Below are 56,284 nucleotides of genomic sequence, written 5' to 3' on the forward strand. Positions count from 1 at the left end.
TGCCTGAGGTGGGGGCGGGTGGGAGGAAGAACCAGCCCCGGAATTGACTTTCAGACCACGTAAAGACTGACCGGCGGTTTCCCGGACTTTGCCGTTCGGTTGGCCGCGTCGCCTTCGCTCATGAACCCGGCGCTGCTTGCCTGGCGGTAGATAAGATCGCCCGCGTGCCCGGCCTCCATGACCAGCGCCTGCTGGCTGCAAAGCGAGGCCAGCGACAGGCCCAGACGGCGGAAATGCGCACGGCGATAGCAGTAGACGGCAAGTGCCGCGCGCTGCTGTTCCGGCAGTTGGCATCCGACATCAGTCACCGCGTTCAACGTTGCATCCAGCAACCGTTTCAGCAAATCGTCCGATACCGGACAGGCTTCCAAATCTGTTGATCCCGATGGCCGCATTGACCTTCTCCTAATAGATTGAGAAAAGTATTTAGGAGTAAGATTAATGATTTGTTAAACGCAAAGTCGGGTCCAATAAAAAGGAATTATAAGGATAAATCTGCTGATGTTGCCATCAAGTAACTTCCATTGTTTCTTTTATCAGTTCCTCCAGTTTGTCCCTGGTAACTGTACGCAAGGATTCCGCCTTATCCAGTATGCTCTCGGCTTTCATGAAGTCCAGAACGCGGATGGAGTCATGGGGCGGGCTGACCAGGATATCCGGTTGATCTGATTTCAGTTTTTGCTTTGTGATGGTCTGCATCAGGATCTGGGAAGAGCCGAACAGGGAATCCAGCATGCTGATGTCATCCTTGTTGTCTCGCGGCACCGGCGCGCCAACGACATCAACGGCAATGACGATGTCGCAACTCGCCCTGAGCCCGTCGAAAGGCAGTGGATTGACGACGCCGCCGTCGATCAGAAACCGGTCGCCATAGCGCACGGGTCTGAAAACCGCGGGAATCGCAATCGAGGCGGCCAGGGCAGGCAGCAAGGGGCCACTTTCAAAATCCACTTCCTCGCAGCGATAGAAGTCCGTTGCCAGCATACGCAGCGGAATGTCCAGGTCTTCGAACGTTTCGGACAGATAGTCCGAGACAAACACTTCCAGCACGCGAAGCGGGTCGAACTGCACCGGGCCGCCACGGAACACATCTGCGAACTTGCGTGGTCTCAACTGCCACAGGCGCGACAACACACTGTTGCGATCGGCAAAAATCTCCAGCGCAATGTCGCGGATTTCCTGGCCACTGCGACCACTGGCATAGGCCGCCCCCATCAGGGCACCGATGGACGTGCCGTTGATCCGGACAGGTTTTATGCCCAGGTCATCCAGCGCTTCCAGAACGGGGATGTGGGCGAGGCCGCGCGCACCGCCGCCGCCAAGGGCAAGACCGATTCTGGGGGAGGAGGTAGAGGGCATGGCGCGGGTCCGGCATTGAGAGCGTTACTTCCTGCACATGGGGGCTGACGCGCGCCTTGCCAACCTTGCAACTGCCTGCAACGGCAGTTGCGAACAGGAAAACCCTCTCAGTGCCGGAAAAACTCAGATCACGAAGTATAGATCGTCCGCGGCTTCCGACATCCAGTCCGTTGCATGATCAAACGGCATCGGCCGGGCAATCAGGTAACCCTGGATCGAGAAATCGCCCATCATCCGAAGCCGGTCGTATTGCTCTTCGGTTTCAACGCCTTCGCAGACAATGCCGATGTTGAGCGATCGGGCCAGGTGGATGAGCTGGTTGACGATCACTTCCTTTTTCGGGTCCTGAAGCATCTGGCGCGTGAAGGAACGGTCGATCTTGAGCCCGTTTATCGGCAAGTCCGAGACATGGGAGAGGGATGCATAGCCGGTGCCGAAATCATCCAGCTCGATATGAACGCCCAGCTCGAAGAGCTGCCGCAGCGCAGCCAGGTGGCCTGACCGGTTGTCGTTCAGGAACACCGATTCCAGAACTTCGGCGGTGATCCGTTCCGGTCCGACATTGTGCTTTTCCATCGCGGCCTTGAAGTGCTCGAGCAGCAGCCCGGACGACAGGTGCGATGGCGAGATGTTCACGGAGATGCGGCCAAAATCGAGGCCCTGGTCGATCCAGTGCCGGGCAGCGGCAAAGGCCTTGTCGATGACAATCTCACCCAGGATCGGCGCCAGACCGGATTTTTCCACGACCGGCAGAAAGTCTCCGGGCGAGACCGTGCCGCGTTCGGGGTGTCGCCAGCGTACCAGCGCTTCGATGCCGGTGACGGCCTGAGTGCGCAGGTTGACCTGCGGCTGGAACACGAGGAAGAACTGGTCGTTCTTGACCGCGTCCTTCAGTTCCAGCTCGATCTGTGCTTCCGTTTCGCTGTCTGTGCGCATATCCGGACGGAAGAAAGTATACCGGTCCTTGCCGTTTTCCTTGGACTGGTAAAGCGCGAGATCGGCATTGACCAGAAGCGTGTCGAAGTTGTCACTGTCCTCCGGGCACAGTGCCAGTCCCATGCTGACGGTCGGCCAGAACCTGTTGCCGTTGAACTCCATCGGCATCCGCATGATCCGGCGTGCCCGTTCGCACAACTCGTTGGGATCCGACGTTCCGCTTTCCGCCAGAATGACGAACTCGTCGCCTCCCCAGCGATAGGCCGTGCCCAGACCACGGCAGACTTCGCGCAGCCGGCGGCCCGTCTCTTCCAGGCAATGATCGCCGGCAAGATGGCCGAGCGTATCGTTGACCCGCTTGAAACCGTCCATGTCGACGTGAACCAGGAACGCCGGCTTCTCGCTTCGGGCGAAACGCTCCTTGGCATCGCGCTGGCAGCCGGCGCGGTTGGACAGTTTGGTAAGGGGGTCGAAATAGGCCAGGCGCTCCGCCCGGACCTTGGCTTCGCGGGTTTCGTTTTCCCGCTGCACCCGTTCGGAAACATCATTGGCAATGGCCACGAACAGGTCGCGGTCCTGATCGCGGAGAAGCTGTACCCTGAGATCGACCGGATATTCCGTGCCGTCCTTGCGCCGGTGAACGCTTTCGACCGACAGGTTGTCCCGATGTCCTTTCAGGAGGGGCGCGACGTGGCGCCGGACCGTGTTCGGGTCGTAAACGGGATCGATATCGCCGATCTTCTGGGATTTCAGCTCTTCGATCGTGTAGCCGAGATTGGCCAGGGCGCAGCGGTTGGCATATTCGATCTGGAAGGTTTCCGCGTCGAGGATGTAGATCTCGTTGAGCGAGGATTCCAGAATGTTGGCCAGCAGATGGTTCCTGCGTTCTGCCAGGCACCGGTCGGTGATGTCGTGAACGGTCCCGATCACCTTGGATGCCTTGCCGTCCCGACCGGCAAGCACATACCCGCGAACGTGCAGGTACTGGATGGTGCCGTCGTCATGCACCAGCGGGTGTTCGGTGTCGAATTCACCGCAGGATTTCACCGCTGCGTTGACCGCGTCCAGGGTTTTCTTCCGGTCGTCACCGGGAATACGATCAAAGAGATAGGCCTGGATCTCGTTTGCCGGAAGGTTCGGTGGGATCTTCATGACCCGGTAGTATTCTTCCGAGCCTAGGATTTCGTTTGAAGCGATATCGCGTTCCCAGCTGCCCACATGCGCAATCCGCTGGGCTTCGATAAGCTGAAGCGTGCTGCTTTCCAGCTTCAGGGTGTTGTCCAGAACTTCTGCCTCGAGGCGCGAACGCGTCAGCTGCACGGAGGACTGAAGGCGGGACAGGAGACGGAAGACCACCGTCCAGGCGAGCAGCGCCAGACCGATGCCTGCCATCAGTGAAAGCAATGTCCCCTTGGCAAAGTCCCAGATGTTGTCCGTGATGTCCTTTACCAGCAGAAGCTTCACGTCGTTGTTCGGGGTTACGACCATAATTGGCAGATCGCGAACCATGAACACCTTGCTGTTCTGGAGGAAGAAGCTGTTGAAGCCGGCGAAGTGGCCGTTGGAGGCGATCTTGCTGAAGTCGAAGCCGGTCGGCGTCAGATTGCCCAGCACCTTGTAGTGAACCGTGCTGGAATCACCTGCTTCGGCGACTTCGCAGGCCTTGACGATCTGGGCATTGACCGCGGAACTGGCCAGCGCGAGCGATTGTTCGATATTGATCGCGAGTTTCAGATACCCGATCCGGGATCCCTCAACGAGCCAGGGTTTCAGCACGCTGACGATGAATTCGTTGTTGCGGCCGAGTTCGATAGCATCGACTTCGCGAAAACGATTGGAATTCAGTTCGGTCTCGAAGCTGGCGGAATCCTGTGCCGGGGTGGCATTGCTTTGCGCGCGATAGACGATCTGCTGGTCGGCGGAATAGATGGTCAATTCCGCAATATTGAGATCGGCAGCTTTTCCGGCAAAGACCCTGTCGGCAACGGCCTTGATGTTGGCGGTGTCTTTCTTGCGGATGGCTGTCTGCAGATCGGTGTCGGCGCTGACAACACTGACTGCCTGATCGAGCGTTTGTTCCCCCAACGCTCTTTGATGCATCAAAAGACGTTCAGTCGTCCGGACGATCAGGTCCTGCGGCTCGCTCAGCGTACGATATTCCGTCACCACGTTCTGGAGCGTCAGGACGGCAACTGTCAGGCAGAGAAACGACAGAAAAACGACGCGAAGGGGTTTTTCGAAACGGGTTTCGTCCTTGCACCACCGCGCCAGGATCTGGTCAAGAATGGCACTCGGACTTCGCGCGCGCGCAATTGTGCGCGATTTCTCGTCGCGCAAGTCCTTGTCTTGCCAAAACTCTTGCTTGCCCACGCGTTGCACCCGTTCCCCCGAGCAGCCGTAGCTCCTCTTTGATCGGCAAGGACAGTCCGCTGTTTGTTATGGTCACCGGGCACGGCGAAGTTATGCAAACCATCACTGCCAATTTTCTCAATAGGCTGTATTGGTTAAATTGTATTGAATGTGTTCCTTAAGGCTTATTAAGAATAGAATTCATCCGAGAGGAAATCTTCCAGTCTCAAGATCAAATGTATTTGCGCTGAGCCTGATGATTGGCGATGCAGCAAAATAGTTTGATCTAAATCAGACGATCACCTTTGAGCGTCACCAGTTGAGGTGATGTCGCCGCCCAAGCGTCTGTGTTCGACCCAGCCGATTGACGCGAGCCAGCCTCGACTTGGCAAACAAGTCGTATGGCGCGGTGCCATCAACTGCCTGACGTGCTTGCGAAGAACTCGAGGAGGGCAGTGACCGTCTCTTCCGGGGCTTCTTCGGGCAGGAAGTGCCCACCGGGAAGCGCGGCGCCGACAGCGGTCCTTGACCAGCCCCGCCAGACTTCAAGCGGATCGTCCACGCTGGTGGCGATACCTTTGCTTCCCCAAAGTGCAAGAAGGGGAACAAGGATCTTTCTTCCCGCATCCAGATCCGCCCGGTCGTGGTCGTAGTCGATCGTTGCACCTGCGCGGTAGTCCTCACAGGTTGCCGATACCCGGTCTGGTTCGCAAAACCAGTCACGGTTATGCGCCATGGCTTCCTTGGAAAAGCACGACAGGGTCTTGGCCGCAGTCCAGCTGGCCAGCGTGTGATCGAGAAATCGTATCGGTGCGGCAGAAATAGTTTTTTCCGGGAAAGGCGCAGCCTGGGCCAGAAACATCCAGTGATAGATCTTGAGGCCGAACAGCCTGTCCATCCGGTCCCAGTAGTCACATGTCGGAAGGATGTCGAGAACGGCGACCTTCAGAAGGGCTTGCGGGTGATCGAGGGCAAGGCGGTAAGCCACCCTGCCGCCACGGTCATGGCCAGCCAGAAAGAACGTCGAGTGGCCGAGCACCTTCATGAGCTCGACCATGGCCGAGGCCATGCTTCGTTTGGAATAGGCCGCGTGATCGTGTGATAGCGGCGGCACGGACGAACGGCCATACCCCGGCAGGTCGGGCAGGACGAGCGTGAAGTGTTCGGCAAGCTGCGGGGCCACCTTGTGCCAGCAGACATGAGATTGCGGGTAGCCGTGCAGCAAAAGCAACGGTGGGCCGGACCCGCCGGTCCGGCAGAACAGCCGCACATCGTTGGCTTCCACAGTGATGCTGTCAAACCCCGGAAACAGATCCGGCAGGTCGTTTTTCACGTCTGTCTCCCCAGCCCGCACCGGGGAGAAGATTACCTTTGCTTTCAAGCGCCTGCCAAGTCCCGGAAACCGGAAATGCCACGATTGCCGGTTTTTCGCCTGGCTCGGCCTCAGCTTTCCCGGGCGATGGCCCGCCAGCCGATGTCGGTTCGGCAGAAGCCTTCCGGCCAGTCGATGTCGCGGATCCGCTCGTAGGCCCGTTGCTGTGCCTCGCGAACGGTGGTGCCGACCGCCGTCACGTTCAAAACGCGTCCGCCATTTGCCAAGATCTGCGTGCCATCGCGTTTGGTGCCTGCGTGAAAGACGGCAACGTCATCCGTTGCTGGTGTATCGAGACCACGGATTTCCGTGCCCTTGTCGTAGCTGCCCGGGTAACCCTTGGCGGCCATGACGACCGTCAGTGCGGCTTCGTCACGCCAGTCTGCCGTTGTCTGGTCCAGCCGGCCCTCGACGCTTGCAAGCAGCAGCTCCAGCAGGTCGCTCTTGAGGCGCATCATCAGGACCTGGCATTCCGGATCACCGAAGCGGGTATTGTATTCGATCAACTTCGGGCCGTTCTTGCCGATCATCAGACCCGCATAGAGAACACCCTTGAAAGGGGTGCCACGTTTGGCCAGTGTCGCGATGGTCGGCTCGATGATGGTACGCATCACCTCGGCAATCAGTGCATCTGTCAGGACGGGAGCTGGCGAGTAAGCGCCCATGCCGCCGGTATTCGGGCCCTCGTCACCATCATAGGCGCGTTTGTGGTCCTGGGCGGTGGCAAGCGGCAGTGCGTTGGTGCCGTCGGACAACACGAAGAAGCTCGCTTCCTCGCCTTCCAGGAATTCCTCGATGACGACTTCCGCACCTGCGGCCCCGAACGTGCCTTCGAAACAGGCCGTTACCGCCCCTTCGGCGTCTTTCAGCGTCATGGCGACGACGACACCCTTGCCGGCTGCAAGCCCGTCCGCCTTCACGACAATCGGTGCACCTTTTTCCCGGACATAGGCGAGCGCGGCATCTGCCGTATCAAAGCGGCCGTATCCGGCGGTCGGAATATCTGCTTCGTCGCACACGCCCTTGGTGAAGGCCTTGGAGCCCTCCAGTTGGGCCGCTGCCCTGGACGGACCGAAAGCCTTGATCCCGGCCGCTTCCAGATCATCGACAAGGCCTGCCACAAGCGGTGCCTCGGGGCCGACGACCACAAGATCGATGGCATGTTCGCGACAGAAACCGATGACTGCCTGATGATCCGCGGTGTCCAGATTGCAAAGCTCGGCCACCTCGGCAATCCCGGCATTGCCGGGCGCCGCATAGAGCTTGGTCAGCTTGGGAGATTTTGCCAGCGCCCAGGCGAGCGCGTGTTCGCGGCCGCCGGATCCGATCAGGAGAAGTTTCATAAACGGGCAGTCTCTTCGTGAAGGTTGAAGCAAGAGGGCCGTCCCCTAACACGGAGGGCGGCATACCGCAATTGGCGGCGCATGCAACGGCGCATTTCTGCCGGTCACCGCCCAACTTGTGACGCGGCGGGAGAGGTGGTTTCCGCGCCCAGGAAGAGGCCGGAACCTTGTCAGCCAGGGGTGGCAAGCGCGAAGAGGAAACCGAGGGCTGACCGGGTTTGGGTCGTCAGACCATGGCACCTTGCCCAACTCTGAGTTTCACGATAGCGCCCCTGTGACCTCTTGCGGGATGAATTTCCTGCTGAAAATCGCTAAAAGAACCTGAGAAGAGCGGAAAGCAGGAGCGTTTCCGCCGGATAATCGAGAAATGGACGGATCTAAAGTGTTTTCCACGAACGACACGGGGCCGGTTGCAGATGCGGTCAAGCAGCACTGGGTGGACACGCGGCTGCCGGCTGGGCTGCGCCCCTATGCGCGCCTTGCCCGCTGGGAACGTCCGATCGGTTGGTGGCTGTTGCTGTGGCCCTGTTTCTGGTCGGCGGCATTGGCGGCGGTCGCCGGTGGCAAGGCCTGGCCGGACCCCTGGCACATGGTTCTGTTTTTCATCGGTGCGGTTGCCATGCGCGGTGCAGGCTGCACCTACAACGACCTCGTCGACGTCGACATCGATTCCAAGGTCGAGCGGACCCGCTCCCGGCCCATCCCGGCGGGGCAGGTGTCCAGACTTCAGGCAAAGATTTTTCTGGTGGTCCAGGCCCTCATCGGCCTTGCGGTGCTGCTTCAGTTCAACACCTACACGATCTGGCTGGGCATCGCCTCGCTGCTGCCGGTTGCGGTCTACCCGTTCATGAAGCGCATCACCAACTGGCCGCAGCTGTTTCTGGGGTTCGCCTTTTCCTGGGGGGCGCTCATGGGCTGGGCGGCCGCCTTTGGGTCCCTGTCCTGGTCTCCGGTGTTTCTCTATATCGGCGGCATCTGCTGGACGATCGGCTACGACACGATCTATGCCCATCAGGACAAGGAGGACGATGCGCTTGTCGGTGTGAAGTCGACGGCCCGCCTCTTCGATGAGCACACCAAGCCGGCTCTCATCCTGCTCTACAGCTGCGCAACCGCGCTGTTCTTTCTGGCTGCGATCTTTGCCGATGCCGGTCCGGCCGCTTTTATCGGTATCCTGGCTGGCGTCATTCACCTGGGGTGGCAGATCGTCGTTCTGGATATCGATGACGGCGATCAGTGCCTGCAACTGTTCCGATCCAACGGGACCTATGGCTGGATCCTGTTCTTCGGTTTCTTCGCCGATGCCCTTATCGGTGCGCTCTAACGAAAAAAGCCCCGTTCAGCGGGGCTTTTTTTTGAAGACCTTCGTGTGCACGCTCAGGTGCGGGCAATAATCTCACGCTCATTGGCGTGGACGGTTGCCGAAGGTTCCTGCCGGCCGGGAAGACGGCGGTTCAGGAAGCGCGGACGGCGGCCGGTCAATAGGCGCAGCTTGCGCCGGGGCGCAGGTTTTGAAGCCGGAACGGCGCTGTAGGCTTCGATCGGCTTTACCTTGCCGCCGAGGTCACACACCAGCATAGGCAGGTTGAACACCTGGGCCCACCGGCTCCACAGGACCGCGAGGTCGTCGGATTTCTCGGTTTCGGCCAGGGTGATCGACAGCGCGCTATCGGGATGTTTCAGGATCAGTGCCGCCACGATTTCGCCCGGCACCGCGCCCGGAACGATCCGGACCATGACACCATCGAAACCTTGAGCGGGCACCACCACCGTCACCGGAACACCGGCAACCCGCCGCTTGATGACCGCCCTGTCACGATCCAGGAAAATTTCGGCTGGCAGGGAAGGGGTACCCGGCCGGTTTTCAAGGCGTTGCTCGAAGTGGGCCGGCAGGCAACCGGGATGCGGCATCGTTTGGGCGCCGACCCCGGTTGCTACCATTTCCTGTATTTCTGTTTGACGTCTCAAATGACTCTCCACCGGACCTTTAGGTCGGACCATTTTTGGTCTCTCGATGCATTCAATCTACTGAAGAAAAGTCGTGAACCACTTAAGATACAGAGTTAAAAAAGTCTGATTTATAAGAGGGTTACTGGAATGTAATCAGACAGGTAACACCTTGTTCAGTCATGTGGCAGATTCGACTTGATACAACCTTTGAATGAATTTGCCGCCCTGTCCCGATCCCGCCTATCTAGCGGTCATCATTACGAAAATCGGATGAGGCGCTGCGGCATTGCAACCTCTTGCCGGAACCGGCTCAAAATCCCATTTCCCACCTATCAGGGGAAAACCATGGCTCTGGAAGGCGCCCGGCACGACCGGATTGCCCGCAAAAGGCCCCGACAGTTGCAGCGCAGCCGTGCGGGGCGTAAACAACTGCCGAACCAGAAGACGAAAGAGCGGACACGATGTCGGAACTGATTGATCAAAGCGAATTGCAATCCCGAGCAGCCCGTCTGGTGGAAGCAGCCCGCAAGGCCGGAGCTGACGCCTGCGACGCGATTGCGGTTACCGGTGTCTCGCTTTCGGTCGATGTTCGCGAAGGCAAGGTGGAAGAAACCGAGCGCGCCGAAGGCGACGACGTCACCTTGAGGGTGTTTGTTGGCAAGCGCACTGCTGCTGTCTCAGCCAACCGTCTCGATGACCCGGCAAGCCTGGCTGAACGTGCCGTCGCCATGGCCAAGGTCGCGCCGGAAGATCCCTACGCCGGTCTTGCCGATCAGGATCTTCTCGTGAAGGAGTTTCCGGAACTCGAGCTTCTGGACACAAAGGAAATGACTGCCGAGGACCTGACGCAGATTGCGCTGGAAGCGGAAGCTGCCGGTCTGGACGTCGAAGGCGTCACCAAATCCGGCGGTGCGGGAGCCTCCTGGCGTCTTGCCGGTGTCGTTCTGGCGACCAGCCATGGGTTCCAAGGGTCCTATATGTCGTCCCGCTATGGCATGTCCATGACAGCCGTCGCAGGGGAAGGGACCGGCATGGAGCGGGATTACGATTTCGACAGCCGTACCTATTACGAAGACCTGGAAGCACCGGCGGAGATCGGACGCAGGGCCGGGGAAAGAGCTGTGCGCCGTCTCAACCCGAACAAGCTTTCGACCCGTACCGCGAATGTCATTTATGAATCGCGCGCTGCCCGCAGCATTCTCGGGCACCTTGTCGGGGCGATCAACGGGGCCGCAATTGCGCGCAAGACCAGCTTCCTGAAAGACCGGATGGGCGAGGCCGTGTTCGCACCTGGCATCCAGGTGGTTGACGACCCGTTCAAGCGCCGGGGTGCCGCAACACGCCCCTTCGACGGGGAAGGGACCCGGGCGGAACGTCTCGATGTCATTGAAGACGGTGTCCTGCGACACTGGTTTCTGGACGGTGCTTCCGCACGCGAACTGGGCCTGACGCCCAATGGCCGGGCGCACCGCAGTGGCAGCGGCACGTCGCCTGGCGCAACGAACGTCACATTGATGCCTGGCGAAAAATCGCTGGAAGAATTGATGGCGGAAGCCGGGCAGGGCCTGCTGGTGACCGACCTGATCGGTCACGGCGTAAACGGCCTTACCGGTGACTATTCGCGCGGGGCAGCCGGGTTCTGGTTCGAAAACGGCCAGATCGTGGAAGCCGTCAGTGAAATCACCATTGCAGGCAATCTGAAGGACATGTTTGCACGGCTCGTGCCCGGCAGCGACCTCGACAATCGTTATTCGGCAGCCACTCCCTCGGTCATGATTGAAGGAATGGCCCTTGCCGGAAGCTGACAAGGGCCTGAACGACACCGGACGAAGCGAAATCGGGCTGGATGAAGCCGGAAGGGACGCGGACCTGCGCCTGCTGGAGTTGGCTGCGCGCCAGGCGGGCGATATTGCGCTGGGTTTCTTCGGTCAGGATCCGGAGACCTGGTACAAGGGCAAGGCGGGCATGTCGCCGGTTTCCGAGGCAGATCTCGCGGTAGACCGTTTTCTTGCGGACTACCTGCGGTCTGCGCGGCCGGACTACGGCTGGCTTTCGGAGGAAACCGCCGACGACCGCAGCCGTCTCAACCACGAGCGTGTCTTCATTGTCGATCCGATTGACGGCACGCGGGCCTTTCTGGCGGGTGGGGACGAATGGACGGTGGCGATTGCCGTGGTCGAGGCTGGTCGGCCCGTTGCGGCTTCGGTCTTTTGCCCGCGCCGGGACGAGATGTTTCTGGCCCGTACAGGCGGCGGAGCCTGGCTCAATGGGGCACGACTGGCGGTGTCAGATCGCACCGGCCTTTCCGGCGCAACCTTGACCGGGCCTCATTCCATTGTTGCCAATCAGGACGTTGTCGCTGCAGGTTTTGTCGGCACGGAAATCCTGCGCTCCCTGGCTTATCGGCTGGCGATCGTGGCGGCGGGACGGGTCGATGTCGGGGCCGCACGAGGCGGGCCGAGCGATTGGGATCTTGCGGCGGCGGATCTTTTGGTGCAGGAAGCGGGCGGTGTATTGACCGACCTGTCGGGTCGGAACCTGATCTACAACCGCGCCAAGACCGGCCACCCGGCCCTGATCGCAGCTCCTGTTGCGCTGATCGGGCCTGTGCGCGACGCGCTCGACGACCTGATCAGGTAACAGTCCGGTTGCAGCGACGAAAGCGAGGATATTGATGAGTAATACCGATACTCCGAAGCAGCTCCTTCATCTTGTGTTCGGCGGCGAGCTGGAATCACCGGAAGGGCTGACGTTCCGCGATCTGGACGAACTGGATATCGTCGGAATCTACCCGAATTATGCCGAAGCCTACAAAGCTTGGAAATCCAAGGCACAGGCGACGGTCGACAACGCTCATATGCGTTACTTCATCGTCCACATGCACCGCTTGCTCGATCCGGAAACGGCTTCTTAAGGCAGCGCAGCTCTCTCAGGCGACAACACCAAATGATAAAACGCCTCGGCCGTCAGCCCTGGGTTCTGGCCAGCATCGGCACTTTGATGGCCGTTTACCTGAAACTGGTCTACCGTACCAACCGGTTCGTGATCGATCCGGAGGGCGTGCACGAACGTTCCGAACAGGATCTCCCGGTTATCGTGGCCATGTGGCACGGCCAGCACTTCATGGTGCCCTTCGCCAAGCCGGCTCACTGGCCCGCCAAGGTGATGATTTCCCGGTCTGCCGATGGCGAGGTCAACGCGATCGCGGCCCGCAAGCTCGGCCTCGGCCTGATCCGTGCCTCCGGCGGCAAGAACGCACGCCAGATAAAAAAGCGCGGCGGCATGCGTGGTTTCATCGAGGCGCTTCGTGCGCTCAAGGAAGGCTATTCCATCGCCATGACGGCGGATGTGCCCAAAGGTCCGGCCCGCAAGTCTGGCGTTGGCATCGTTCAGCTTGCCAAGCATTCGGGCCGTCCCGTCCTGCCTGTGGCGGTGGCAACCAGCCGCAGCATCGAGCTGAACAGTTGGGACAAGGCCAGCGTCAACCTGCCGTTCGGCCGGGGCAGCATCGCGGTGAGTGATCTCATCTGGGTTCCCGCCGATGCGGACGACGACACGCTTGAGGAATACCGCCTCAAGGTGGAAGAGGGGCTCAACGCCGCAACGAAACGTGCTTACGAGCTGGTCGGAAGGGCGGATGGCTGACCGGCGACCCCTTGTCTTCAGTCTCTACAGGGGCCTTGCACGGGCTCTGACGCCTCTGTTCAATCTGCTTTTCTGGCTGCGCAGCCGCTCCGGCAAGGAATTACCGGCCCGCAAGGGGGAGCGTTTCGGACGGAGTGCGACAAGCCGGCCTGCAGGCAAGCTTGTCTGGATCCATGCGGCCAGTGTCGGTGAAACCGTATCCGTGCTGCCGCTGGTTGATGAACTGACGGGGTCCGGCAACAAGGTGCTCCTGACCACAGTCACCGTGACGGCGGCACAGCTGGCACAGGGCCGCTTGCCGGAAGGGGCGATCCACCAGTTCATGCCATTCGATGCGCCCGGGCCGATCTGCCGATTTCTCGACCACTGGTCCCCGGACCTGGCGATGGTGGTCGAGTCCGAAATCTGGCCGTGCCTTTTCGATGAAATGCGTTCACGGCAAACGCCCTTCGTACTTCTCAACGGCCGCCTGTCGGACCGGTCGTATCGAAGCTGGGCGCGCTTTCCGCGTATTTCCCGATATCTGTTTCGGTGTCTGGATATGGTTCTGGCGCAAAGCGCCGCCGATGGCGAGCGGTTCCGCCTGTTGGGCTGCCGCAATGTTTCAACGCCCGGCAATCTGAAATTCGATGCACCGGACCCGGCCGTGGACGAAGGCCAGGCAACCGCCCTGTTGGTGCAGACAGGAGCGCGTCCGGTCTGGCTGGCCGCCCTGACGCATCCGGGCGAGGACGAAATCGTACTCGAGGCCTTTGGCCGTCTCACCGAGGAATTTCCCGGTCTCCTGCTGGTCCTGGTGCCGCGACATCCCGTTCGGACAGATGATATTGCGGCCATGATCGATAGCCGTGGCCTGCGTGCGGCGCGTCGAAGTCTGGATCAGGCAATTGAAACGGACACAGATGTCTATCTCGGTGATACACTGGGCGAGATGGGACTTTTTTACAGATTGGCACCGGTGACGTTTTTGGGTGGTTCATTCAACGATGCAGGCGGTCATAACCCGGTGGAAGCTGCATTGTCGGGCTCCGCGCTGGTAACTGGCCCGCGTGTTGCGAACGCCCGCGCCGTCTACAAGGACTTCTGGAGCCGGCGGGCTTCACTGAAAGCGGAGTTGCCGGAGAACCTGGCAGATTGTGTCGGCAGTCTTTTGCGCGATGCTGACGCTGCCCGGGCGCAGGCGGAAAGAGCAAGAGCCCTGGTCGAGGCCGGGCGCGGTGCCTTGGCCGAAACCCTGAAAGTGTTGCAACCCATATTGGGAAAAGCAGGTCCGGCGACTGACGATCCGCTGCCGCGGGGCCGCGCATGAAGTCGGCGCCCGACTTCTGGTGGAAGCCGGGACAGACACTGGCAAGTTGGCTGCTGTCGCCGGCAGGCTGGATTTACGGACTGGTCTCTGGCCGCCGTATGTTGAAGAAGCCGAAAGCGAAAAGCCGGTTGCCTGTAATCTGCGTCGGCAATTTCGTCGTTGGCGGAACCGGAAAGACCCCCTTCGCCATCGAACTGTCCTACAGATTGCAGGAAGAAGGCTTGCGGCCCGGTTTCCTGCTGCGCGGTTACGGCGGCAAGGCCAAAGGGCCGCTCCTCGTCGAGGCCAGCATGCACGACGCCGATGTTGTCGGTGACGAGGCCTTGTTGCTGGCCCGGTACGGTCCAACCGTGATTGCGGCCGACAGGCCGTCGGGGGCACGGCTTGCCGAACAGCAACCCATTGATGTCCTTTTGATGGATGACGGATTTCAGAACCCGGCGCTGGCCAAGGATCTCAGCCTGGTGCTGGTCGATTGCAGCGTGGGGTTCGGCAATGGCAAGTGTCTGCCTGCCGGGCCCTTGCGGGCACCTGCGGCCAAGCAGATCGTGAAGGCCGATTGCCTGGTCCTGGTAGGCGAGGGGGATGCGGCAGAGGAAGCTGTGCATCTGGCTGGACGCAAGGGGTTGCCGATCCTTCACGCGCATGTGCGGCCACAGCCGAACGATGAACTGGCGGGAAGCAGGCTCTTTGCATTTGCGGGCATCGGCAGACCGCAGAAATTCTTCGATACGCTGAAATCGCTTGGCTACGACGTGAAGAAAACGCGGGAATTCCCCGATCACCATCAATACACGCAAACCGACGTGCGTACGCTGCTGACCGAAGCCGAGGAAGCCGGCTTCAAGCTGGTGACGACGTCCAAGGACATGGCCAGGCTGGAAACGTCGACGGGAGAACTGTTCCACTGGATCGCATCCAGTGCGGCCGTCCTGGAAGTGCGAATGGAGATCGACGACGAAGACAGGCTGGCGTCACTCATCAAGGAGCGGCTGCGTCGGCGTCAGTTCGGAAAATGAGGCTGCTTGAGTTCGCCTGATGCGGCTCAGCGCGTTTCCAGATACCGCTTCATGGACGCATTGGCATCGACATAGGCTTCCTGCCGTTCGACAGACCAGTATTTCAGCTCGTCCAGCGGGATCGCCGTGCCGGTGACCGCACAGCGCACGAATGTCCCCGGTGTTTCCACCTGATAGTCGCCGTCCAGGTAGCGGACGCGGGCTTCATTGGGGATGCGCGGATTTTCGTAGCGGTTCATGATCTGCAGTTTGGCTGTCGGTCTATCGGGAAGTCTTGATAGCATTTATGGCAGACTGGCAGGAGAGGGCAAGTCAAAGCTTTGCCAGCGGGCCTTTTCCCCGTTGTGGGACAGTCGGCTTCAAAACCGCGCAGGGTAACCCGGCCCCGACTGCATTCCGGCGTGCGGTACCGTATGACTGGCAAGTGGAATTCTCCGCTTATGGGATGAATTGCGCGCCAAAACGCCTATGTTGAGAGAAACAACCAAATTGCCCGGTCTGGCAATGCAACCTGCATCGGCAGACACTGCGGGCGAAATCAGGACAGACAGATGACCCTTTCCACCACCGATCTTATCGAATCTTCAGGCCTGGGCCTCGAAACGGCAAGGCGGATCACTCAGGACGCACTTGATGGAGCGGATGATGGCGAGCTTTTTGTCGAATATCGGCAAAGCGAGGGCCTGGTCTTCGACAACGGGCGCCTGAAAGGGGCCAACTACGACACCGCACAAGGTTTCGGTCTGAGAGCCGTTGCCGGTGAAGCTGCCGGTTACGCTCATGCCGGAGATATCTCCGAAGGTGCATTGAAACGGGCGGCCGATGCGGTCAGCGCCGTCAAGAAGGGGTATTCGGGTAGCTACGCGGCAGCACCTGCGCGCACCAACCAGACGCTTTATACCGATGCAAACCCGCTTGGCGGGCCGAGCTTCGAGGACAAGGTCAAGCTACTGCAGGAAATCGATGCCTACGCGCGGGCAAAGGATCCACGCGTGCGGCAGGTGTCCGCGTCTCTGGCGGGGTCCTGGCAGGTGGTCGAGATCCTGCGTGCGGACGGTCATCTGGTGCGCGATGTGCGTCCGATGGTGCGGCTCAGCATTTCCGTCGTCGCCGGCAATGACGAACGCCAGGAAAGCGGCTCTTTCGGTTGCGGTGGCCGGGAAGGCTTCGAGCGATTCATCACCACGGAAAACTGGCAGGGCGGTGTCGACGAGGCGCTGCGTCAGGCTCTGGTCAATCTGGAAGCGGTTCCGGCACCTGCCGGCACTTTCGATGTCGTGCTGGGGCCGGGCTGGCCGGGCATTCTTCTGCACGAAGCCGTCGGCCACGGACTGGAAGGCGACTTCAACCGCAAGAAAACGTCAGCGTTCGCCGGTCTCATGGGCCAGCGCGTCGCTTCGCCTGGCGTGACCATCGTTGACGACGGAACGATTGCCGATCGGCGGGGTTCGCTGACTGTGGACGACGAAGGTACGCCTTCCAGCCGAACGGTACTGATCGAGGACGGTATCCTGAAGGGCTACATGCAGGACCGCCAGAATGCGCGCCTGATGGGCATGGAGCCGACCGGTAATGGCCGCCGGCAGTCCTACGCCCACATCCCGATGCCGCGCATGACCAATACGGTAATGATGGCCGGTGACAAGGATCCGGACGAGATCCTGGCATCGGTCAAGGACGGCATTTACGCCGTGTCTTTCGGCGGTGGCCAGGTCGACATCACCTCCGGCAAATTCGTGTTCTCCTGCACCGAAGCCTACCGCGTGGAGAACGGCAAGGTTGGCGCGCCGCTGAAAGGGGCAATGCTGATCGGTAACGGACCGGACGCGCTGACCCGCGTTGCCATGATCGGGAACGACATGAAACTCGATCCCGGCATGGGCACCTGCGGCAAGCAGGGGCAGGGCGTGCCGGTTGGCGTCGGCCAACCGTCCATGCGCATCAATGCCATGACCATAGGCGGGACGGCGGTCTGACAAAGCCGCCTGGAAGGACCTATGCCGGACATAAAATTCGTCATCTTCGATATGGATCTGGTGCTCTACGACTATGACCACCAGATCCGCTTGAAGTTGCTTGAAGAGCTGACAGGAAGGCCTGCGGCCGATATTGATCGCTCGGTCTGGGGCGGTCCTCATGAGAATGCAGCCGAGGCGGGAGATCCTGCAACGGCCGAGGCCTATCTGGAGCAATTTGCAAGGCTGCTCGAGTTTCCGATCGATTTCGAAACCTGGGCGGATGTGCGCCGGCAGATGATGCGCCCGCGCCGGGATGTCTTGTCGCTTGTCCGCCGCCTGAAGGCGACCGCAGACATTGCGCTGCTGACCAACAACGGCATGCTCTTGAAGGATGCCTTGCCCGTCTGCGCGCCGGAAACGGTCGAAATTTTCGGTGAGAAAGCCCATGTCTCGGCTGAGTTTGGAGCCCGCAAGCCTGATCCGCTGGTCTTTGAGCGCATCTGCGGCCGCTACGGCTACGGTCCCGAGGAAAGTGCGTTTGTCGATGACCGAGCGGAAAACATAGAAGGGGCGCAGAGCGTCGGGCTTAAGGGCCATCACTACGTGACTGCGGATGGCCTGGAAACGTTCCTGAGGGCTTGTCGGCTGATCTGATCAGGAACGCAGGTTTGCGCGATCGGGGTGTTTCAGTCAGGGCTTTGGGTGAAAGTGCCTTTGAGGCAGCAGGTCTTCCGAACTGAAAGTCCCGTTTCCGGCTATCACCATGCCGCGTGCCACGCTCAGGTTCCTGGCAACGCCGCTTCCTTTCAGCAGACCGCCTCTCATGTCCGGATCATCTTCCTGAAAGGAGCCTCCGTCCGACAGTTTGCAGCTGTCGACCGTGATATTGCCGAGGATCTGACTGCCGTCTCCCAGCATGCATCTGCCGAACAGGGCCGGGTTGTTGAGGAACCGGCCATGGCTTCCTATCCGGATTTCCGCGCCGGGCCTGTTGGCCTTGGCGGTAAATCCGCCTTCGCCGAACTGGTTCTTGTTACCGATCAGAATATTGCCGTTCGACGCTTCGAAATGGCTGCCGGAGTGCACAATGTTGTCGTCGCCCAGCTGGATCTTTGCTCCGGATGAGGCCTTCAGCGTGACGCCCGGATAAAAGATGTTGTTCCTGCCCGCCGATACGCCTTCGGAAACCAGCGTGGAAAAGGGATCCAGAACATGATTTCCGTCCAGGATTTCCATCATCTGAGACAGCGGCAGAAACCCGCAGGCAAGGCGTGCGGCATCGATTGAGGCAAACAGATCGGACATGCGGTGCAAGAGCTCCGTCTTGGAGTACAGGGATAGATAGCCAGCCTTTGGACTGGACGTTGCCTGCCAGACTTTTTCACCGGACATCTGCAACGCTACGCAGCAAATATCCAACGTGCAATCAGCTTGTGCGGTTCTCGGCGCGTGGGCTGTCCTTTGATTGAAAATAAAGCACTTTTTTGCTGCAGTCGCTGGATTTGATTAAAGGATAGGGCGTATTCTCTGATATCGTTGAAGTGAGCCGAAGTCGCCTGAAACAAGAAGGCGACGCGTCGGGACCATGCGGTTAAGGAGAAGGAATGGCAGCAGAAGGAGCCCCTCCGTTTTTTGCCGAATCGATCGTGTTTCTGGCCGCGACGGTCGTCGCCGTACCGATCGCCAAAAGGCTGGGGCTTGGATCGGTGGTCGGTTATCTCGCTGCCGGAGCCGTTATAGGCCCGCACGGCCTAAAGCTTCTCGGCTCGGGCGAGGACGTGCTTCATGTCGCCGAACTTGGCGTCGTCCTGCTGCTGTTTGTCATCGGTCTGGAGCTGGACCCGCGAAAACTCTGGCGGATGAAGCGTGACATCTTCGGCCTTGGAACGGCCCAGGTGCTTCTGACCGGTGTGACCTTCTACGCCATAGGGCGGCTGTTCGGTTATTCCTTCACCACCTCTCTGGTTGCTGGCTTCGGCCTGGCGCTTTCTTCCACCGCGTTCGCGCTGCAGATCCTGCAGGAACGCGGACAACTTTCCTCAACATACGGCCAGCGCGCGTTTGGCATCCTGTTGCTTCAGGATATCGCCATCGTGCCACTGCTTGCGATGGTCGCCATTCTGGCGCCGGGGGAAGGCCCGTCCACCTACACCCAGATCGCGAGCGAGATCCTGATCGTTCTGGCGGCGGTGGCTGCCGTTATCCTGACTGGCCGATATCTGGTGTCGCCGATTTTCCTGCTGCTGGCGGCAAGCCGCGCGCGCGAGGTCATGCTGACAGCCGCTCTCCTCGTCGCTCTTGGCAGTGCCGGCATCATGCATGCGGTCGGCCTGTCGATGGCGCTCGGGGCGTTCCTGGCAGGTGTTCTGCTGGCCGAATCGAGTTTCCGCCATACGCTTGAAGCCGACATCGAGCCCTTCCGGTCTTTGCTCATGGGCCTGTTCTTTGTCGCCGTCGGCATGTCGCTGGATGTCTACCTGGTGATGACCCACTGGGAAATCCTCGCAATCGGCGTCATCTGTGTGATGGGCGTGAAGGGCATATTCCTTTGGGCTCTGTCACGGGGCACCGGCTCGCCGAATTCCGATGCATTGCGCATTGCCGTCACGCTGCCTCAAGGTGGTGAATTCGCCTTTGTCCTGTTCACCGCCGCTGTCGGCGAACGCCTGTTGAGCTATCAGGCCGTCAACCAGCTGAACGCGATTGTGGTCTTGACCATGTTGCTGACGCCGGTTGCCTGCCTCGGGCTGGACCGGCTGGCGGCCAGGGTCAAGGCACGGGGTGTTGAAAACCCGTCGATCGAGACATTCGAGGAGGCAACTCCGACCGTGCTGGTGATCGGCTTCGGCCGCTTCGGCATGGTGGTGGCCCAGTTCCTGACATCCGAAGGTCTTGAGATCACCGCCATCGACAACCGGCCGGACCGTATCGCCTACGCCCGCAAGCAGGGCTACAAGGTCTATTACGGCGATGCGACGCGGGCAGACGTTTTGGCGGCGGCTGGGGCAGGCAAGGCAACATTGGTTGCCATGTGTATCGAGAACGACAAGGTGATGGGCAAGGCCATCGACCTCGTGCGCGAAGGCTTCCCCGAAGCGCTGATCTTCTGCCGGGCGACGGACCGCGCGCATATGCTGGACCTCACCAAACGGGGCGTCGATTTCCAGATTCGTGAAACCTTCGAATCGAGCGTCGTCTTCGGCCGGGCGGCACTCGAGGCACTGGGAACTCCCCTCGACCGGATCGACCAGATCGAGGAAGACGTCCGCGACCGGGACGAGGAGCGGCTTGCCCAGCAACTGCGTGAGGGCATGTTTGCCGGCGCCGACAAGCTGCACAAGGTAACGCCGCGCCGGTCGATGGAGGCGAACGCTCCTGACGCACCAGCCGCGGAATAGGCGGCAAGGCTCATCACCAGGATTTCGGAAACAAAAAAGGCGCCGAATGGGCGCCTTTCGTTTGGTTGCTTGCGTTTCCGTGTCAGGGCAGGGCGTCGAAGCCTGCGGAGAACCCGTTCAGCGAAATCGGGATGCCGATCCCTTCTTCCGGGGTCTGGAAGATGATGAAGGTCGCCTGAGAGCCGGCCTGCAATTTGCTCAGCAGATCTTCTTCGAGGATGACCTCGGCAATGCAGCCGTTCGGAAGGCAGCGGACGAAACCGGCCCGGCCGATATCGGCGTTGTCGACCCTGAGGCCAAGACCAGACGGCAGCAACACGCCGAGCGGTGCAAGAACCCTGAGAATGCGGGCCTGCTTGTCGGCGGTTTTCAGAATGATCACGGAAAGCCCGACGTTTTCCCGGTCGGCCGCAGTGACGTTCTGGATCAGCGCGCACTGGTCACCGGTGGAACCGGGAGGCGTGTCGCAGCGCATTTGCCAGTCGCCGTGAGTCGAGCGGACCTCGCCTTGTGCCGCGGCGGGCAGATTTCCGTAAGTCAACGAACTGAAGACGATCCCGGCAACGGCCGCGAGTTTGGGAAAAGACAGTCTGGAACGTCCATTAGGGCGGGCAGCCAGTGACTGCGGCAATTGGGTTGACAAGAAATCCTCCAGTCAATCGTTGTCCGGTTCGCTTTTGGTCGGCCTGCCAAAAAAGATGCGGCCTGCTTGGCGAATCAAGGTGTAATTCTAGGCCAGACATTGCCGCATGACGGCGCACGTTTCCAGTCCGGCAGTTCAGGAACCGAAGGATTAGCCGCAATTCTTGTCGAAAATTCGCATGTCCTTGACCCGTGTCAAATGACAGAGAGCTTCAGGTGGCTGTGAAAAGTTGGAAATTCCGTTGCAGCTCGGCGTTTCTTGTGGTTTTTGTGCGGCTCAAAGGTGTCGGTGGAATGATGCGGCACATCGCCGCTATGCCCGATGGTAGCCATCGCCCTTTATATGAGTTTGTGGTTATAGTCCGGTCAAACTCATGACCTTGTCCAACGCCAGGACGCAGCAGATTTGGCTTGCGCAGCGCCGCCAAGCCCGCTACTGCCGCACCGGATTGGACCGGATCTGAGTCCGGAAATTTAGCATTTTCCGCCATTTCAGGCGGATGAGGGAAGGGAGCGCGGACGTGAAGGCAGTCTTCAAGCGTCTCATGACTATGGCCGGTGCGGCGGCAACTTTTGCTGGAGTGTCGACGGCGGCCCTGGCAGCGGAATCCGGCATCAAGGAATGGCAGCTGGGCTTTCAGGCCTCTGTCACCGATGTGATGGACGACATTACCTGGTTCAACGGGTTCACCCTGGTGATCATTACCGTGATCACCCTGTTCGTGCTGGCGCTGCTGATCGTCTGCATGACCCGCTTCAGCGCGAAGTCGAACCCGGTTCCGTCCAGAACCTCGCACAACACCATGATCGAAGTGGTCTGGACGGTTGCTCCGATCCTGATTCTGGTCGTGATCGCGATCCCGTCTTTCCGCCTGCTCTACAAGCAGCTGGACATTCCCGAATACGAGATGACCGTCAAGGCGACCGGGTACCAGTGGTACTGGGGCTATGAGTACACCGATGAGAACATGGGTGAGCTCTCCTTCGACTCCATCATGGTCAAGGACGACGAGCGCCAGGCTGTTGCAGACGCTCGCGGCGTGACGCTGAACGAAGTTCCGCGCCTTCTGTCCGTTGACTACGACCTCGTCATTCCGGTCGACACGACGGTTCGCGTCCAGGTGACTTCCGAAGACGTGATTCACTCCTTCGCGATGCCGTCCTTCGGCGTCAAGGTCGACGCCATTCCGGGCCGCCTGAACGAGACCTGGTTCCACGCTCGCGAGGAAGGCGTCTACTACGGTCAGTGTTCCGAACTGTGCGGCAAGGATCACGCTTTCATGCCGATCGCAATCCGTGTGGTTTCCAAGGATCAGTTCCAGACCTGGTCGACTGCCGCTCAGGACGATCTGGACACTGCAAACCAGCAGCTCCTGGCTTCGATCGCCGATACCAAGAAGCTGGCTGCCGCAGGCAAGCTTGAAGAGATCTCTGTCGCCGCGAAATAATGCGGCGGCGATCCTGTTTGGCGATGCGCGCGATGTCATGCAGCGCCGCTGAGAAAGTCTGAAAGAGGGAGCCCAAAATGGCTGCGACCGAAGCACATGCGGCACATGGCCATCCGACCGGATGGCGCCGCTGGGTCTATTCGACCAACCACAAGGACATCGGTATCATGTACCTGATGTTCGCTATCATGGCAGGTATCGTTGGCGGCGCGCTCAGCGTCGGCATGCGGATGGAACTTCAGGAGCCGGGGATGCAGATCTTCGGCGATCCGCACCTGTTTAACGTGTTCACCACCGCTCACGGCCTGATCATGATCTTCTTCATGGTGATGCCGGCAATGATCGGCGGCTACGCCAACTACTTCGTACCGATCATGATCGGTGCGCCGGACATGGCGTTCCCGCGGATGAACAACATCTCCTTCTGGCTGCTTCCGCCGGCCTTCCTGCTGCTGCTTCTCTCCCTCTTCGTTGAAGGTCCTCCGGGCTCCAACGGTGTCGGTGGCGGCTGGACCATCTATCCGCCGCTGTCCACCTCCGGTCAGCCCGGACCGGCAATGGACCTGGCGATCCTGGCCCTGCACATTGCAGGTGCATCCTCGATCCTCGGTGCCATCAACTTCATCACGACCATCTTCAACATGCGCGCGCCAGGCATGACCCTGCACAAGATGCCGCTGTTTGCCTGGTCCGTGCTGATCACCGCGTTCCTGCTGCTGCTGTCCCTGCCGGTTCTGGCTGGTGCCATCACCATGCTGCTGACCGACCGTAACTTCGGCACCACGTTCTTTGCGCCTGCCGGTGGTGGTGACCCGATCCTGTTCCAGCACCTGTTCTGGTTCTTCGGTCATCCGGAAGTGTATATCCTGATCCTGCCGGGCTTCGGCATCATCAGCCACATCATTTCCACCTTCTCGCGCAAGCCGATCTTCGGTTACCTGGGCATGGCCTACGCCATGGTCGCCATCGGCGTCGTCGGCTTCATCGTGTGGGCGCACCACATGTACACCGTCGGCATGTCTTCCGAGACACAGGCCTACTTCGTGGCTGCCACCATGGTGATCGCGGTTCCCACCGGTGTGAAGATCTTCTCCTGGATCGCCACCATGTGGGGCGGCTCCATCGAGTTCCGCACGCCAATGGTCTGGGCAATCGGCTTCATCTTCCTGTTCACCGTTGGTGGTGTGACGGGTGTGCAGCTCGCCAACGCCGGTCTCGACCGTTCGTTCCACGACACCTACTACGTGGTTGCTCACTTCCACTACGTGCTGTCGCTGGGTGCCGTGTTCGCAATCTTCGCGGCCTGGTACTACTGGTTCCCGAAAATGTTCGGCTACATGTACAACGAGACGATCGGCAAGGCCCATTTCTGGATCACCTTCGTGGGCGTGAACCTGGTGTTCTTCCCGCAGCACTTCCTGGGTCTGAACGGCATGCCGCGCCGCTATGTCGACTACCCGGATGCGTTTGCCGGCTGGAACTTCGTGTCGTCCATCGGCTCCTACATCTCGGCCTTTGCGGTTCTGGTGTTCCTCTTCGGTATCGTTGAGGCGTTCTCCAAGAAGCGCGTCGTCGGCAACAACCCATGGGGCGAAGGTGCAACGACCCTGGAGTGGACCCTGTCTTCTCCTCCGCCGTTCCACCAGTTCGAGACCCTGCCGCGCATCAAGTAATTCGCGGCGGGAGGTTCGCCTCCCGGTCAAGATCAGCACCGCGCCGGTTGCCGGCGCGGTGCTCCCTTTAAAGAAATCTGCCGGGCCATGTGCACCCGGATGCGCGATCCCTGGATCGCGGAAGAAAACAAGAATTCAAAGGACGCGCCTATGTCGCTCGTTGAGCGCCAGGATATGATGAGCCAGGAAACCGCTGTCTGGGACGGCGGCATGGGATCGGTGAGCGACTATGTGGCGCTCCTGAAGCCGCGTGTGATGTCTCTGGTCATCTTCACCGCTTTTGTCGGCCTGATGCTGGCACCAGGCTCCGTGCATCCTGTGCTGGGCGTTGTCGCGATCCTGTGCATTGCCATCGGAGCAGGCGCTTCCGGCGCGCTCAACATGTGGTACGACGCCGACATCGACGAAGTCATGACACGCACCCGCAAGCGGCCGATCCCGGCCGGCAAGGTCACGCGTGAGGAAGCGCTAGCCTTCGGTGTGACGCTGTCCATCGGTTCGGTTGTGCTGCTCGGCCTTCTGGTCAACTGGTTTGCCGGTGCGTTCCTGGCCTTCACCATCTTCTTTTACGTGATCGTCTATACGATGTGGCTGAAGCGCTCGACGCCGCAGAACATCGTTATCGGCGGCGCAGCCGGGGCGTTTCCTCCGATGATCGGCTGGGCAGCCGTTACCGGAAGCGTAAGCCTGGAAAGCTTCGTGCTCTTCCTGATCATCTTCATGTGGACACCGCCGCACTTCTGGGCGCTGGCACTGGTCAAGAACGGCGACTATCAGGCCGCCAAGATACCGATGCTGCCAGTTGTCGCCGGCGAGACCGTGACACGGCATCATATTCTTGCCTACGCCATCCTGCTCGCACCTATCGGTGTCGCGCCTTATCTGCTTGGCTTTGCAAGCCCCGTCTACGGCATCGCATCCGCTCTTCTGAGTGCCATCTTCGTCGGCCTTTCTTTTGACGTCTGGCGCAAGCGCGAGGGCGATCCGGCGAAGGCCGCGTGCTGGCGTCTGTTCAAGTTTTCAATCTTTTACCTGTTCATGCTGTTTGCCCTGCTTCTGGGCGAGAGCCTGATTGCAGGAGTGTGACGTGATGGCCAAGGAAGAGCAGGGCATTGCGCTCACCGAAGAGCAGAAGAAGAAGCGCCGGTCGCGGTCGATTGCAATCGCCTGCGTGCTCGGCGGCCTCGTCGTGCTGTTCTATGTCGTGACCATCGTCAAACTGGGCCCCGGTATTCTGGACCGGGCGCTTTGAGGGAGATCGTGTGAGCAACGGACAAGGCACTTCAAACCTGTCACGCAGCAACCGCAAGGTCGCGGTGGTTTGCGCTGGCGTGTTCATGTTCATGGTCGGGGCGGCCTATGCCGCCGTGCCGCTCTACAATCTTTTCTGCCGTGTCACCGGGTTTGGTGGCACCACGCAGGTTGCCACGGCTGAAAGCGACGTGATCATCGACCGCAAGATCACCGTGCGCTTCGACGGCAACGTCAATCACGAGCTGCCCTGGAAATTCAAACCGGTGCAGCGTTCGGTCACGCTCCAGATGGGCGAAACCGCCCAACTGGAATATGTGGCAACCAACACGGGTTCCGGCAGGACCGTCGGCACATCGACTTTCAACGTGTCGCCGCCGACAGCCGGAGCTTATTTCAACAAGCTGCAATGCTTCTGCTTTACCGAGCAGGCGCTGGAAAGCGGCGAGACTGTTCAGATGCCGGTCGTTTTCTTCGTCGACCCGGAAATGGACAAGGATCCTGAGCTGAAACACGTGAAGGAAATCACTTTGTCCTACACCTTCTTCCCGGTAGAAGAACCGGAACGTCCTGTTGCAGCAAAGGCCGAGAAGGCCGCAGCTGAAACAAAATTCGAGTGATTGGCGCATCCGCGCTTGAAATGACTGTCTTTGGGGAGCTTGCCGATGGCTGAGGCACATACCAAAAACCACGATTACCACTTGGTCGATCCGAGTCCGTGGCCGTTCATCGCATCCGTCGGTGCATTCGTCATGGCACTGGGTGCCATCGGCTTCATGAAATATGCACAGGGCACGGAGTTCGTGCTGCTTGGCCTGGATCTCACCGGCTGGGGCCTGTTTGCTATCGGGCTGCTGATCGTCCTTTATGTGATGTTCGGCTGGTGGCGCGACACCGTTCGCGAATCTGCTCAGGGTCACCACACCCGGGTGGTCTCGCTGCATCTTCGCTACGGCATGCTGCTGTTCATCGCTTCTGAAGTGATGTTCTTCGTTGCATGGTTCTGGGCCTACTTCGATGCATCGCTGTTCACCAGCGAAGCCATTCAGTTTGCCCGTGTCGAGGCAACTGGCGGTCACTGGCCGCCTGCCGGCATCGAAACATTCGATCCCTGGCACCTGCCGCTGCTCAACACCCTGATCCTGCTGTGCTCCGGCACCACGGTCACCTGGGCACACCATGCGCTGCTGCATAATGACCGCGATGGCCTGAAGTGGGGCCTGACCCTTACGGTTCTGCTGGGTGTTCTCTTCACCGTCTGCCAAGTCTACGAATACATGCACGCTGCGTTCGATTTCGGCGGCAACATCTACGGCGCGACCTTCTTCATGGCGACCGGTTTCCACGGTTTCCACGTTATCGTCGGCACCATCTTCCTGGCCGTCTGTCTGTTCCGGGCACTGGCTGGTCAGTTCACCGTCGAGAAGCACTTCGGTTTCGAAGCCGCCGCATGGTACTGGCACTTCGTTGACGTCGTCTGGCTGTTCCTGTTCGTCTCCATCTACATTTGGGGCGCAGGCACACCGGCCGCTCACTAGGATCGCGCCAAACCGGCACGAGCAACGCCCGATCCGGCCACCGGATCGGGCGTTTTCATTTCAGCTGAGGCTTGAGGCACATCATGGAAGACAAGGCGCATTTTCCACCGGTCAATCCGGTTTCCGCAGGCCTGTCGGGCAAGTGTCCGCGCTGCGGCCAGGGGAAGCTCTTCGACGGTTTCCTGAGCGTCAAGAAATCCTGCATGGCCTGCGGGCTCGACTATTCTTTCGCCGACAGTGGTGACGGCCCGGCGGTTTTCGTCATCATGATCGTCGGGTTTATCGTGGTCGGTCTGGTGCTCTTCGTCGAACTCTCCTACCAGCCGCCGATCTGGGTACACCTGGTCCTCTGGCTACCGCTGACGATCCTGCTGGCCGGCGGAGTGCTTCGACCGCTGAAAGGCCTCATGATTGCGCTTCAGTTCCGGCACAAGGCCGCCGAAGGTCAACTGGACACCGGCAAGGACGACAATTGACCGGGCAGGTCCCGGGAAGACAATCTCATGCGTAAACTCGTTATCCCGACACTCGCCGCCATCGCGGCTCTGGTGGTTCTGCTCAATCTCGGTTTCTGGCAGCTCGACCGCCTGGCCTGGAAAGAAAACCTCATCGAACAGGTGGAAGCCGGTGTTTCGACCCAGCCGGAAACAGCACCCGAACCTGGGGCCTGGGGCGACCTTGCCCCCTCTGACGACTATAGCCATGTCAGGCTCACCGGACGTTTCCTGGAAGGGGCGGTCTTCTATTACACCGCGCTGACTGATCCGGTCGGGCCAGTAAGCGGGCCCGGGGTGATGGTTTATGCACCTTTCGAAACGGATCAGCAGTGGATCGTTCTGGTCAACCGCGGATTCCTGCCACAAGGGCTCGACAAGGCTTCGCGCGAAAAGGCAATCACGCCGCCTGATGGTGCCTGGGAGCTGACCGGACTTTTGCGGCTGAGTGAAAAACCGAACTGGACAACGCCGGAACCCGGTCGGGATGATCGTATCTGGTTCGCACGTGATACGGATGCCATGGCAGCAGAACTGGGCCTCGATCCCGCCAGGCTGGCTCCCTTCAGCATAGATCTAGACGCTTCCTTCACGCCGCCGTCCGGTCTGCCGCAAGCGGGGGAGACCATCGTTCATTTCAAGAACGACCACCTCGGCTATGCGCTGACCTGGTTCGGTCTGGCGGCAACGCTGATCGGTGTCTACCTGACTTACGCTGCAAGTATCCTTTGGCCGCGCAAACGGCAGGCGGGTGAAACGTCGACCAAGTAGGTGGTGCTTGTGGCCTCGTGACACAAAGGAACGTGGCCCCGGAGGGGCAGGAGAACCCAGGCTCTCGGTCGTCGTCGCGGCCAAGCGAAGCGCGAGCCAGGATCGGGGAGCCACTGCTTCACTTTTGTCGACAGGCAGGTTGAAAAGCCTTCGGCTCTCCGGTCACCGATCTCCGCGTTGCTGCGTCCGGGATGATCTGCTGAGAGGGGGCGATCAAAAAAGGGCCCCGCAGGGCCCTTCTTCATTTCTCTTGCAAGCTTGCAAACAGCTTAGCCGAGTGCTTCCAGGATTGCGGCGGCACCGGACTTTACGGCTTCGCCCGGAGCGTCTTCGATCGCCAGGAAGGTGATCACGCCATCCTTGGCAATCAGCGCGAAACGCTGTGAGCGCAGGTGACCGAAGATCGGTGCCGGCCCGAGGCCGAGGCCTGCGGCTTCGACAAAGCCGGCAGCCGTGTCGGACAGGAACGTGATGCTGTCGCCGGCGCTGGAGGCTTTTTTCCAGGCGTCCATGACGAAGACATCGTTCACGGACAGGACAGCAATGGTGTCGACACCCCTGTTCTTCAGCGTTTCCGCATGCTCGATGAAGCCCGGCAGGTGGTTCATGTGGCAGGTCGGGGTGAAGGCACCCGGCACGCCGAACAGCACAACGGTTTTGCCGGATGTCAGCTCGCCGGTCGATATTTCGCCGGGGCCGTCCGCGGTCATGGTGTTGAATGTTGCCTCAGGAAGACGATCCCCAACAGAAAGTGTCATAGTGAATATCCCTTGATTGACCGGCTGCGGCGAAACGGCAGCCCCGCGTCACAGATAGGGCTTTGTTGGCCATCCGTCGAGGGAAGTTGAGGCAAAAGCGGTTCGATAGACAGACCGGCAGGAGGCAGGTTCTATTTCACCCAGGCCGGATCAATGGGAAACAGCTGCTCGACCGCCCGACCGCCCGCAGTCAGCACAAGGCGCAGATCGGCGTCGGTCTCAGTTGTTTTCATGCCTTTGAGTGGCAAGCGCCAGAGTGTCTTTTCACCACCTTGGCCGGCAGGTTTAGGCAGGCCGATATAGGAGCCTTCGGGAGCTGCTGCAAAAAGATCCGGCGTGGTGTCGTCAGGCGCCTGGACCTCGATCTCCACTGCATCGCCGGATGCCGACAGGGCTATCGCCCTTATCTTCAGATTCGCGGACGGCTGCTTGGCAGGCACGGCCTCGAGGTCTCGTAGGATCAGTGTCTGGGCAAGGCTGTCGGTCTGGTCATCCGGGGTCAGATCAAGCGTTAGGGAGGCCTCTCCGGGAACGCAGATCTCGTTGCAGATACCAAAGAAAACGTCCAGGGAAAGCGTCACGGCTTGACCGGGATTTTCAGGTTCGACCCGCAGCGGCAGAACAATGCCATTGTGATAGACGATTGATTCAGAAAAGCCGTCGTCATAGCGCTCCGGCGCAGGATAGAGCACCTCGGTGGTCTTGATGTTTGCGCTTCCGGTCGTATCGATCTGGGGCGGAATTCCGGCTTCGCCAGGATAGCGCCAATAGGTGTGCCAGCCCGGTTCCAGAAGGAACTCCAGACCGGCTTCATAATGGCCGTCCTTCATGGGGCCCGAGGCGATCAGCCTGACGGCGCCTCCCTGAACTTCCGTCCAACCGGTCATGGCGGCATGGGCGGGTGAAGCAAAAACAAAAAAGGTGAGCGCAAGGGCAAGGACAGAGCGTTTCATGCCTTCTTTGCTACACGAGTTTCAGGCAAGCGTCATCGGCCAGACTGGGCAATCCAGGTCATATCCTTGTGACGCTGAAGTGAGCCGGTTGCCATTCGGCGAGCACAAACAGACATTAACAAAGCCCGGCAAAGGGGCTATGCTTTCCTTTGGGCAGAGAGCGTCAACAGAAAACGAGGTACGCATGGCCGGATCCGCAGCAACAGATTCCCTTGAAGGTCAGTTTCTGATTGCGATGCCGGGCATGTCAGACAGCCGGTTCGAACATTCTGTGATTTATCTGTGCTCTCATTCGGACCAGGGCGCAATGGGTCTGGTGGTGAACCAGGTGGCCCGCCATTTGTCACTGGAAGAGCTTCTGATTCAACTCGATATCGTCAACGACGATGGTGCCATTCGCCTGCCGTCGAAAGTCCGCGACATGAGCGTTCACAAGGGTGGCCCGGTGGAGGTCGAACGCGGCTTCGTGTTGCATAGCGACGATTTCATGCTGAACCAGTCGACCCTTGCCATTGATAACGGCATCTGCCTGACGGCAACACTGGAGATTCTGCGGGCGCTTGCGCAAGGGACCGGCCCCACCCAGGCCATGCTGGCCCTCGGTTATGCAGGTTGGGCTCCGGGGCAGCTTGAAAACGAAATCCAGGCCAATGGGTGGCTGACGGCTCCGGCCGATCCGGACATCCTGTTCGATCAGGTCTCCGACAAGAAATGGCATCGCGCGCTCGCCAGCATGGGTATCGACCCCGCCATGCTCTATGCCGATGCAGGGCACGCCTGACGGCGCTGACGTCACGGCCGGTTTCGCAAAACTTGTCTCTTCACGGTCATCATTTTAGCCAAAAGCGACTTGCGCTTGAATGTTATGGCGCGTAAGTCGCATCAATGGCATGGTTTGTTTCAAATCTGCCGGAATTCAAGTAGGCTGATCCTTCTCGCATCAGAGGTCTGGCAAACAGGCAGGGGACGCGGGCGTCCCGCGACAAACAAAGCAAGAGGAACGTTGCGCGGTGAAATACATCAGTACGCGTGGTGAAGCACCAGTTCTGGAATTTTCCGATGTCCTGCTACAGGGGCTCGCACGCGACGGCGGACTTTATTTACCCGAAACCTGGCCGCAATTTGATGCCGACACCATCGCGTCTTTCGCCGGTAAACCCTATCAGGATGTTGCCTTCGAGGTTATTTCGCCCTTCGTGGCCGGCGCCATTCCCGAAGACGATCTGAAGTCCATGATTGCAGAAGCCTATGATGGCTTCCGCCACCCGGCCGTGACGCCGCTTGTTCAAACCGGACCGAACACTTTCATCCTTGAACTCTTCCACGGCCCGACGCTGGCGTTCAAGGACGTCGCGATGCAGCTGCTTGGCCGGATGATGGACTATGTCCTGACCGAGCGCGGCTTGCGCGCGACCATTGTCGGCGCAACATCCGGAGACACCGGCGGCGCCGCCATTGAGGCCTTCCGCGGGCGCGAGCGCACCGATATCTTCATCCTGTTTCCCGACGGACGCGTTTCCAGCGTGCAGCGCCGCCAGATGACGACCCCGGCGGAAAAGAACGTTCATGCTCTGGCACTAAACGGCGACTTTGATGATTGCCAGGCCATCGTCAAAGGCATGTTCAACCATTTCTCCTTCCGCGACAGGGTTGCCCTTTCCGGCGTCAATTCGATCAACTGGGCGCGGATCCTGGCGCAGATCGTCTATTATTTCGTCGCGGGCGCTGCTCTTGGCGCGCCGCATCGCAAGATCTCCTTCACGGTGCCGACCGGCAACTTCGGTGATATTTTCGCCGGCTATGCCGCCATGCAGATGGGGCTTCCCGTCGAGAAGCTTGTGGTGGCGACCAATGTCAACGACATCCTGGCGCGGACACTCAAGACCGGGCGTTATGAAAAGCGCGGCGTGACGCCGACCATTTCTCCGTCCATGGACATCCAGGTGTCCTCCAATTTCGAGCGGCTTCTGGCGGAGGTCTGCGGACGCGATGGCGCGGCAGTCCGGCGCATGATGAACCAGTTGAGCCAGTCCGGCAGTTTCGAGATCGAGGAAGGCCCACTCCGCGCCATGCGAGCGGTTTTCGGCGCAGGCCGCTGCAACGAGGACGAAACGGCATCGACCATTGCCGAACTGTGGAACGAGGCAGGCTATTTGCTGGACCCGCACACGGCAATCGGTGTCCATGTGGCGAAAGACCATGATAACGGTGAGACACCGATGGTGGTGTTGGGCACGGCGCATCCGGCCAAATTCCCGGATGCGGTGGAAAGGGCTTCAGGAAACCGGCCGGAGCTGCCGGAAAACCTGAAGGGTATGATGACTGCGGAGGAGCGCCAGCAGGTTCTGGCGGCGGATCAGGGCGTGGTGGAGCGATACATCGAAGATCACGCCCGGGCCGTTACTGCTGGGGTGTGAGCATATGAAAGTACAAACAACAATCCTCGAAAACGGGATGACGGTCGTCACCGACCAGATGCCTCATCTGAAGACGGCGGCTCTTGGCGTGTGGGTGCGAACCGGATCCCGCGCGGAGAATGTGCATCAGAACGGGATAACCCATCTTCTGGAGCATATGGCCTTCAAGGGCACCAAGACCCGCACGGCGCGTGGCATCGCAGAAGAGATCGAGGCCGTCGGTGGTGAGCTGAACGCTTCCACAAGCATCGAACACACCAATTACTACGCGCGTATCCTGGCTGAGGACACGCCGCTTGCGGTCGATATTCTCGCTGACATCCTGCAGAATTCCACATTCGATGCCCAGGAGCTGACGCGCGAACAACATGTGATCCTTCAGGAAATAGGCGCGGCAAACGACTCCCCCGACGATCAGGCCTTTGACCTGTTCCAGGAAACCGCCTGGCCGGATCAGGCCATCGGACGCCCGATCCTCGGAACGCCGGAAACGGTGCAGGGGTTCAACCGCGACGCGCTAAACGCCTATCTCGCCGATCGCTACCGGGCACCCGACATGGTGCTGGCCGCTGCCGGCGCGGTTGATCATGAAGAGCTTGTCGCTCTTGCCCGCGAGAAGTTCGGTGGTTTCAACTCCGAGCCTGCAGCTCCTGAATCTGAAGCACGCTACCGCGGCGGCGAAACCCTTCGGCCGAAGGAACTTATGGAAGCACAGGTTCTGATCGGTTTCGAAGGCCGGCCCTACAAGTCCAAGGACTATTACGCCATCCAGATCCTGGCATCGGTCCTGGGCGGTGGCATGTCCTCGCGCCTGTTCCAGGAAATCCGCGAGAAGCACGGCCTTTGCTACGCCATCTACAGCTTCCACTGGGCGTTTTCCGATACCGGACTGTTCGGCCTGCATGCGGCCACCAGCCAGGAAGACCTGGCTGCGCTGATGCCGATGATCGTGGACGAGCTGATCGCCGCCACCCAGACGATCACCGACGAGGAAGTCGCCCGCTCCAGGGCGCAGATCCGCGCGGGACTGATGATGGCGCTGGAAAGCCCAGCAGCCCGCGCCGGACAGATTGCCCGTCAGATCCTCGTGCACAACCGCGTGCTCGATCCGGACGAGATCTCCTCGAAGATCGAAGCGGTGACGGCTGCCGATATCCGCAGGGTCGCGCACGAGACTTTCGTGGGCACGGTGCCGACCTTGACTGCGATCGGGCCGGTTGACGGTATCATGACTGCGAACGAACTCGCAGGACGGCTTCAGCAAAGCCCGGTCCTGCGGGCCGCATCCATGTAAGTCGGACAGAACAAGGCGGAGAGTGGGGCATGGCGCTGTTACGGCCGGGAGCAACACCTGACGCCGAACTCCTGATCGAGGCCGGCGGTTATTATCTTCGCCCGCCGATCATGTACGACTTCAAGCCCTGGGCGGAACTTCGCGGCGAAAGCCGGGCCTTCCTGAAGCCCTGGGAACCGCTCTGGCCGTCCGATGACCTCACCCGAACCGGCTTTCGCCGTCGCTTGCGCCGCTATTCGAAAGACCGCAAGGAAGGGCGCAGCCTGTCGTTCCTTCTGTTTCGCGCGCGCAGCAACGAGATCCTCGGCGGACTGACACTCAGTAATATCCGCAGGGGTGTCAGCCAGACTGCGACACTTGGCTACTGGATGGGCGAGCGGCACGCTGGAAAAGGACATATGTCCTCGGCTGTTGCCATGATCTTGCCGTTTTGTTTCGACGTGTTGAACCTTCATCGTATTGAAGCGGCATGTCTGCCAACGAACATGCCGTCCATCCGTCTGCTCGAAAATGCCGGGTTCCACCGGGAAGGCTACGCACGCAACTATCTGTTAATTAACGGGACTTGGCAGGATCATCTTCTGTTTGCCTGTTTGGCGGAAGACCATGCGTCGCGACCTGAAAAGGTGGCACCGAGCGTCGAGGGAATCTTGAAAGAATTCTTGTGACATGCGCCACAACCCGGTACTTCTTCGCCCCATGTCGATTGTGATACCGGATCCGAAAACAAGCGTGATCAGAAACCTTGTCATTGCTCTGACGTTGTTTGCAACGTTGCTTGCCACCCTGCCTGCGCGGGCGCTGGAGCCGATCCCTGTTCCGATCGACGTCGAAGCACTGGACATCACCAATTCCGTCGACCTGCATCGCGAAGCCGGTACCCGGCTGCAGGTGTCGACCGCACCGGGTGCGGACGGCATCGTGCGCCGTATCGAGGTTCCCTCCCGCGATGGTACCAACACCAACTGGGCGGTGTTTGCGCTGGCCAACACCAGCGATGAACAGATCGACCGCCTGATCGTTGCACCAAATTACAAGCTGGTCGGCTCCGACCTGTTCTGGCCGGATCTCGGTTCCTCGCGCATTCTGGCGATCACACCGAGCCAGGGCATCGCTCCCGAACGTCAGAAAAGCCTTGAGGCAGACGTCTTCCTGGTCACGCTCGACCCGGGGTCGATTGTCACCTTCGTCGCGGAAATGACGACGCCGAACCTGCCGGAAATCCGGATCTGGGAACCGGACGTCTACGAGGAAACCGTCAACGCCTACACGCTCTACCGTGGCATCATTCTGGGCATCTCCGGCCTGCTGGCCCTGTTCCTCACCATCTTGTTCGTGGTCAAGGGCACGGTCATGTTCCCGGCCACCGCGGCACTTGCCTGGTCGGTGCTGGCCTATCTGTGCATCGATTTCGGCTTCTGGGGCATGGTGTTCAATCTGGAGGGTGGCGGCAGCCAGCTTGCGCGCGCCTGCGCCGAGGTCATGCTCGCGGCCAGCTTGATCATCTTCCTGTACGCCTACCTGAACCTCAACCGCTGGAACATTCATTATTCCCATCTGGCGCTGACGACGCTGATCCTGATCCTGGGTCTGCTTGGCGTTGCCGTTTGGGATCCCTCGATTGCAGCCGGCATCGCCCGTCTTGCGCTGGCCATCATTGGCTTGCTCGGGTTCGTCACCATCGCGGTGCTGGCCTTCCAGCACTATGACCGCGCCATCCTGCTGATCCCGACCTGGTGCCTGCTGATGGCCTGGCTGGTCGGGGCGGCGATGACCGTAACCGGATATCTGTCCAACGACATCGTTCAGCCCGCGCTCGGCGGTGGTCTTGTTCTCATCGTGCTGCTGATCGGCTTCACGGTGATGCAGCACGCTTTTGCCGGCGGCGCGATCGCGCAGGGGCTCATATCCGATGTCGAACGCAAGGCACTGGCCCTGACGGGTGCCGGTGACATCATCTGGGACTGGGACATCGACCGCGACCGCATCTACACGGGCAATGAGGTTGAAGATCTGCTCAACCTGAAGCGTGGCACCCTGGAAGGGCCTGCGCGCGACTGGCTGGACATCCTGCATCCCCAGGACCGTGACCGGTTCCGGGCGACGCTCGACGCGGTCATCGATCAGCGTCGCGGCAAGGTAACCCAAACCTTCCGTCTGCGCTCAGAAGACGGTCACTTCCGCTGGTTCCGCCTGCGGGCCCGGCCGATCATCGGATCGGACGGCGAGGTGATCCGCTGCGTGGGCACGCTCCTGGACGTGACCGAGGAACGCACGGCGGAAGAACGCCTTCTGCACGATGCCGTCCACGACAATCTGACCGGCTTGCCGAACCGCGAACTCTTCGTCGACCGCTTGCGCACCAGCGTCATCCGGTCGCGTGCGGAAGAAACCTCCAAGCCGACCTTGCTCGTGCTCAATCTGGATCGCTTCAAACAGGTCAACGACAGCATTGGCCTGTCTGCCGGCGACAGCATTCTCTTGACGGTGGCGCGTCGTCTCGGCCGACTGATCGGCCAGCAGGATACGCTGGGACGTCTTTCCGGCGACCAGTACGGCCTTGTTCTCCTGTCCGAGCAGGAGCCGGACCGGATTGTCGCGCTGGCGGATTCGCTGCGCAAGGCGGTCCGCGCACCGATCACCTTCGGCGACCGGGAGATCTTTCTGACCTGCTCCGTCGGCATTGCCTTCTTCGAAGGTGGCAAACAGGCGGTCGAGGACATGGTCACCAATGCGGAGATCGCCCTCAATCACGCCAAGCGCCTGGGTGGTGACCGCCAGGAAGTGTTCCGTCCGATCTTGCGCCCGCTCGACAAGAACATCGTCGATCTGGAAGCCGACCTGCGCGAAGCGATCAAGAAGGAAACGCTGGGTGTCTACTTCCAGCCGATCATCCGGTTGGAAGACCAGGCGGTAGCCGGCTTCGAAGTGCTGGCACGCTGGAACCATGCCAAGCGCGGCAAGATTTCACCTTCGGAATTCATTCCCGTCGCAGAGCAGTCCGGTCTCATCAACGAACTGGGCATCTACATGCTCGACAAGGGCGCACAGCAGCTGGCGTTCTGGCAACGCGAGTTCCCGATGCAGCAGCCTTTGTTCGCTTCGGTGAATCTCTCGTCGCGTCAGCTGTTGAAACAGGACCTGATCAACGATGTGAAGGCCGTTCTGTCGAGAACATCGCTGGCACCGGGAACCTTGAAGCTGGAACTGACGGAATCACTCGTCATGTCCAACCCGGAATATTCCGCAAAGGTACTCGAGCGACTTCGCGGGCTGGGGGCAGGCCTGTCCCTCGACGACTTCGGCACCGGTCATTCCTCGTTGTCCTATCTTCAGCGGTTTCCGTTCGACACGATCAAGATCGACCAGTCCTTCGTCAAACCCAACGGGTCTTCCGCCCGGCCGGTCCTGCTCAGGACAATCGTCGCCATGGGGCATGACCTTGGCATGTCGGTCGTTGCCGAAGGAGCGGAGAGCGAGAACGATGCGCTGGAGCTCTACCAGCTCGGCTGCGAATACGCTCAAGGCTTCTACTTCGGCGAGGCTGTCACAGCGGCGGAAGCCACCAAGATCCTGCGCAAGATGCCGGCGGAAGCCGAAACGGCCTGATTTTGGCCGGCACCTATCGTGCCGGCTGATCTTGCGTCAGGGGCTCTGACAGCAGTTTCCCACACACTCCGTCATGCCATGGCTCGTCCATGGCATCCATGCCGTGCGCTATCCAGCCGCAAGGGCTTCGGGGTCGCCGAGGTCACGAATTGGATTGCAGGGGCAAGTCCTGCAATGACAGAGGGAGTTGATGTCGTTGGGGTTGGAAGGCGAGGAGGCGATGCCGCGCCGTTTCCGCGTCAAGGTGCCAGGATGGGAACGGTCTTGTCCGTTTGCCGGATTTCCAGCGGCGTTGCACCGAAGGGATCGCCGTCCACCTGTGCAGCCACGGCACCTGTTGCCAGAATGGAAGCCGTTTTGAACGGGCGCACCAAAGCGCCCTTGGCTTTGTGGATGCGGCCCATCAAGAGCGCGACACCGTAGCAGAAGGACGACCAGGGGTCGTCCCTTTCCAGAACCAGCATATGCAGGCCGGGATCGGTCGCCCCGCCGGGACAGATGACAAAGGGGCCGCCATAGTGGCGGGCGTTGCTGGCTACCGCGAGTTTGCCGGTCAGCTCTTCACCGTCCAGGATAACTTTCAGCGAGGCGCTCTTGCGTTTGAAACCGGTCCGAAGCGCTGTGATGACATAGGCGAGCTTGCCAAGGCGCCGTTTCAGGGAAAGCGGCACGGCGTGAACGACTTCGGCATCGAACCCGGCAGAGGCCATCAGTACAAAAGGCCTGCCGTTGGCAAGGCCATAGTGCAACTGCCTGGTCTTGCCGCGTCGGATCAGCTCGGCAATTGCCTTCGCATTGCGCGGGAGGCCAAGTTCAAGGGCAAGCACATTGGCGGTGCCGAAGGGAATGATGCCCAGTTGCGGCGGGGCGGGGTGGTTCTGAAATCCGGTCAGGGCCTCGTTGACGGAGCCGTCTCCGCCGGCGACCACCAGCGTCTGCACAGGTAGCGAGGGATCCGCGCAGATGTCGCCGATCTCGCCTGCGCGTCTCGTCAACCGGATCTCGGTCTTGCATCCGAGATCTTCCAGGCGATTGCGCACGTCATCCAGAAATTCGGCGCTATAGCCACCCGAGGTCGGGTTGGCCACGATCAGAACCTTTCCGGCCATATCCGGAACCATTGTGCGCACTGCTGCTGCGCCGGACCACCAGAAAAGTCTCACTCAAAATCCTCTGCTCATCAGACAGGATTCGTTTTTTCGCCGCTCTTATACGGGGCCATTCCGCCGCGCGCCAGTTCATCTGCGCGTTCATTGTCCGGATGGCCGGCATGTCCCTTGACCCAGTGCCAGGTAACGTCATGACGTTCCCTTGCGGCGTCAAGAGCTTGCCAGAGATCCGCATTCTTTACCGGCTTGTTGGCAGCCGTGCGCCAATTCTTGCGCTTCCAGCCGTACATCCATTCCTTGATGCCGCTGCGCACGTATGTGCTGTCGGTATAAAGGTCGACCGCACAAGGGCGCTTGAGGGCATTCAGCGCCTCAATGGCGGCCATCAGCTCCATACGGTTGTTGGTGGTTTCCGACTCGCCCCCGGAAAGCTCTTTCTCGTGCTCCCCGAACCGCAGGATGACACCCCAGCCGCCCGGGCCAGGATTGCCGGAACAAGCGCCGTCCGTATAGATCGTGACCCGGTTGTTGCTCTCCGTCATCGCTCCAACCCGTAGGCCTGCGTGGAGGAAATGCTCTGGTGGAAGCGGAGCTTCTTCAGATATTCCAGCGGATCCTTCGGCGTAACCAGCGCACCTTCCGGCACGCTCAGCCAGTCATAGAGCCGTGTCAGCAGGAAACGCAGGGCCGCACCCCGGCAAAGGGTCGGCAAGGCATCGTATTCAGCCTCGCTCAACGGTCGCACGGCGGCATAGCCCTTGAGCAGGGCCTTTGCCTTGGTCACGTTGAACGACATGTCCTGCTCGAAGCACCATGCGTTGAGACAGATGGCAATGTCATAGGCAAAGGCATCGTTGCAGGCGAAATAGAAATCGATCAGCCCGGAAAGTTCGTTGCCCAGAAAGAACACGTTGTCGGGAAACAGATCCGCATGGATCACCCCGCCCGGAAGGTCCCTGGGCCAGACCTTTTCCACATGGTCCAGCTCGCTGGCGATCTCTGCACCGAGACCGGGATGAACCGTATCGCTGCGCTCCCCGCATTGATCGAACAGGGGCCGCCAGCCGCTGACGTCGAGTGCGTTCTTGCGGAACCCGTCGTAATCGGCGCCGTCCAGGTGCAACTCTGCCATGGCCCGGCCCAGCTCGGCGCAATGATCCACTTTGGGCCGCTTGACCCACATGCCGTCCAGAAAGGTGACCAGCGCGGCCGGTCGGCCGGCGAGAGTGCCCAGAAGTTTGCCGTCCCTCGAAGGGACCGGCGTCGGACAGGACAGGCCCTTTGCGGCCAGATGCTGCAGAAGGTTCAGAAAATAAGGCAGATCGTCCGGGTTCACGCGCTTTTCGTACAGCGTCAGGATGTAGGACGCCTTGTCCGTGTGGACCAGGAAGTTGCTGTTCTCGACACCTTCGGCAATGCCCTTGAATGACAACAGACGTCCGACATCGTAGCTGCCGATGAAGTCGTTCAGTTCCTCATCGGTTACTTCGGTATAAACAGCCATGGGGTTATCCGGCAGCGGCCTGGGAGGAGGCGATCATCTCGCGCAGCTCCCGCGGCAAGTTGAAGGAAATCGTTTCTTCGGCAGTACGCACCGTCTCGACGTTGACGTCGAACCGGTCGGCAAATGCCGCGATGATTTCCTCTACCAGGGTCTCGGGGGCCGATGCACCTGCTGTCAGACCCAACGACGTGATACCTTCGAAATCGTGCCAGTCGATGTCGCTTGCGCGCTGGATCAGCACTGCAGTCCTGCACCCGGCCCGTTCAGCAACTTCACGCAGGCGCTGCGAGTTGGAGGAGTTCGGGGCGCCGACAACGATCATTGCGTCGACCTTTGGCGCCACATGCTTGACCGCTTCCTGACGGTTGGTGGTTGCGTAGCAGATGTCCTCCTTGTGCGGAGCGACAATCTGCGGGAACCGGTCCTGCAGCACAGCCACGATCCCGGCCGTGTCGTCCACGGACAAGGTGGTCTGGGTGATATAGGCGAGGGGGCGGTCGGTCTTCGGCGTGAAGGCGCGTGCGTCGTCTTCAGTCTCGATCAGGCTGACGGTGCCCTCGGGCAACTGGCCCATGGTGCCGATCACTTCAGGATGCCCCGCATGACCGATCAGCAGAATCTCGCGGTCCCGGCGAAAATGGATTTCCGCTTCCTTGTGGACCTTCGAGACCAAGGGACAGGTGGCGTCGAGATAGAACATCTTGCGGCTCTGGGCGTCTTCCGGCACGGATTTCGGTACGCCGTGCGCAGAGAAGATCACCGGTCTGTCGGTGTGCCCGGCCGGTATTTCTTCCAGCTCTTCCACGAACACAGCGCCCTTAGCCTTCAGCCCGTCCACCACGAACTTGTTGTGCACGATCTCGTGACGGACGTAGACCGGACTGCCGTATTTTTCCAGGGCGAGTTCCACGATCTGGATCGCGCGATCGACACCGGCGCAGAACCCTCGGGGCGCGCAAAGGTGAATGGCAAGCGGTGTTTTTTCCTGTTTGCTCTCGGTCATCATGCTCTTTCGAGGAACGTTTCTGCGCGCAATAAGGGCTCGCAGCCACGCTGTGTCAAGGGATGTGCGGCAAGCTGAACCAATTCAGCCACAATGAGCTGCTTGAAGGTTTGCGTTTGACAAGCCTCGCCAAGCAATTCTTCACCTGCTATGAAGCTCCGCCGACAATTGTTGCATTTTTATGGAATGAAGATGATCAGTGCGATTCCCGCCGTCTCCGGCAAGACCCTGAAGACAATTATGGCCGTGGGCCTTTCCGCCGCGGCTCTTGCGGGGTGTATGAGTGCCGCTGACGGTGTTGCGGGCAAGGTTATTTCCGGTGGCCAGCAGCCGATCGAGATTTCTCCCGAAACCTTCGCCCCGCCGGTTCCCTGTCCTGCGCTGCAGCTTCAGTCCAACACCTTCCTGATCCGCAAGTATGTGCGCGGCAAGGACGATGACCCGCAGGGTCTGCTTTACCAGGCCACCGTCAAGGATTGGGCCAACACCTGCACGCAGCAGCCGGATGGTAGCCGCCGCATGAAGCTGGGCCTGTCCGGCGATGTCACCTCCGGTCCCGCCTGGAAGGGCGGTGAAGTGGTTCTGCCGATGCGCGTCGCCATTGTGCCCGGTGGCAGCGGTGCCAAGCCGCTCAGCTCCGAGATAGTGAAAATTCCGGTCACGCTTGGAGCGAACTCGCCAAGCGAAACCTGGACGCTGATCGAAGAGAAATTCACGATCCCGGCAGGTGCGGACGCCAAGGTTGTGTTCGGCTTTGACGAAGGCCGTCGCCGCTAAGGCCCGGCCACGCACGCAGCACATCAGTGTTGACTGAATTTGAGGCCTGGCCGGGAAGATGGAAACCGGCCGACCATTGATCGTGCACACTCTGCAAGACGATGCCTAAAATTGTGCACCGGCAAAATTGCGGGGGCTGCATGTCGCATATTGACAAGACTATGTCTGCCTCGCACAATCCGGCCCCAATCGGGGTCGTCCCCCGGTTGGCGTGGAAACACGTCAATGTTTATGCGGGAGAGGCCGGGTGAAAGGATCCTGGCGCCGAAGGAGCAACCGCCCCGGAAACTCTCAGGCAGAAGGACCGCATGAACTGCAACGCTCTGGAAAGCAGTGCTCCGCAAGTGGGTTTGCGGACTGCTCACCGAAGGAGTAACCGAAAGGCGTCATCGGCGCCGGTCGGGAAATCTCTCAGGTACTCGGACAGAGGGGGTGCAGACGGATCAGGACCCATGCGGGCCGGTTCGGGACTGCGCAACCCCGAATACGAGGACCGTTCATGGCGGAAACCGTTGCAGACGAAGATCTGAAACAAACGCCTCTTCACGACCTTCATGTGGAACTGGGTGCACGCATGGTGCCGTTTGCCGGCTATTCCATGCCCGTGCAGTACAAGGCCGGCATCATGGCCGAGCACCAGCAAACCCGCACGAAGGCCGGCCTTTTCGACGTCTCCCACATGGGCCAGGCCCTGTTGATCGGTCCCGATCACGAAACGACGGCCCGGGCTCTGGAAGCGCTGACCCCGTCCAATTTCGTCGAACTTGGCCACGGCCGTCAGCGCTACACGGTACTGCTCAACGACGAAGGCGGCATTATCGATGATCTGATGGTCACCCGGCCGCTGTCCGAAGCAGAAGACGGCAAGCTGATGCTCGTGGTCAATGCCTCCCGCAAGGATGTCGACTACGCCCATTTCCGCGAAAGACTGCCTGAAAACGTGACCCTTGAAGTGATCGACGATCGTGCGCTGATCGCGGTTCAGGGGCCGGAAGCCGTGGCTGCGGTCGCAGCACATGCGCCAAAGGCAGCCGAACTTGGCTTCATGGCCGCCGAACCGATGGAGTTTGACGGTATCGACTGCCACGTTGCCCGTGCCGGCTATACCGGCGAGGACGGCGTGGAGATGTCCGTGCCTGCCGGTGCTGCTGAAGCGATTGCCCGTGCACTGCTCGCCGACGACAGGGTCGAACCGATTGGGCTCGGGGCCCGCGACAGCCTGCGTCTTGAGGCAGGGCTGTGCCTCTACGGACACGACATTGACGAGATGACGTCTCCCGTCGAAGGCGCCATCATCTTCTGCATGCAGAAGCGCCGCCGAGAAGAAGGCGGCTTTCCGGGCGCGGAACGCATTCAGGGTGAACTCGAAAAGGGACCGGGCCGTGTCCGCGTCGGCCTGCGCCTCGATGGCAAGGCACCTGCGCGGGAAGGAGCCGAGATCGCACTGCCCGACGGGCCGGTGATCGGCACCGTGACATCCGGCGGTTTCGCACCGACCGTGGGTGCTCCGATCGCGATGGGCTATGTCCCGGTGGAGCACTCCGAAACTGGCACGCCACTTGAATTGATCGTCAGAGGCAAGCGCTTGCCCGCTACCGTCGCGGACATGCCGTTTGTTCCGAACCGGTATTACCGCAAACCCAAAGCATAAATCTTTCCAGATAACGGACGCACAATATGACCACCTATTACTCCAAGGACCACGAGTGGATCGCCGTAGATGGCGACAAAGCCACCATCGGCATCACGACTTACGCGCAGGAGCAGCTCGGCGACGTCGTTTACGTCGAACTGCCGGAAGCCGGCAAGGCGCTGTCACAGGGCGATGAAGCCGCCGTCGTGGAATCCGTCAAGGCCGCCAGTGAAGTCTACGCTCCGATCGACGGTGAAGTCGTTGAAGCCAACGATGCGCTGGTGGACGAGCCGGCCAAGGTGAACGAAGATCCCGAAGGCGCTGCATGGTTCATCAAGATGACCGTCGGCAATGCGGATCAGCTGTCCGACCTGATGGACGCGGCAGCCTACAAGGCGTACGTGGAGACGTTGTAATTCATGGCAGGGCACTACTACACGGCACAGGTGGAATGGGCATGCGACGGCGACTATGCCGCAAACGCCTATTCCAGAGGGCACATCTGGCGTTTTGACGGTGGTCTCGAGATCCCGGCAAGCGCTTCGCCCACGGTGGTACCCCTGCCATATTCCATCGAAGCCGCCGTCGATCCGGAAGAGGCTTTCGTCGCCGCTATCTCGTCCTGCCACATGATGTCCTTCCTGGATCTTGCCCGGCGGGCGAATTTCGTTGTCGCCAGTTACAGCGACCGTGCCCAGGGCGAAATGAGCCGGGTGGCGCGGGGCAAGATGGCAATCACGAAAGTGGTGCTGCGGCCGGTTATCACGCTGGTTGCAGCCGAGGACCCGGATCCGACCTGGCTGACCGATCTGCATGAAAAGGCGCATGACGTCTGTTTCATAGCCAACTCCGTGAAGTGCGAGATCGTTGTGGAGCCCGAACCGCTCCGCCTTGTCGCACCGTGACTTTCCGGAACCGGCCGCACGAAGTCGCAGCCGGTTCCCTGTTCTGGATGGTGACCAGTTCTCTTCTCTGTGCGTCTGCACGGCGCCACCGCGCCGAGCAGGAAACGGGGAGCCCGTATCCGGAAGCTTGTCAGTTCTCCGGGTCCGGGCTGATGAAGCGAGAGCGTGGTTTTCGCCGGTCCGATTTTTGATCAAACCCTTGGGAGCTGCCTGATGCGCTACCTGCCTTTGAACGATACCGACCGCAGCGACATGCTCGCGCGGGTCGGCGTCAAATCCGTCGATGAACTCTTTGCGGACATCCCTGAAGACGTTCGCATGAAGGGTCTGCTCGACCTTCCCAAACGAGCCAGCGAAATGGAAGTGGAGCGCAAGCTCTCGGCCATGGCATCGAAGAACACTGCGGCCGGCTCCGTACCGTTCTTCGTCGGCGCAGGTGCCTACAAGCACCATGTGCCGGCAACGGTCGACCACCTGATCCAGCGGTCGGAGTTCCTGACCTCCTATACGCCCTATCAGCCGGAAATTACGCAAGGTACGCTTCAGTACCTGTTCGAGTTCCAGACCCAGGTAGCGCGCCTTACCGCAATGGATGTCGCCAACGCGTCCATGTATGACGGCTCCACCGGCACCGGTGAAGCCGTGCTGATGGCGCACCGGGTGACCAAGCGCAACAAGGCCGTGCTTTCCGGCGGGCTGCATCCGCAGTACCGGGAAGTCGTAGAAGGCCTGTCCAACATGGCCGGCGATCGGGTCGTCAGCCTCCCGGCAGACCCGACGGGCACCGAAGACATCCTGTCCCAGATCGATGACGAGACGTCTTGCGTTGTCGTCCAGTCGCCGTCGTTCTACGGCCAGCTGATCGACCTGAAGCCGATTGCCGAAAAGGCGCACCAGCACAAGGCGCTGCTGATTGCGGTCTTCACCGAAGTGGTGTCGCTCGGCCTGATCGAACCGCCCGGAACACAAGGCGCCGACATCGTGGTCGGTGAAGGCCAGTCCATCGGCAACGGCCTCAACTTCGGTGGCCCTTATGTCGGTCTCTTCGCCACCCGCCAGCAATATGTCCGCCAGATGCCGGGCCGGCTCTGCGGTGAGACGGTGGATGCGGAAGGCAAGCGCGGTTTCGTGCTGACGCTGTCCACCCGCGAACAGCATATCCGCCGCGACAAGGCAACGTCGAACATCTGCACCAACTCCGGTCTCTGCTGCCTTGCCTTCACCATTCACATGTCGCTGCTGGGGCAGGCCGGGTTGACCAAACTCGCCCGCATCAACCACGGCAACGCGGTGAAGCTGAAGAGGCTTCTTGCCGGCGTGCCCGGTGTCGAGGTTCTGAACTCGGCCTATTTCAACGAGTTCACGATCGCGCTGCCGAAGGTGGCCGAGGATGTGGTCGAGCAACTGGCCGAACGGGGCGTTCTCGCAGGCCTGCCGGTTTCTCGACTGGAGCCGGGCAACAAGGATCTCGCGAACCTGTTGGTCGTCGCGTCGACCGAAGTCAATACGGATGAAGACCGCGCGGCCTTTGCGGACGCGCTGAAGGAGGTGCTGGCATGAGCATGAACACGCAAGGCCGCCCGACCGCAGCAGGTGATGCCGGGGATGCTTTCCGCCCGAAGACTTTCACCGGCAACCGTGGTCTCGATATGGAAGAGCCGCTGATTTTCGAATTCGGCTCGCTGGAAACCACCGGTGTCGATCTCGACGAGGACGAAAGCGCCGAGTTCGAGCTTGGCAGCTTCAAGCGCAAGGCCGAGATCGGTCTGCCCGGCCTCGCCGAACCGGAGGCCATGCGCCACTATGTGCGCCTGTCGCGGAACAACTATGCCATCGACAGCGGTCTCTATCCGCTCGGCTCGTGCACCATGAAGCACAATCCGCGCCTCAACGAGAAGATGGCCCGCCTGCCGGGCTTCGCGGACATCCATCCGCTTCAGCCGGTGTCCTCGGTGCCTGGTGCACTGGAACTGATCGATGCGCTTGCCCACTGGCTGATGGTGTCCACCAACACCTCCGCTGTCGCGATGAGCCCGAAAGCCGGTGCCCATGGCGAATTGTGCGGCATGATGGCGATCAAGGCAGCCCACACCGCTGCCGGCCGTGATCCGAAGATCGTTCTGGTGCCGGAAAGCGCCCATGGCACCAACCCGGCAACGGCAGCGCTCTTGGGTTACAAGGTCGTCAACATCGATGCCAAGGACGACGGGACCGTCGATCTGGAGGCACTGAAGAAGACCATTGCCGAACACGAAGGCAACATCGCCGGCATCATGCTCACCAACCCGAACACCTGTGGGCTGTTCGAACGGGAAGTGAAGCAGATCGCCGATCTGATTCACAAGGCAGATGCCTATTTCTACTGCGATGGCGCCAACTTCAACGCCATCGTCGGCAAGGCCCGCCCGGGGGATCTTGGTGTCGACGCCATGCATATCAACCTGCACAAGACCTTCTCGACGCCTCACGGCGGCGGTGGCCCGGGTTCCGGTCCGGTCGTCCTGTCCCAGAGACTGGCTCCTTTTGCGCCGTTGCCGTTCATCCGCAAGACGGAAAAAGGTGTCGAACTGGTCGAAACCGAAGCTGCCACCAAGGACGGCGAGCAGCCATTCGGCCGCATGACCGCGTTCCACGGCCAGATGGGCATGTACGTGCGGGCTCTGTCCTACATGATGAGCCACGGCTCCGACGGTCTGCGGCAGGCGTCCGAAGATGCGGTGCTGAATGCGAACTATATTCGCGTCGGCCTGCAGGACCTGATGAGCCTGCCCTTTGGCGAGCGTCCGTGCATGCACGAAGTGCTGTTCGACGACAGCTTCCTGAAGGACACCGGCGTGACCACGCTCGACTTCGCCAAGGCGATGATCGACGAAGGCTATCATCCGATGACCATGTACTTCCCGCTGGTTGTCCATGGCGCGATGCTGATCGAGCCGACGGAATCGGAAAGCCGGGCGGCGCTCGACCTTTTCGTCGCCACCATGCGCGATCTCGTGATGAGCGCAAAGCGCGGCGAAACGGAACGCTTCTCCGGTGCACCGTACCTTGCCCCGCGACGCCGTCTGGACGAAACGGGTGCAGCTCGCAAGCCGGTCCTGAAATGGACCGAGCCGGCTCCGGCCGAAGTGACCCCGGCTGCTGCCGAGTAGCACGTGGACGAATTTTCAAGGATGAAAACCCCGGCTTCGGCCGGGTTTTTTTGTTTCCTGTCGCTCAGGTGTGCGCTGTCACCACGTTGGAGACGTGAGGAAACCGGATTGCCTTGCCGTCAAAACAGGGGCCCAGTTCTTTCAGGAAATCATTGAAGCAGGCGTTCCTGTCGTCTTCGGATAGCCGGGAGAGCTTGTCTCCGGTATGCATGCCACCCATGGCTCCGGCGGCATAAGCACGGCCATCCGGGTGATGAAGCGTCAGTGAAACTGTCTCCAGTTGGATATCCAGAAACCCGGCGGCCTCGAAGTTCGATCGTATTTCTTCAGGGTCAGAGAGTTGGCAGATCGCACGAACGGCTGCCCCCGCCTCTGCGCCGACGTGTTTTTCCAATGCGGTTGCCTGCGCCATCAGCAGAGGATTTTCTGACAGACCGCGGGAAACGCAGAAGGCGACGCGGCCCCCGGGTGCCAGAACGCGGTGAAGTTCGCGCAGGGCTCCGACACGATCGGGGAAGAACTGCAAAGCCTGCTGACAGTAAGCGAGGTCAAAGCCGCCATCAGGGAACGGCATATCGCCTGCGGTCGCCTCGAACCATTCTGCGTCTATCCCGTTTACGCTGGCCTTTTCGGCTGCAACGGCCAGCATTCCCGCACTCATGTCCACGCCGGCCAGTTTTGCATATCCGTTCCCAAGACTCGCGACTTCACGGATTACCGCACCGGTGCCGCACGCAAGGTCCAGGATCCGGTCTTCGATTTGGGGTGGTTGCCGTTGGAGCAGCTGTTGTGCCCAAGGCTGAAAGATCACCGGCACCATGACACTGTCGTATCGCTCGGCAAATGTTCCGTTTCGGGGGACGCCTTCCTGATTGCTCATGGTTCGCTCCAGACTACGAACGGGACCGGCAGTATAGCTCCAAACCCTCGCCAAGGCACGGAACCTGGTTTTCACCGGGATCGAAACGTCTGGCTTAGGGCCCTCGATTCCAGAGTGATGACACACAGGGGCCTTCAAAATTCTTATTGACAATATAAATGTCAAAATGACATATAATTTGTCAAATGAGGTGTCCATGAAGAAGTCCGTCGAGCTTTATGAAATCATCCGCCTGATACGCCCCGTGCACCGCCGGCTTGCACGGGCGGTGGAGGCCAAGCTGGAGGGAACCGGCGTGACCGTCGGTATGCGAGCGGTCATGGAAGTGCTGGAGGAGGCCGGGCCGATGGCGGTACCCGAGATCGGCCGGGCGCTGTTTCTTGCCCGCCAGCAGATCCAGCTCGTGATGAACGCTCTGGAAGAGCAGGGACTGGTCGAGCGCCGGGCCAATCCGGCGCACAAGCGATCACCACTGTTTGCCTTGAACGAAGCGGGGCACGACCGGTTCGGCGAAATCCGGGCACGGGAGACTGACGAAATCGAGACAGTCTGCGAGCTCTTCTCGGACGACGATCTGCGTTCCACGCAGCGGGTGCTCTGCACCATGCTTGATCATTTTGCCGCGTTCGAGGACGACCCGGATCGGCCCAAGGCACTGGAATAATTTCACGAACAGGAGAGGTCACATGACCGGTATCTGGATTGCGGCCGGGCTCTGTGCCGCAGGCGTTGTCGCCTATATCGTTTATTGCCTGCGGCGGCTGGGGACGCCGACAAAGGGCGCAAGCATCGACAGGTCAATGCGGCCGGGCACAGCTCTGGTGGTCATCGACGTGCAGGAGGACTTCACCAGGAACACCGGCAAACACGCTTTTGACCCAGGCCAGAGAGACGCCGTGCTTGCCGAAATAGGACGCCAGGTGGAAGCGCACCGGATGGCAGGCCACCAGGTCGTTTTCGTCAAGAATGTCTTCCGCGACTGGCCGGTGATCGCGGCCATGAAGATGTCGGCGGGCGGTATCGGCACACCGGGGCGAGACGGTTTGAAGCTCGACCGAACACTTGCTGTCGGCAATGCTCCGGTCTTTGAAAAGTCGATCGGTGACAGTTTCTCCAGTCCGCAATTTGAAGCCTGGCTTGAGGAAAAGCGGATCGGGCGGCTGGTCCTGGTTGGTCTTGATGCCTGTCACTGCGTTCAGCTGACCGCAAAGGGGGCGTTGAACCGGGGGTATGACGTCGAAATCAGGGATCCGGCGACACTAACCACGACGCCGGACAGATGGACGGACCTCAAAGGCGAGTTGGGCAAACTCGGCGCAGCCTTCGCCTGAAACGGGCGCAGTCGGCGCCATGTCCGGCTGCGCTTGAAGGCCTCAGTGTGCGACCAGGAGTGATCGCTCCCGGTTGCGCAAGTCGAGAAGTTGGGAGATCCAGCTATTTCGGTTTTGCAGAAAGGCGGTCAAAAGCGCTGGATAGTCCGCAGTAACTGCTTCTTGAACCGATGTGCGGGCCGCAAGCTTGCTACGCCACGCAAGAACCCGGTCGAGGTCGTCAAACATCTCAAGCGTCAAGAACGTCTCAAAGACATCGAAATATCGGAACACCGGGGCGAAAGCCGCATCGACGAGCGAAAAGGCTCTTCCGGCGAAGAAGGGACCGTCCGGATCAAGTTCACCTTCCAGATGACGGAACTTTGCACGAAGTGCCTCACCCGCAGCATAAAACCCGGTGTCGTCCCTGGCGTTGTAGAGCGCGCCGATGCCGTTCAGGATCTGCGAAGCGAATTCGATATAGGCCCGGTGCCGCGCGCGTTCGGCAGGGTCCTCCGGGTGCAGCCGGCTCCCTTCTGTCTCGTCCAGGAATTCGACGATCGGGGCGGATTCGAAGAGATAGCGATCACCGCCCAGTTTCAGCAGCGGCACCTTGCCGAGTGGTGAGGCCGCGCGGAACCAGTCCGGTTTGTCGGCAAGGTCGATGGTAACCCGGTCAAACGGAACATTCTTTTCATGAAGGACGATCGCCGCGCGCTGCACGTAAGGGCAAAGCGCATGGCTGATCAGCGTGAGTGTGTCGGGCATCTGGAGACTCCTTTTCATGCATCTGCATCAAGATGAATGCATATGCATGAAAAATCAAGATTGATGCAATTGCATAAATTTTCTATTTCTTGGCCATGAGCAATTCCGCCGATACCGTCCCCCAGGCCATCGACGCCTGGGCCCGTCTGCAGCGTGCAAGCGGCAACGTGCTGGCACGGGTCGAGGCACGCCTGAAGGCGGCTGGTTTCCCACCTCTCGGCTGGTACGATGTGCTGCTGGAATTAAGCCGGGCAGAGGACAAAACTTTGCGTCCGGTCGAAATCGAAAAGCGAATGCTGCTGGCCCAGTACAATGTTTCGCGCCTGCTCGACCGGCTGGCCGCTGCGGGCTACATCGAAAAGCTGAAGAGCCCGGAAGACGGCAGAGGTGTCTCGGTGCGTCTGACCCAGGAAGGGGAGATGCTCTTGAAGGCCATGTGGCCGTGTTACCGGGCAGCGGTGGAAACCGAATTCACAAGGTATCTGGAGCCGGGGGACACCGAAGCGCTCTGGAAGGTGCTGGGAAAACTGGTGCAGTGACGTCTGTTCCCGGGGAGTGAACACACTGTTTCCGCATGACAGGCCAAAACATGCGTATAAGGTCGGCAAACCTTCTCTCTGACCGGACCTGAAACCCATGACCAACACCACCAATCTGGATGAACGGACCGGACTTCCGCAGGAGTGGCTGTTCCTTCTGAAAGAACATCCGCGCGAAGACTGGCCGGGTCACCGGAAACTCGGCCCACTGACCGAATTCTGGCTCGCACGGCATAACGGCTTCCGTCAGCTCGGTGCTGACCTGGATACGATCCTGACCGACTTCCGCGAACAACGGCTCCCGGTAAACCGTTTCGGCAACCTCTTTGCCCCGCGTCTGCAACAGTTTCTCAGTGAGCTGCATCACCACCACATGATCGAGGATAAGCACTATTTCCCTGTATTCATGGAAGCCGAAAAGCGCCTGGTGGATGGCTTCGAGCTGCTGGAAGGTGACCACGAACTGATCCATCATCGCATTGAGGCGGTGATCAAGAGCGCCAACAAGCTGTTCGGACAATTGCAGACGAAAGACCGCGATGCCATCCGCCGCGCGGCCGACAGTTTCGCCGGTGTCAGCGACACCCTGATCTCCGGCCTGATGCGCCATCTGGATGACGAGGAAGACCTGATCGTTCCGGTTATCCTGGATCGCGGCGAACGGAAACTCGGGTTGTCGTAACGCGGCCAGACGTGCGCAAGCGCAGGCCTTTCGCACAGGGTCAGGTGGAATTTCTTGACCGCGCGCAGCCTTGAGGCATTCCGGTTACACCTGTCGGGGTCTGGGACGTCACGAACACAACAGGCTTGACTCTTTTCCCGCCCTAACGCATTTAAGCTGGCATGACCAAGATGAGCGCATCCTTCGTGTATTTTTATTACGTCACCGACATACCGGCGGCTGCGTAGGATCTTGTTCACCCCATAGACACCTCAAAAGCCGCCGCGTCAGGCGGCTTTTTGGTTTCTAGAGACCCGAGCTTCCTGGCGGGGGAACCAGGAAGCGAAAAATGACCAGACATATGATCGAAGCCGGCAAACCGGCGACAAAACTCAAATCGGAAGCACTCGCCGTGCTTCTGGAGCGTGGTCTTGTGCACCAATGCACGGATATCGAGGCGCTCGACCAGACGCTGTCACAAGGGCCGATCACCGCATACGCCGGGTTCGATGCCACGGCGGCAAGTCTTCATGTCGGCCACCTGATGCCGTTGATGACCATGCGCTGGCTGCAGAAGCTCGGCCATCGTCCCATCGTCGTGCTTGGCGGTGGCACAAGTCAGATCGGCGATCCGAGTTTCCGCAAGGATGCCCGGCCGATGCTGGAAGAACGTCAGATCGCAGCCAACATCGCGAGCATACGACGATCCGTTGAGCGTCTCGTGGATATGAACGGCGAAGATGGGGCTTTGCTGGTCGACAATGCGGAATGGCTCAATGAATTCCGCTTCCTGGAATTCCTCCGCGACTATGGCTCCCAGTTCACAGTCAACCGCATGATGACCTTCGACAGCGTCAAGTCGCGCCTCGATGCTCAGATGCCGCTGACGGTTCTGGAGTTCTGCTACATGATGCTGCAGGCCGTTGATTTTCTGGAGTTGGCAAAGCGTCATGACTGTGCGCTTCAGGTCGGTGGATCCGATCAATGGGGCAACATCGTCAATGGTGTGGAACTCGGCCGCCGTGATGGCCGCAAGTTGCACGGCCTCACTGTTCCCCTGCTGACCACCGCCAGCGGTGCGAAGATGGGCAAGACGGCCGCGGGTGCCGTGTGGCTGCACCCCGAACACCTGTCGCCCTTCGGCTTCTGGCAGTTCTGGCGCAACACCGCCGATGCCGACGTCGCCAAGTGCCTGCGCCTTTTTACCGAGCTGCCGATGAGCGAAATCGAACGACTGGCGGCGCTGGAAGGGGCGGAGCTGAACGAAGCCAAGAAGATCCTGGCAACCCAGGTGACAGCAATCGTTCATGGCCCGGAAGAAGCGCGCGGCGCCTTGCAGCAAGGCGATGCCCTGTTTTCGGGCGAAGGCGAGATCCTGGAACCGACCCACAGTCTGCCGCTGAAAATTCTGGCAGACGGTCTCGGTCTTCTGGAGCTTGTGGTCGCGGTCGGCTTCGCAGCATCCAACGGCGAGGCACGGCGGCTGGTGGAAGGTGGAGGCGTTCGCCTCAACAACCAGATCGTCGACGACGCGCGCCGCCGCATTGCCACCGGCGATCTTCAGGCAAACGACCGTTTGTCGATTTCTGTCGGCAAACGCCGCAAGGCCCTGGTCGGCTTCGAGTGAGGCCGGTCAGACGGCTTGTGCATCATCGATCAGAACGGCCGGCTCCAGCCGGCCGTTGTAGCCGAAGACTTTCCCGATCAGCGGGAAGGTCACCTCTACGGTGAAACTGTACCTTCCATCGACAACACGCTCGCGCCCGACCGCTCTCGGAGCAAGGCGCAGCGGCAGCGGAAGCGGTCCAAGCGAAACCTCTGCCGGGGTGATGTCGATGCCCTTCTCACTTGCCGTTACCCGCATCTTGAACAGGAACGGTCCAAGGCGCTCGAGCATGCAGGGATACGCGTCGCCTTTACCGGCCATCATGTCGGTCTGGAACGGCTGCCCGTCAAACCGCCGGGTCCTGCGCTCTCCACCCACGATAGGTTCAAAGCTGGTCTCGACCGGAACACCCATCCGTGCTTCCGGCAACTTCGCCAGCCGGCAGATCAGTCTTGCGCCCCACGAGCTTCCCCGGCTTACATCCGCGGTGCCCCGCGCCACCCGCGCGAAGCTGTGCATCCGCCGGATTTCTGCCGGTACCTTGTCGAACTCGGGGCCGAGGATGGTTTGATAAAGCGTGCGGGGCATGTGAGATCTGCTTTGATGTCGATGTGTCTTCTCAGACAGACCATTCTCGCGTCGATTGGACAACAGCAAAAACTCTTTGCACTTGTTTGGTGACGTCCAGATGAGCACCATTCAGCCTCCTCATCATCCCTCTCCACTTCCTCCGTCATGCCATGACCTGGCCATGGCATCCATGCCGTTCCCCATCCGCCAATTGAGGCTTCTGGCTGAGGCACGGTCACGGCATGGATTGCAGGGTCAAGCCCTGCAATGACGAATGTTTGGGACGAACGAAATAGTCCAGGCTTGCCGGACAGTGGCGAGGAACTGAAAGAGGGAAGCGTAACGCGGCAAAAAGAGAAGCCGGGATTGCCCCGGCTTCCATTTGACCGTTCAGCCCTGTTTTTCCAGCTGCCTTGCCCGGTATTCTTCCACCGGCAGGCCGCCGACGCCCCAGTTCTCAAGGTCCACTTCCTCGATCACCACGAAGGTGGTTGCAGGGTTCTTGTCGAGAACGTCAACCAGTAGGTCCGTCGCGCCTTTGATAAGCCGGGCTTTCTGCTCTGCCGTCACCCCTTCACGGGTCACCTGGATATTCACGTAAGGCATGTCAGGCCACTCCTTCGTTGCGTGGTCGAATTTCGAAGATCTTCGCCATGATTTGCCAGCGGCCTTCGTCACGCACGAAGGTCAGGAAATCGGTGAAATCGTTGTTGCCGATCGAACAGCGAACTCTGGCAAAGGCCGTGTTCTCACCGGCGAACTGGATCTCGTCGATGACATCGCGGCGCTCCTCACCCCGGGACGCCGGCGACTGGCGGGCGGCGACGACCGGTACATATTCGGCCATCGTGCGATAGAGCAGGGGTGTCTCGTCCGCCGTGGCGTAGATTGCCTTCTCGTGAAACACCTGCTGCAGCAGGCCGGTATCGCAGTGATAAAGCGCGTCGAAATAGTCGGATATGACCTTTTCCAGCGCGGTCAGGGCACTGCTCATGCCGCCAGGCCTTCTTCCTGAAGGGTCTTCAGGGTGGCCGGGCGAGCACGGATGCGCTCGACATAGGCTGCCGTCTTCGGCCAGTCGCCAAGAGACACGCCGATGAAGTTCGTCCAGTTCAAGATGACAAAGGCATAGGCGTCGGCAACGGAGAAGGTATCTCCCAAAAGATAGTCGCCGCCCTTGGCCAGCAAGGCATCGAACTGGCCGAGCTTGGTATTCAGCTTTGCCTGGTTTTCAGCTGCTTCTGCTTCAGAAAATTCCTTGCCGGAAAAGAACGGACTGAAGCCTTTGTGAAGCTCTGAGGACAGGAAGCTGAGCAATTCCAGCACGCGGAACCGGTCGAGCGGCTTGCCAGCTGTATCCGTCGCAAAGTCCGGGTACTGCTCGCCAAGCCAATGCAGGATGGCAACGTTTTCCGTCAGAACGTCACCGTTCTCAAACCGAAGTGCCGGCACGTAGCCGCGCGGATTGGTCTGCGCGTATGCTGCGCCGGTCTCCGTCAGACCCGCGGTCGTATCGACTTTTTCGAGACTGTAGGTGGCTCCGGCTTCGTTGAGCAGGAGATGAGCAGCCATGGAACAGGCACCGGGTTTGTAGAACAGTTTCATCGATTGGCTCCTTGGTTCGTATCGATGCCCGGAAGGTGTCTTTTGAAGTCACCATTGACAAGTAGGTTTCTATTGGTAACTTGCATTATCGAGTTACCGGGCAGAAACCTGATGGTTCCCGCGTGACCTTGGACCCTTGAAGATCGTGTGGTGCCCATGGCCTTGAAAATGCGCAAGAATCTGAGCCCGAAACCGCCAACTCCTTGCAGTCTGACCCAGTGCATGCAGGTGATTTCCGGAGCCTGGGCACCCAACGTCATCTGGAGCCTGCGGGCAGGTCCCCGCCGCTTCAACGAGCTGAAGGCGGATATTCCCCCTGTGTCCGGCAAGGTACTGTCACAGCGCCTTTCAGAGTTGGAAGGCCGCGGCGTGCTGTTGCGCCATGTCCGCCCGACATCGCCACCTTCCGTTGAATATGAGCTGACGGATCTTGGCCAGGATCTGATTCCGGCACTGGAAGCCATTGTCGAAGTCGGGCACAAACTGAAGGTACGGCGCGATTTCCAGATGGCGGCCGAAGCCGCCGAATAGGCGGTGAAGCGGGGAGGGGCTCTTGAAACAGCAGACTTTCGTTTGCGTCCATGGTGTTTGGCATGGCGGCTGGTGCTGGTCGCGTCTGGCAAACATCCTGCGGGCACGTGGGCATCGCGTGACCGCACCAACGCAGACGGGCCTCGGCGAGCGCTCGCATCTGCTTTCGCCGGACATCACGATCCGGACGTTCGTGGAAGATATCGTCCGGCATTTACAGTTCGAGGATCTGGCGGACGTCATTCTAG

General features: G+C 60.1%; 57 protein-coding genes and 1 riboswitch (1 of these 58 cut by a window edge). Of the genes, 36 read left to right on the forward strand and 21 right to left on the reverse strand.

Annotation, left to right across the window (positions count from 1 at the left end):
- Positions 1-50: 50 nt before the first annotated feature.
- The 5 genes from J7447_RS00005 to purD form a co-directional block, all read right to left on the reverse strand.
- Positions 51-395 carry a hypothetical protein gene (locus tag J7447_RS00005; protein ID WP_023002044.1) on the reverse strand — a complete coding sequence of 115 codons (345 nt, stop codon included), beginning with the start codon at positions 393-395 and terminating at the stop codon, positions 51-53.
- Between the two features lie 115 nt (positions 396-510).
- Complete coding sequence (locus tag J7447_RS00010) at positions 511-1,359, reverse strand: patatin-like phospholipase family protein (RefSeq protein ID WP_209168409.1); 849 nt, start codon at positions 1,357-1,359, stop codon at positions 511-513.
- 123 nt (positions 1,360-1,482) lie between these two features.
- Complete coding sequence (locus J7447_RS00015; protein ID WP_209168410.1) at positions 1,483-4,632, reverse strand: EAL domain-containing protein; 3,150 nt, start codon at positions 4,630-4,632, stop codon at positions 1,483-1,485.
- A gap of 427 nt (positions 4,633-5,059) precedes the next feature.
- Positions 5,060-5,977 (reverse strand): alpha/beta hydrolase, encoded by a 918-nt coding sequence (locus J7447_RS00020; RefSeq protein ID WP_152504589.1) that lies wholly within the window; start codon positions 5,975-5,977, stop codon positions 5,060-5,062.
- Positions 5,978-6,087: 110 nt separating this feature from the next.
- Positions 6,088-7,359, reverse strand: a complete 1,272-nt coding sequence (purD, locus tag J7447_RS00025; RefSeq protein ID WP_209168411.1) for a phosphoribosylamine--glycine ligase — start codon at positions 7,357-7,359, stop codon at positions 6,088-6,090.
- Between the two features lie 367 nt (positions 7,360-7,726).
- Here purD and ubiA point away from each other — a divergent pair, with 367 nt between their 5' ends.
- Positions 7,727-8,683, forward strand: a complete 957-nt coding sequence (gene ubiA, locus J7447_RS00030; protein ID WP_055657806.1) for a 4-hydroxybenzoate octaprenyltransferase — start codon at positions 7,727-7,729, stop codon at positions 8,681-8,683.
- A 53-nt stretch (positions 8,684-8,736) separates the two neighbouring features.
- Here the strand turns inward: ubiA and J7447_RS00035 are convergent, their stop codons facing one another.
- Positions 8,737-9,327 (reverse strand): DUF6101 family protein, encoded by a 591-nt coding sequence (locus tag J7447_RS00035; RefSeq protein ID WP_208984425.1) that lies wholly within the window; start codon positions 9,325-9,327, stop codon positions 8,737-8,739.
- Positions 9,328-9,770: 443 nt separating this feature from the next.
- Between J7447_RS00035 and J7447_RS00040 the strand changes: the two genes are divergently transcribed.
- The 6 genes from J7447_RS00040 to lpxK are packed head-to-tail and all read left to right on the forward strand — an operon-like array spanning position 9,771 to position 15,282.
- Positions 9,771-11,114: a TldD/PmbA family protein gene (locus J7447_RS00040; protein ID WP_209168412.1), complete on the forward strand. Its 1,344-nt coding sequence runs from the start codon at positions 9,771-9,773 to the stop codon at positions 11,112-11,114.
- Entirely contained in the window at positions 11,101-11,949 is an 849-nt protein-coding gene (locus J7447_RS00045; RefSeq protein WP_197923128.1) for a 3'(2'),5'-bisphosphate nucleotidase CysQ, read from the forward strand. Before J7447_RS00040 ends, J7447_RS00045 begins: the two co-directional genes overlap by 14 nt.
- Positions 11,950-11,983: 34 nt before the next feature.
- Complete coding sequence (locus tag J7447_RS00050; RefSeq protein ID WP_023002035.1) at positions 11,984-12,223, forward strand: DUF4170 domain-containing protein; 240 nt, start codon at positions 11,984-11,986, stop codon at positions 12,221-12,223.
- Between the two features lie 32 nt (positions 12,224-12,255).
- Entirely contained in the window at positions 12,256-12,954 is a 699-nt protein-coding gene (locus tag J7447_RS00055) for a lysophospholipid acyltransferase family protein (protein WP_055657809.1), read from the forward strand.
- Complete coding sequence (locus J7447_RS00060) at positions 12,947-14,263, forward strand: 3-deoxy-D-manno-octulosonic acid transferase (RefSeq protein WP_209168413.1); 1,317 nt, start codon at positions 12,947-12,949, stop codon at positions 14,261-14,263. Before J7447_RS00055 ends, J7447_RS00060 begins: the two co-directional genes overlap by 8 nt.
- Entirely contained in the window at positions 14,260-15,282 is a 1,023-nt protein-coding gene (gene lpxK / locus J7447_RS00065) for a tetraacyldisaccharide 4'-kinase (RefSeq protein ID WP_209168414.1), read from the forward strand. The genes J7447_RS00060 and lpxK overlap by 4 nt, the downstream gene beginning before the upstream one ends.
- 26 nt (positions 15,283-15,308) lie before the next feature.
- Here lpxK and J7447_RS00070 read toward each other — a convergent pair whose 3' ends face one another.
- Positions 15,309-15,521, reverse strand: coding sequence for a DUF2093 domain-containing protein (locus tag J7447_RS00070; protein ID WP_023002031.1), 213 nt, complete (start codon positions 15,519-15,521; stop codon positions 15,309-15,311).
- A gap of 312 nt (positions 15,522-15,833) precedes the next feature.
- Between J7447_RS00070 and tldD the strand changes: the two genes are divergently transcribed.
- Positions 15,834-17,258 carry a metalloprotease TldD gene (gene tldD, locus J7447_RS00075; protein WP_062490265.1) on the forward strand — a complete coding sequence of 475 codons (1,425 nt, stop codon included), beginning with the start codon at positions 15,834-15,836 and terminating at the stop codon, positions 17,256-17,258.
- Positions 17,259-17,279: 21 nt separating this feature from the next.
- Positions 17,280-17,894 (forward strand): HAD family phosphatase, encoded by a 615-nt coding sequence (locus tag J7447_RS00080; protein ID WP_209168415.1) that lies wholly within the window; start codon positions 17,280-17,282, stop codon positions 17,892-17,894.
- A gap of 36 nt (positions 17,895-17,930) precedes the next feature.
- Here the strand turns inward: J7447_RS00080 and J7447_RS00085 are convergent, their stop codons facing one another.
- Positions 17,931-18,545 carry a hypothetical protein gene (locus tag J7447_RS00085; protein WP_209168416.1) on the reverse strand — a complete coding sequence of 205 codons (615 nt, stop codon included), beginning with the start codon at positions 18,543-18,545 and terminating at the stop codon, positions 17,931-17,933.
- A gap of 299 nt (positions 18,546-18,844) precedes the next feature.
- On the opposite strand from J7447_RS00085, the gene J7447_RS00090 reads away from it, so the two are divergent.
- Complete coding sequence (locus tag J7447_RS00090; RefSeq protein WP_209168417.1) at positions 18,845-20,638, forward strand: monovalent cation:proton antiporter-2 (CPA2) family protein; 1,794 nt, start codon at positions 18,845-18,847, stop codon at positions 20,636-20,638.
- 82 nt (positions 20,639-20,720) lie between these two features.
- On the opposite strand, the gene J7447_RS00095 is transcribed toward J7447_RS00090, so the two are convergent.
- On the reverse strand, positions 20,721-21,194 hold the full coding sequence (locus J7447_RS00095) for an invasion associated locus B family protein (RefSeq protein WP_051990219.1): 474 nt from the start codon (positions 21,192-21,194) through the stop codon (positions 20,721-20,723).
- Positions 21,195-21,825: 631 nt separating this feature from the next.
- Here J7447_RS00095 and coxB point away from each other — a divergent pair.
- The 8 genes from coxB (at position 21,826) to J7447_RS00135 (ending at position 28,455) form a co-directional block, all read left to right on the forward strand.
- Positions 21,826-22,728 (forward strand): cytochrome c oxidase subunit II, encoded by a 903-nt coding sequence (gene coxB, locus J7447_RS00100; protein ID WP_031285188.1) that lies wholly within the window; start codon positions 21,826-21,828, stop codon positions 22,726-22,728.
- Between the two features lie 77 nt (positions 22,729-22,805).
- Positions 22,806-24,401, forward strand: a complete 1,596-nt coding sequence (ctaD, locus tag J7447_RS00105) for a cytochrome c oxidase subunit I (RefSeq protein ID WP_209168418.1) — start codon at positions 22,806-22,808, stop codon at positions 24,399-24,401.
- 150 nt (positions 24,402-24,551) lie between these two features.
- Positions 24,552-25,487 carry a heme o synthase gene (locus J7447_RS00110; RefSeq protein ID WP_031269734.1) on the forward strand — a complete coding sequence of 312 codons (936 nt, stop codon included), beginning with the start codon at positions 24,552-24,554 and terminating at the stop codon, positions 25,485-25,487.
- Positions 25,488-25,491: 4 nt separating this feature from the next.
- On the forward strand, positions 25,492-25,653 hold the full coding sequence (locus tag J7447_RS00115) for a hypothetical protein (RefSeq protein ID WP_023002021.1): 162 nt from the start codon (positions 25,492-25,494) through the stop codon (positions 25,651-25,653).
- 10 nt (positions 25,654-25,663) lie between these two features.
- Complete coding sequence (locus J7447_RS00120; protein ID WP_209168419.1) at positions 25,664-26,272, forward strand: cytochrome c oxidase assembly protein; 609 nt, start codon at positions 25,664-25,666, stop codon at positions 26,270-26,272.
- A gap of 45 nt (positions 26,273-26,317) precedes the next feature.
- The gene (locus J7447_RS00125) at positions 26,318-27,190 is read left to right on the forward strand and encodes a cytochrome c oxidase subunit 3 (protein WP_023002019.1); all 873 of its coding nucleotides are present in this window, start codon (positions 26,318-26,320) and stop codon (positions 27,188-27,190) included.
- 80 nt (positions 27,191-27,270) lie between these two features.
- Positions 27,271-27,666 (forward strand): DUF983 domain-containing protein, encoded by a 396-nt coding sequence (locus tag J7447_RS00130; protein WP_031269732.1) that lies wholly within the window; start codon positions 27,271-27,273, stop codon positions 27,664-27,666.
- Positions 27,667-27,693: 27 nt separating this feature from the next.
- Positions 27,694-28,455, forward strand: coding sequence for an SURF1 family protein (locus J7447_RS00135; protein WP_209168420.1), 762 nt, complete (start codon positions 27,694-27,696; stop codon positions 28,453-28,455).
- A 269-nt stretch (positions 28,456-28,724) separates the two neighbouring features.
- Here the strand turns inward: J7447_RS00135 and J7447_RS00140 are convergent, their stop codons facing one another.
- Together J7447_RS00140 and J7447_RS00145 are read right to left on the reverse strand one after the other, a co-directional pair.
- Complete coding sequence (locus J7447_RS00140) at positions 28,725-29,213, reverse strand: peroxiredoxin (protein ID WP_209168421.1); 489 nt, start codon at positions 29,211-29,213, stop codon at positions 28,725-28,727.
- A gap of 131 nt (positions 29,214-29,344) precedes the next feature.
- Positions 29,345-30,166, reverse strand: coding sequence for a protein-disulfide reductase DsbD domain-containing protein (locus tag J7447_RS00145; RefSeq protein ID WP_209168422.1), 822 nt, complete (start codon positions 30,164-30,166; stop codon positions 29,345-29,347).
- Between the two features lie 184 nt (positions 30,167-30,350).
- Between J7447_RS00145 and J7447_RS00150 the strand changes: the two genes are divergently transcribed.
- The 5 genes from J7447_RS00150 (at position 30,351) to J7447_RS00170 (ending at position 37,486) form a co-directional block, all read left to right on the forward strand.
- Positions 30,351-30,947, forward strand: coding sequence for a YqgE/AlgH family protein (locus J7447_RS00150; RefSeq protein ID WP_209168423.1), 597 nt, complete (start codon positions 30,351-30,353; stop codon positions 30,945-30,947).
- A gap of 229 nt (positions 30,948-31,176) precedes the next feature.
- A complete protein-coding gene (gene thrC, locus J7447_RS00155; protein ID WP_209168424.1) occupies positions 31,177-32,583 on the forward strand; it encodes a threonine synthase in 1,407 nt (468 codons plus the stop codon).
- 4 nt (positions 32,584-32,587) lie between these two features.
- Positions 32,588-33,877 (forward strand): pitrilysin family protein, encoded by a 1,290-nt coding sequence (locus tag J7447_RS00160; protein ID WP_209168425.1) that lies wholly within the window; start codon positions 32,588-32,590, stop codon positions 33,875-33,877.
- A gap of 29 nt (positions 33,878-33,906) precedes the next feature.
- Complete coding sequence (locus J7447_RS00165) at positions 33,907-34,545, forward strand: GNAT family protein (RefSeq protein WP_023002011.1); 639 nt, start codon at positions 33,907-33,909, stop codon at positions 34,543-34,545.
- Positions 34,546-34,576: 31 nt separating this feature from the next.
- The gene (locus J7447_RS00170) at positions 34,577-37,486 is read left to right on the forward strand and encodes an EAL domain-containing protein (RefSeq protein WP_023002010.1); all 2,910 of its coding nucleotides are present in this window, start codon (positions 34,577-34,579) and stop codon (positions 37,484-37,486) included.
- Positions 37,487-37,725: 239 nt separating this feature from the next.
- On the opposite strand, the gene J7447_RS00175 is transcribed toward J7447_RS00170, so the two are convergent.
- From J7447_RS00175 to ispH, 4 genes are read right to left on the reverse strand one after another with little or no spacing between them, the layout of a single operon-like run.
- On the reverse strand, positions 37,726-38,649 hold the full coding sequence (locus J7447_RS00175) for a diacylglycerol kinase family protein (RefSeq protein WP_208984429.1): 924 nt from the start codon (positions 38,647-38,649) through the stop codon (positions 37,726-37,728).
- Positions 38,650-38,666: 17 nt separating this feature from the next.
- Complete coding sequence (gene rnhA, locus J7447_RS00180; RefSeq protein WP_023002008.1) at positions 38,667-39,137, reverse strand: ribonuclease HI; 471 nt, start codon at positions 39,135-39,137, stop codon at positions 38,667-38,669.
- Entirely contained in the window at positions 39,134-40,099 is a 966-nt protein-coding gene (gene thrB, locus J7447_RS00185; RefSeq protein WP_023002007.1) for a homoserine kinase, read from the reverse strand. The genes rnhA and thrB overlap by 4 nt, the downstream gene beginning before the upstream one ends.
- A 4-nt stretch (positions 40,100-40,103) precedes the next feature.
- The gene (ispH, locus tag J7447_RS00190) at positions 40,104-41,105 is read right to left on the reverse strand and encodes a 4-hydroxy-3-methylbut-2-enyl diphosphate reductase (protein WP_023002006.1); all 1,002 of its coding nucleotides are present in this window, start codon (positions 41,103-41,105) and stop codon (positions 40,104-40,106) included.
- A 189-nt stretch (positions 41,106-41,294) separates the two neighbouring features.
- On the opposite strand from ispH, the gene J7447_RS00195 reads away from it, so the two are divergent.
- The 6 genes from J7447_RS00195 (at position 41,295) to gcvPB (ending at position 47,566) form a co-directional block, all read left to right on the forward strand.
- Positions 41,295-41,879 (forward strand): hypothetical protein, encoded by a 585-nt coding sequence (locus J7447_RS00195; protein ID WP_031269728.1) that lies wholly within the window; start codon positions 41,295-41,297, stop codon positions 41,877-41,879.
- Between the two features lie 224 nt (positions 41,880-42,103).
- A riboswitch (glycine riboswitch) is annotated at positions 42,104-42,196 on the forward strand.
- 182 nt (positions 42,197-42,378) lie between these two features.
- Positions 42,379-43,530 (forward strand): glycine cleavage system aminomethyltransferase GcvT, encoded by a 1,152-nt coding sequence (gcvT, locus tag J7447_RS00200; RefSeq protein ID WP_209168426.1) that lies wholly within the window; start codon positions 42,379-42,381, stop codon positions 43,528-43,530.
- A 26-nt stretch (positions 43,531-43,556) separates the two neighbouring features.
- Complete coding sequence (gene gcvH, locus J7447_RS00205) at positions 43,557-43,928, forward strand: glycine cleavage system protein GcvH (RefSeq protein ID WP_023002003.1); 372 nt, start codon at positions 43,557-43,559, stop codon at positions 43,926-43,928.
- A 3-nt stretch (positions 43,929-43,931) separates the two neighbouring features.
- Positions 43,932-44,417 carry an OsmC family protein gene (locus J7447_RS00210; protein WP_023002002.1) on the forward strand — a complete coding sequence of 162 codons (486 nt, stop codon included), beginning with the start codon at positions 43,932-43,934 and terminating at the stop codon, positions 44,415-44,417.
- A 213-nt stretch (positions 44,418-44,630) separates the two neighbouring features.
- Complete coding sequence (gene gcvPA, locus J7447_RS00215) at positions 44,631-45,977, forward strand: aminomethyl-transferring glycine dehydrogenase subunit GcvPA (protein ID WP_209168427.1); 1,347 nt, start codon at positions 44,631-44,633, stop codon at positions 45,975-45,977.
- Positions 45,974-47,566, forward strand: coding sequence for an aminomethyl-transferring glycine dehydrogenase subunit GcvPB (gene gcvPB, locus J7447_RS00220; RefSeq protein WP_077290724.1), 1,593 nt, complete (start codon positions 45,974-45,976; stop codon positions 47,564-47,566). Before gcvPA ends, gcvPB begins: the two co-directional genes overlap by 4 nt.
- Before the next feature lie 64 nt (positions 47,567-47,630).
- Here the strand turns inward: gcvPB and J7447_RS00225 are convergent, their stop codons facing one another.
- Complete coding sequence (locus tag J7447_RS00225; protein ID WP_209168428.1) at positions 47,631-48,446, reverse strand: class I SAM-dependent methyltransferase; 816 nt, start codon at positions 48,444-48,446, stop codon at positions 47,631-47,633.
- Positions 48,447-48,642: 196 nt separating this feature from the next.
- Between J7447_RS00225 and J7447_RS00230 the strand changes: the two genes are divergently transcribed.
- Positions 48,643-49,110, forward strand: a complete 468-nt coding sequence (locus J7447_RS00230) for a MarR family winged helix-turn-helix transcriptional regulator (protein ID WP_023001998.1) — start codon at positions 48,643-48,645, stop codon at positions 49,108-49,110.
- A gap of 22 nt (positions 49,111-49,132) precedes the next feature.
- Positions 49,133-49,777, forward strand: coding sequence for a cysteine hydrolase (locus J7447_RS00235; protein WP_209168429.1), 645 nt, complete (start codon positions 49,133-49,135; stop codon positions 49,775-49,777).
- A gap of 42 nt (positions 49,778-49,819) precedes the next feature.
- On the opposite strand, the gene J7447_RS00240 is transcribed toward J7447_RS00235, so the two are convergent.
- On the reverse strand, positions 49,820-50,524 hold the full coding sequence (locus J7447_RS00240) for a glutathione S-transferase family protein (RefSeq protein WP_209168430.1): 705 nt from the start codon (positions 50,522-50,524) through the stop codon (positions 49,820-49,822).
- A gap of 95 nt (positions 50,525-50,619) precedes the next feature.
- Between J7447_RS00240 and J7447_RS00245 the strand changes: the two genes are divergently transcribed.
- From J7447_RS00245 to tyrS, 3 genes are all read left to right on the forward strand, one after another.
- Entirely contained in the window at positions 50,620-51,063 is a 444-nt protein-coding gene (locus tag J7447_RS00245) for a MarR family winged helix-turn-helix transcriptional regulator (RefSeq protein ID WP_209168431.1), read from the forward strand.
- A gap of 97 nt (positions 51,064-51,160) precedes the next feature.
- Positions 51,161-51,745, forward strand: a complete 585-nt coding sequence (locus J7447_RS00250; RefSeq protein ID WP_209168432.1) for a hemerythrin domain-containing protein — start codon at positions 51,161-51,163, stop codon at positions 51,743-51,745.
- A gap of 328 nt (positions 51,746-52,073) precedes the next feature.
- On the forward strand, positions 52,074-53,351 hold the full coding sequence (tyrS, locus tag J7447_RS00255; protein ID WP_023001993.1) for a tyrosine--tRNA ligase: 1,278 nt from the start codon (positions 52,074-52,076) through the stop codon (positions 53,349-53,351).
- 6 nt (positions 53,352-53,357) lie between these two features.
- On the opposite strand, the gene J7447_RS00260 is transcribed toward tyrS, so the two are convergent.
- The 4 genes from J7447_RS00260 to J7447_RS00275 form a co-directional block, all read right to left on the reverse strand.
- The gene (locus J7447_RS00260; RefSeq protein WP_209168433.1) at positions 53,358-53,918 is read right to left on the reverse strand and encodes a DUF4166 domain-containing protein; all 561 of its coding nucleotides are present in this window, start codon (positions 53,916-53,918) and stop codon (positions 53,358-53,360) included.
- A 372-nt stretch (positions 53,919-54,290) separates the two neighbouring features.
- Positions 54,291-54,506: a 4-oxalocrotonate tautomerase family protein gene (locus J7447_RS00265; protein WP_152508317.1), complete on the reverse strand. Its 216-nt coding sequence runs from the start codon at positions 54,504-54,506 to the stop codon at positions 54,291-54,293.
- Between the two features lies 1 nt (position 54,507).
- Positions 54,508-54,894 (reverse strand): nuclear transport factor 2 family protein, encoded by a 387-nt coding sequence (locus J7447_RS00270; RefSeq protein ID WP_062490234.1) that lies wholly within the window; start codon positions 54,892-54,894, stop codon positions 54,508-54,510.
- A complete protein-coding gene (locus J7447_RS00275) occupies positions 54,891-55,505 on the reverse strand; it encodes a glutathione binding-like protein (RefSeq protein ID WP_075282282.1) in 615 nt (204 codons plus the stop codon). Before J7447_RS00275 ends, J7447_RS00270 begins: the two co-directional genes overlap by 4 nt.
- Positions 55,506-55,673: 168 nt before the next feature.
- Between J7447_RS00275 and J7447_RS00280 the strand changes: the two genes are divergently transcribed.
- Positions 55,674-56,036, forward strand: a complete 363-nt coding sequence (locus tag J7447_RS00280) for a helix-turn-helix domain-containing protein (protein WP_228148064.1) — start codon at positions 55,674-55,676, stop codon at positions 56,034-56,036.
- 22 nt (positions 56,037-56,058) lie between these two features.
- On the forward strand, positions 56,059-56,284 hold the beginning of the coding sequence (locus tag J7447_RS00285) for an alpha/beta fold hydrolase (protein ID WP_055657865.1). 497 nt of this gene lie beyond the right edge of the window; 226 of the gene's 723 nt are visible here — the first part of the coding sequence; its start codon is at positions 56,059-56,061; the stop codon falls past the right edge of the window.

The sequence above is a fragment of the Labrenzia sp. R5_0 genome (genome assembly GCF_017743835.1).
GTDB lineage: Bacteria > Pseudomonadota > Alphaproteobacteria > Rhizobiales > Stappiaceae > Roseibium > Roseibium algicola.

Coding starts and splice junctions, on each gene's coding strand:
- ctaD (WP_209168418.1), top strand. CDS start 22,806: ATGGCTGCGACCGAAGCACATGCGGCACATGGCCATCCGACCGGATGG.
- J7447_RS00010 (WP_209168409.1), bottom strand. CDS start 1,359: ATGCCCTCTACCTCCTCCCCCAGAATCGGTCTTGCCCTTGGCGGCGGC.
- J7447_RS00195 (WP_031269728.1), top strand. CDS start 41,295: ATGATCAGTGCGATTCCCGCCGTCTCCGGCAAGACCCTGAAGACAATT.
- J7447_RS00230 (WP_023001998.1), top strand. CDS start 48,643: ATGAAGAAGTCCGTCGAGCTTTATGAAATCATCCGCCTGATACGCCCC.
- J7447_RS00210 (WP_023002002.1), top strand. CDS start 43,932: ATGGCAGGGCACTACTACACGGCACAGGTGGAATGGGCATGCGACGGC.
- J7447_RS00090 (WP_209168417.1), top strand. CDS start 18,845: ATGGCAGCAGAAGGAGCCCCTCCGTTTTTTGCCGAATCGATCGTGTTT.
- J7447_RS00135 (WP_209168420.1), top strand. CDS start 27,694: ATGCGTAAACTCGTTATCCCGACACTCGCCGCCATCGCGGCTCTGGTG.
- J7447_RS00260 (WP_209168433.1), bottom strand. CDS start 53,918: ATGCCCCGCACGCTTTATCAAACCATCCTCGGCCCCGAGTTCGACAAG.
- thrB (WP_023002007.1), bottom strand. CDS start 40,099: ATGGCTGTTTATACCGAAGTAACCGATGAGGAACTGAACGACTTCATC.
- J7447_RS00245 (WP_209168431.1), top strand. CDS start 50,620: ATGAGCAATTCCGCCGATACCGTCCCCCAGGCCATCGACGCCTGGGCC.
- gcvPA (WP_209168427.1), top strand. CDS start 44,631: ATGCGCTACCTGCCTTTGAACGATACCGACCGCAGCGACATGCTCGCG.
- J7447_RS00240 (WP_209168430.1), bottom strand. CDS start 50,524: ATGCCCGACACACTCACGCTGATCAGCCATGCGCTTTGCCCTTACGTG.
- J7447_RS00070 (WP_023002031.1), bottom strand. CDS start 15,521: ATGAACCGCTACGAAAATCCGCGCATCCCCAATGAAGCCCGCGTCCGC.
- gcvT (WP_209168426.1), top strand. CDS start 42,379: ATGGCGGAAACCGTTGCAGACGAAGATCTGAAACAAACGCCTCTTCAC.
- lpxK (WP_209168414.1), top strand. CDS start 14,260: ATGAAGTCGGCGCCCGACTTCTGGTGGAAGCCGGGACAGACACTGGCA.
- J7447_RS00225 (WP_209168428.1), bottom strand. CDS start 48,446: ATGAGCAATCAGGAAGGCGTCCCCCGAAACGGAACATTTGCCGAGCGA.
- J7447_RS00005 (WP_023002044.1), bottom strand. CDS start 395: ATGCGGCCATCGGGATCAACAGATTTGGAAGCCTGTCCGGTATCGGAC.
- rnhA (WP_023002008.1), bottom strand. CDS start 39,137: ATGACGGAGAGCAACAACCGGGTCACGATCTATACGGACGGCGCTTGT.
- J7447_RS00060 (WP_209168413.1), top strand. CDS start 12,947: ATGGCTGACCGGCGACCCCTTGTCTTCAGTCTCTACAGGGGCCTTGCA.
- J7447_RS00170 (WP_023002010.1), top strand. CDS start 34,577: ATGTCGATTGTGATACCGGATCCGAAAACAAGCGTGATCAGAAACCTT.
- J7447_RS00160 (WP_209168425.1), top strand. CDS start 32,588: ATGAAAGTACAAACAACAATCCTCGAAAACGGGATGACGGTCGTCACC.
- purD (WP_209168411.1), bottom strand. CDS start 7,359: ATGAAACTTCTCCTGATCGGATCCGGCGGCCGCGAACACGCGCTCGCC.
- tldD (WP_062490265.1), top strand. CDS start 15,834: ATGACCCTTTCCACCACCGATCTTATCGAATCTTCAGGCCTGGGCCTC.
- ispH (WP_023002006.1), bottom strand. CDS start 41,105: ATGATGACCGAGAGCAAACAGGAAAAAACACCGCTTGCCATTCACCTT.
- J7447_RS00275 (WP_075282282.1), bottom strand. CDS start 55,505: ATGAAACTGTTCTACAAACCCGGTGCCTGTTCCATGGCTGCTCATCTC.
- J7447_RS00280 (WP_228148064.1), top strand. CDS start 55,674: ATGCGCAAGAATCTGAGCCCGAAACCGCCAACTCCTTGCAGTCTGACC.
- J7447_RS00115 (WP_023002021.1), top strand. CDS start 25,492: ATGGCCAAGGAAGAGCAGGGCATTGCGCTCACCGAAGAGCAGAAGAAG.
- J7447_RS00085 (WP_209168416.1), bottom strand. CDS start 18,545: ATGTCCGATCTGTTTGCCTCAATCGATGCCGCACGCCTTGCCTGCGGG.
- J7447_RS00250 (WP_209168432.1), top strand. CDS start 51,161: ATGACCAACACCACCAATCTGGATGAACGGACCGGACTTCCGCAGGAG.
- J7447_RS00055 (WP_055657809.1), top strand. CDS start 12,256: ATGATAAAACGCCTCGGCCGTCAGCCCTGGGTTCTGGCCAGCATCGGC.
- J7447_RS00110 (WP_031269734.1), top strand. CDS start 24,552: ATGTCGCTCGTTGAGCGCCAGGATATGATGAGCCAGGAAACCGCTGTC.
- J7447_RS00270 (WP_062490234.1), bottom strand. CDS start 54,894: ATGAGCAGTGCCCTGACCGCGCTGGAAAAGGTCATATCCGACTATTTC.
- J7447_RS00050 (WP_023002035.1), top strand. CDS start 11,984: ATGAGTAATACCGATACTCCGAAGCAGCTCCTTCATCTTGTGTTCGGC.
- J7447_RS00140 (WP_209168421.1), bottom strand. CDS start 29,213: ATGACACTTTCTGTTGGGGATCGTCTTCCTGAGGCAACATTCAACACC.
- J7447_RS00150 (WP_209168423.1), top strand. CDS start 30,351: ATGGCCGGATCCGCAGCAACAGATTCCCTTGAAGGTCAGTTTCTGATT.
- ubiA (WP_055657806.1), top strand. CDS start 7,727: ATGGACGGATCTAAAGTGTTTTCCACGAACGACACGGGGCCGGTTGCA.
- J7447_RS00145 (WP_209168422.1), bottom strand. CDS start 30,166: ATGAAACGCTCTGTCCTTGCCCTTGCGCTCACCTTTTTTGTTTTTGCT.
- J7447_RS00125 (WP_023002019.1), top strand. CDS start 26,318: ATGGCTGAGGCACATACCAAAAACCACGATTACCACTTGGTCGATCCG.
- J7447_RS00040 (WP_209168412.1), top strand. CDS start 9,771: ATGTCGGAACTGATTGATCAAAGCGAATTGCAATCCCGAGCAGCCCGT.
- coxB (WP_031285188.1), top strand. CDS start 21,826: ATGACTATGGCCGGTGCGGCGGCAACTTTTGCTGGAGTGTCGACGGCG.
- gcvPB (WP_077290724.1), top strand. CDS start 45,974: ATGAGCATGAACACGCAAGGCCGCCCGACCGCAGCAGGTGATGCCGGG.
- J7447_RS00265 (WP_152508317.1), bottom strand. CDS start 54,506: ATGCCTTACGTGAATATCCAGGTGACCCGTGAAGGGGTGACGGCAGAG.
- J7447_RS00235 (WP_209168429.1), top strand. CDS start 49,133: ATGACCGGTATCTGGATTGCGGCCGGGCTCTGTGCCGCAGGCGTTGTC.
- tyrS (WP_023001993.1), top strand. CDS start 52,074: ATGACCAGACATATGATCGAAGCCGGCAAACCGGCGACAAAACTCAAA.
- gcvH (WP_023002003.1), top strand. CDS start 43,557: ATGACCACCTATTACTCCAAGGACCACGAGTGGATCGCCGTAGATGGC.
- J7447_RS00080 (WP_209168415.1), top strand. CDS start 17,280: ATGCCGGACATAAAATTCGTCATCTTCGATATGGATCTGGTGCTCTAC.
- J7447_RS00165 (WP_023002011.1), top strand. CDS start 33,907: ATGGCGCTGTTACGGCCGGGAGCAACACCTGACGCCGAACTCCTGATC.